The sequence below is a fragment of the Phenylobacterium sp. genome, assembly GCF_031984885.1.
GTDB lineage: Bacteria > Pseudomonadota > Alphaproteobacteria > Caulobacterales > Caulobacteraceae > Phenylobacterium.
The window spans coordinates 1-57671 of record NZ_DAMABV010000017.1; the positions used below are offsets into that span (position 1 = coordinate 1).

Sequence of the window (57671 nt, forward strand, 5' to 3'; positions counted from 1 at the left end):
CCAGTTCAATAGGGACCTGCCAGTGATGGGCTCCAACAACGTCCGCTAAGGGTCGATTCCGGTCCTGCGCCTCGTGGCGGAAAGCGGACATGGCGAGCGCCAAGCTGGCAATCCAGCTAGGCCGACAGATCAGCGCCCCGATGATGCAAGGGCGGAAGGTTCGACACCAAGACCACGAAGGACACAAAGACCACGAAGGGGCTGATGATGTAGTAGCCTCCGGGGGATCGCTGGAGCGCGCCTTCGGCGCGGGAGTCTTCGTGGTCTTGGTGTTTCCCTATTCAGCCGCCGCCATTCGGCCGCCGCCCTCCTACCTAACCGCCAGCCCATACGCCGCCACGTCGCAGATCTCCTCGGCGATCTGCCGCGGACTGAGCCGATAGTCGGCCGGCAGCCACTTGGGCAGCCATAGGAAGATCCCCGCCGACACCTCGCCGACGAACACGCAGTCGCAGGGCCGCACCGAGCCGTCGGCGATCCCCTGGCGCAGGCTGCGGTTGGAGGTCATCCGCAGCCTCTGGCCCGCGCGCTCGAACGCCGCGCGGTCGTCGGGCGCCAGCGCCAACCGTCCCGGCTGCAGCATCAGCGGCGAGGCCGGCCCCGCCTGGGCCTGGACGTTCAGGTGCAGGGCGATCAGCGCCCGCTCGAAGCCGTCGCGGCCCTGGGCCACGGCGGTGTCCATGATCAGGTCGTAGAGCTCGAAGGCGCGCCGGTAGCAGCGGGTGACCAGGTCGGCCTTGTCGTCGAAATAGTGGTAGATCGCGCCCTTGGTCGCCCCGACCTCGGCCCCGATGTCGTCCAGCGAGGCCCCGTCGATGCCGCGCTGGTTGAACAACCGCGAGGCCGCGGCGATCAACTGGGCGATCTTGATCTCGTTGGTCTGCCGGCGGTCGAAGGCGTTGAACGAGCGCGCGGTCAGGGCCTCGATGTCCAGCGCGCACAGCGGCGTCTCGCGCGGGGCCGTGGAAAAGCCGTTCAGCATCAGGTCGACGATGGCGTGGGCGATCCGCCGCCGCGCCGCGCGCCCGTCGCGATAGCCCATCCAGCCGGCCGACAGCCGGCCCCAGGAGATCATCCCGATCAGGGCCTGGGCCGCGATCTCGCTGTTGCAGGGCCGCAGGACCCCGGCCGCCGCCCCGGCGTCCAGCCAGTCGCGGAGGATCGCCACATTGCGCGCCTGCAGCTCGGCGATCACGCTGCGCCGGGCCGGCGGCAGGAAATCGACGTCGCTCAGCACCGCCTGCGGCGGCCGCTCATAGGCCAGTTGCGCCGCGACGAAGCGGGCCAGCCGCTCGCGCGGGTCCTCGCTGGCCTCGGCCGCGGCCGCCAGGTCGTCGGTGGTCGCCTCGCAGGCCCGCTGATAGGCCCCGAACACCAGGTCGGCGCGGTCGGCGACATAATAGTAGAGGGCGTTGCGCGACAGGCCCACGCGCTCGGCCACGTCGTTGATGACGACGCCCCCCGCGCCCATGGCGTTGATCTCGCGCGCGGCCTCGGCAAACAGCAGGTCGCGCTTGGCCGCGCGCTTGCGCGCCGGCTTGCCGCTCCCCTGATCGCCATTGCCCGCCATCGGCCGTTCGTCGCGCCTCCGCCGCCCTTCGTCAATCCGTACATCAGACATACGCAAGTGTCGAAGTTTGCTTGACGACCAGATTTGGTCGTGTCGTTATCCCACCAAACTCAGATGTCGAAAAATGGCGCGCCCAAGAGCGACGCCGCTGTCTCGGGGAGGGAACTTTGAACGATTCCAACATCATGCGCGCACGGCTGCTGGCCGGCGCAGGGGCCGCGGCCCTGGCGCTCGGCGCCGGCGCGGCGCTCGCCGCCGAGCCGGTCGAGATCGAGGCGATCACCGTCACCGCCCAGAAGCGGACCCAGGACACGCTCGACGTCGGCCTGAACGTCGCCGTCATCGGCGCCCAGGAGCTGGCCGACCGCCGCGTCGGCCAGGTCAGCGACCTGGTCGCCTTCACCCCCAACGTCGACATCAAGGAGAACATGCCCGGCGTGCTGCCGGTGGTGACCATCCGCGGCGTCGGCCTCAACGACTTCTCGGCGACCAACAACCCCAGCGCCGGGGTCTATGTCGACGAGGTCTATCTGAGCTCCCTGGCCCTGATGAACTTCGACCTCTTCGACCTGGAGCGGATGGAGGCGCTGAAAGGCCCGCAGGGCACGCTCTACGGCCGCAACTCCACCGCCGGGGCCATCAACATCGTCACCGCCAAGCCGAGCTTCGGCGGGGTCCAGGGCCGCCTGGCCGCCGGCTACGGCAATTACCAGACCGCCGAGATCGAGGGGATGGTGAACCTGCCGGTCTCCGACACCCTGGCCCTGCGCTTCGCGGGCAAGGCGGTGAAGCAGGACGAGGGCTTCTTCGACAACCGCCTGCCCGGCCGCGACATCGGCCGGCGCGAGGTCGGCCTGGCCCGCGCCCAGGCGCTGTGGGCGGCCACCGAGGACGTCGAGGTCCTGGTCAAGCTCGAGGTCCAGAAGGGCCGCTCCGAGATCGGCGGCCCGGAGTTCTTCGGCGCCCTGGCCCCGCCCGGCGCCCCGGCCGGCCTCGTCTGCCCCGGCTCGCCGGCCTGCATGGACTTCCAGGGCTATACCGACACCGACGGCGACCCCTTCGCCGGCGCCTGGTCGGTCGATCCGACCTATGACGTCGACCAGCGCGCGGCCACCGTGCGGCTGACCGCCGACCTCGGCTGGGCGGACCTGACCTCGATCACCGGCTATGTCGACTTCAAGCGCCAGTGGGGCGCCGACACCGACGGCGGCCCCTACCGCCAGACCGACTTCGTCGAGCGCGACAAGATCAGCCAGTTCTCCCAGGAGCTGCGCCTCTCCGGCGCCACCGAGACGAGCGACTGGATCGTCGGCGTCTTCGCCTCCCGCGACCGCGTGAAGATGACCTATGACGGCGCGCTGCAGGACCTGTTCAACACCACGCTCCTGACCTTCACCGACCAGACCGCCAAGTCGGCCGCCGCCTTCGGTAACCTCGAATGGCGCTTCGCCGAGGGCCTCAGCCTGGTCGCCGGCCTGCGCTACACCTGGGAGGAAAAGGCCAATGTCGGCGGCGACCTCGACCTGGTCTCGAGCTGCCCGGCCAGCTTCCTCTCCATGGTCCCCTGCGGCGCCGGCCCGGTGACCCTGGCCTTCATCGACGAGACCATCGACGACACCAACTGGTCCTGGAAGCTCGGCCTCAACTGGAAGCCCGATCCCCTGACCCTCGTCTACGGCTCGATCAGCCAGGGGGTGAAGAGCGGCGGCTTCTTCTCGGGGGTGGCCACCACCACCGCCCAGCTCCAGCCCTACGAGCCCGAGACCCTGATCGACTACGAGATCGGCGTGAAGCAGCGGCTCCCGGGCCTGCGCCTCTCCTGGTCGGCCAGCGCCTTCTATTACGACTATTCCGACGTTCAGACCTTCATCCGCGACACCTCGGGCGGGCTGCCGATCCAGCGGCTGGGTAATGTCGACGAGGCCTCGATCTACGGCCTCGACCTCGACGCCATGTGGTCGCCGCCGGCCCTGCCCGGCCTCGACCTCGTGGCGGGCCTGGGCCTGCTGCACACCGAGCTGGGGGCCTTCGCCTCCTCGAACGGCCCGGTTCCGAAGGGCGCCAAGCTCCCCGACGCGCCCGAGGTCAGCTTCACGCTCTCGGCCGCCTACGGCTTCGACCTTGGCCAGGACGCCAGGGGCCGCGTCCAGGTCGACGGCCGCTATGCCGACGACATGTACAAGGACGCCCTCAACGACCCGCTGATCGCCACCGACGCCTATTGGGTCTGGAACGCCCGCGCCAGCCTCGCCCTGCCCGGCGACTGGGAGATCGCGCTCTGGGGCAAGAACCTCGCTGACGAGCGCTACGTCACCCAGGGGGTGAACAACCTGCCCCTCGGCTTCGGCTTCCGCGTCTACGGCGCCCCGCGCACCTTCGGCCTCACCGTCTCCAAGGCTTTCCAATGAGCATCCAGATCCACGGCTCCGCCGACCCCGCCTTCGCCGCCCTGGCGGCCGAGTTCGAACGCAACTTCACCGACCGCGGCGACGTCGGCGCGGCGCTCAGCCTGGTGATCGACGGGACGCCCGTCCTCGACCTCTGGGCCGGCAGCCTCGACGCCGCCGGCGCCCGGCCCTGGGCCGCCGACTCGGTGGTCAACGTCTGGTCGACGACCAAGGCGGTGGGCGCGCTCTGCTTCGCCATGCTGGTCGAGCGCGGCGCCTGCGCCTACGACGACCCGGTCGCCCGCTGGTGGCCGGACTTCGCCGCCCACGGCAAGGACGGCGTCACCATCGCCATGCTGCTCTCGCACCAGGCCGGGCTGTGCAGCTTCCGCGACCCGGCCGTGGTCGAGGACTTCTACGACCTGGAGCGGGCCGCCGCGCGCCTGGCCGCCACCGAGCCGCTGTGGCCGCCCGGCTCGCGCTCCGGCTATCACGCCATCTCCATCGGCGTGCTGGCCGGCGAGCTGTTCCGCCGCATCGCGGGCCGCAGCCTGACCGCCTTCGTGGCCGCGGAGCTGGCCGCCCCCCTGGGCCTCGACCTCACGCTGGGCCTCCCGCCGTCCGAGGAGCCGCGCCGCGCCGAGATGATCGCCCCGCCCGAGCTGGCGACCTCGAACATGACCACGGACCTCAACCCCTCGCAGGTGGCCGCCTACCTCAATCCGGTCATCGAGCCGCTGCTGCCCAACACGGCGGCCTGGCGCGCCTGCGAGCTGGTCTCGGCCAACGGCTTCTCCAACGCCCGCTCGCTGGCCCGCCTGTTCGGCGAGGTCGCCGCCGGCCGGCTGCTGTCGCCGCAGACCCTGGCCCAGGCCACCGCCCTGCGGATCAGCGGCGTCGACGAGGTGCTGGGCGTGCCCGCCCGCTGGGGCGCGGGCTTCCTGCTCAACACCGACGGCCTCTACGGCCCTTCGCCGGACGCCTTCGGGCATTCGGGCTGGGGCGGTTCGTTCGCCGTCGTCGATCCCGGCCGCCGCGCGGCGCTGGCCTATACGATGAACCGCATGGGGACCGACCTGGTCGGCGACCCCCGCGACGTCGCCCTGATCGCCGCCGCCTACGAGGGGCTCGCCGCCGCGGCCTGAGGCTTCGGCAGGTTGTTGGATGCTATCGGCAGGTTTTCGCAACGCCTGCCGATAGCTGCCGAACGCCGCGGGGCGCCGATTCCGGCCGGCTCGGCGCCCCGCGCGCGCCGACGCCTGCGCCCTGCCGGCGGGGCTTGCGGCCGGGCGCAACCCTGGGCGGTCTAAGGCCTGGAAAAATTGACGGTTTCCCGCATCGGGCGTAGGCTTCGCCGGAACGATTGGGAGCGAAACGTGCTGGTCGGGTCACAGACTCGCCGCCTTGCACTCGGCAGGCTCGCCGCCGCCGGCGGCCTGCTGCTGACGCCGCAGATCGCCTTCGGGCAGGTTCCTGAGAGCCCCGCGCCGGAACCTGACGATACGCCCACCACCATCGCCATCACCCGGCAGCTTTTCGAGCACATCACCGCCCCGGTGACGATCAACGGCCAGGGGCCCTGGCGCTTCATGGTCGACACCGGCGCCAACGTCTCCTGCGTCTCCGTCGACCTGGCGGCCAAGCTGGCCCTGCCCAAGGGCCGCGAGGTGCAGGTGAACACCATCGTCGGCCGCCGCGCCCGGCCCAGCGTGGTGCTCGAGCGCCTGGAGATCGGGACCCGCGTGCGCCGGCACGTCGAGGCGCCGGTCCTGCCGATGTCGTCCTTCGACATCGACGGCGTGCTGGGCATCGACTGGCTGAAGGGCCAGCGCCTGGTCATGGGTTTCGCCGGCAACACCTTGGAAATCACCAGGTCCAGGCACGAGAACAGCGGCAAGGGCCGCGTCGTCGTCCCCGCCCGCCGCAAGTCCGGCCAACTGACCATCGTCGACGCCGACATCAGCGGCCGCTCGATCAGCGCCATGATCGACTCCGGCTCGCAGTTCTCGCTGGGCAACGCCTCGCTGCGCAAGCTGATCATGCGGCTCGACCCCGCCGCCCACCAGCGCTCCAGCCCCGTCGGGCTGATCTCCATCGCCGGCGAGCGCTTCAGCGGCGAGCAGCTCTACCTGCCGTTCATCCGCCTCGGCGGCCTGAACCTGGGAAACGTGCCGGTGGTGTTCTCGGACATGCCGATCTTCAAGCTCTGGGACCTGCACGACACCCCGACCATCATGATCGGCATCGACCTGCTGACCCAGTTCGAGACCGTTTCGGTGGACTTCGGACGCTCCGCGGTCCGCTTCGATATCGCCAGCGCCTGAAGGGGTTTGCGCATCTTCCCCCGCTCAGATGGTTTCGCCCCCTTTAACCCGGCCGCATTTCGGCTAATGTCCCAAGTCCCTCCAGCATAGGGGGCGACGGCGCGCTCTGGCGTCGGCGCTTGGAGAGATTCGGACCGGAACATGAAGCTTACGATTGAACGGGCTGCGCTCATGAAGGCGCTGGGCCATGTGCAGAGCGCGGTGGAGCGTCGCAACACGATCCCGATCCTGTCGAACGTACTGCTGTCGGCGGAACGCGACCGGCTGACGTTCTCGGCGACCGACCTCGACATGGAGATCATCGACGAGGCCCTGGCCCAGGTCGACCAGCCCGGCCAGATCACCGCCCCGGCCCACACCCTCTACGAGATCGTCCGCAAGCTGCCCGAGGGCGCCGACGTCTCGCTCAGCTTCACCGGCGAGGACCCGCGCCTGACCGTGGCCGCCGGCCGCTCGCGGTTCAACCTGCCGGTGCTGCCGGCCGGCGACTTCCCGGTCATGTCGTCGGACGGCCTGTCGGGCCGCATCGGCGTCGACGTCGGCGACCTGATCCGCCTGATCGACAAGACCCGGTTCGCGATCTCCACCGAGGAGACCCGCTACTACCTGAACGGCCTCTATCTCCATACCGTGGTCGACAACGGCGTCCAGAAGCTGCGCGCCGTGGCCACCGACGGCCACCGCCTGGCCCTGGCCGAGATGATCGCGCCCGAGGGCTCGGCCGGAACCCCCGGCGTCATCGTGCCGCGCAAGACCATCGGCGAGGCCCGCCGCCTGCTGGAGGACGCCGGCGAGAACGTCGACCTGCAGGTCAGCCCCCAGAAGATCCGCCTGGACTTCAACGGCGCGGCCCTGACCTCCAAGGTCATCGACGGCTCGTTCCCCGACTACAGCCGCGTGATCCCGCAGGGCAACGACCGCATCATGCTGGTCGACAACAAGCTGTTCGCCAAGGCCGTGGACCGCGTCGCCACCATCTCGGCCGAGAAGAGCCGCTCGGTCCGCATGGCCATCGAGCCGGGCAAGATCATCCTGACCGTCCGCAACATGGAAGCCGGCCAGGCCGTCGAAGAGCTGGAAGTCGACTACGGCGGCGAGGCCTTCGAGCTGTCGTTCAACGCCCGCTACCTGCTCGACGTCACCGACCAGATCGCCAGCGAGACGGCCGAGTTCCGCTTCGGCGGCCCCAACGACCCGGCCCTGGTGCTCGACCCCGTCGACGCCGACGTCCAATACGTGCTGATGCCGCTGCGGGTGTAGGCCAAGGCGGCGCAGGGCCTTCGCGCCGGCGTGCGAAACCCGCTATGACGCGCCGGTGACCACCGCCTTCACCCGCCTGACCCTGACCGACTTCCGCTCGTACCAGCGGGCCGAGCTCGCCCTCGACGGGCGGCCGGTGTTCCTGGTCGGGCCGAACGGGGCGGGCAAGACCAACTTCCTGGAGGCGGTCAGCCTGTTCACCCCCGGCCGGGGCCTGCGGAGCGCGGTCGGGGCCGAGCTCGGCCGCCGCCAGCCGGGAGAAACCCAGGGCCGCGCCTGGGCCGTCGCCGCGGTGATCGAGCAGGACGGCGAGCCGGTGCGCATCGGCGTCGGCGTCGAGGCGCCCGGCGCCCCCCGCCGCACGGTGCGGCTGGAGGGCGAGCCCGTGCCGCCCGGCCGCCTGTCCGACCACCAGCGCCAGGTGTGGCTGACCCCCGCCCAGGACCGGCTGTTCCTGGAGGGCGCGGGCGACCGCCGCCGGTTCTTCGACCGCCTGGTGTTCGCCGCCGAGCCCGGCCACGCGACCCACGCCAGCGCCTACGAGAAATCCCAGCGCGAGCGGATGCGGCTGCTGACCGACGGCCCGGCCGACGCGGCCTGGCTGACCGCGCTGGAGGCCCGCATGGCCCAGGCCGGGACCCTGATGGCGCAGGCCCGCGCCCGCACCCTGGCCGCGCTCCAGGCCGAGATCGACGGGCGCGGCGACCGGCCGTTCCCGCAGGCCAGGCTCTCCCTGACCGGCGACTGGGAACGCATGGCGCTGGAGGGCGTCGAAGCGGACGAGATCGAGGCCCGGCTGACCCGCGCCCTGGCCAGCGCGCGCGATCGCGACGCCGCCGCCGGACGCGCCCTGACCGGCCCGCACCGGGGCGATCTGGCCGTCATCCACGCCGAGAAGGACCGTCCTGCGGCGGAATGCTCGACCGGTGAGCAGAAAGCCCTGATTCTGAACCTGGTTTTGGCCCAGGCGGCGCGTCTTTCGCGTGCAGAATCGGCTCCAAACCCTATATTGTTGCTGGATGAAGTCGCAGCGCATCTGGACCGTCGCCGACGGGCCGCGCTCTTCGACGAAATCGAGGCGCTCAGGCTGCAGGCGTTCCTGACCGGCACGGACGAGCATCTCTTCGAGGATTTGAAGGGCCGGGCCCAGGGCGTCCATGTGGACGGCTCAAGCCTGGCGATTCTGGATACGGTATGACCGACGAAACCCAAGGCGAATCCAACGGCCCCGAGTCCAATGGGCAAGCCGAGTACGGCGCGGAATCCATCAAGGTCCTGAAGGGCCTGGACGCCGTGCGCAAACGGCCGGGCATGTACATCGGCGACACCGATGACGGCTCTGGCCTGCACCACATGGTCTACGAGGTGGTCGACAACGCCATCGACGAGACCCTGGCCGGCTACGCCAGCCGCGTCGAGGTGATCCTGAACGCCGACGGCTCGGTGACGGTCACCGACGACGGCCGCGGCATCCCGGTCGACATCCACGAGGGCGAGGGCGTCTCGGCGGCCGAGGTCATCATGACCCAGTTGCACGCCGGCGGTAAGTTCGACCAGAATTCCTACAAGGTCTCGGGCGGCCTGCACGGGGTCGGCGTCTCGGTGGTCAACGCGCTGTCGGACTGGCTGCGCCTGAAGATCTATCGCGGCGGCAAGGCCTACGAGATGGAGTTCCGCCGCGGCGACGCAGTCTCGCCCCTGGTCGTCACCGGCGACGCGCCCCTGCGCGAGAACGGCGAGCCGTTGTCGGGCACCGAGGTCACGTTCCTGGCCTCGACCGAGACCTTCGCCTTCATCGAATACGACCGCAAGACCCTGGAGCACCGCCTGCGCGAGCTGGCCTTCCTGAACTCCGGCGTGACCATCTGGCTGAAGGACAACCGCGAGGCCGAGCCCTTCGTCGAGCTGCTGCACTACGAGGGCGGCATCGAGGCGTTCGTGCGCCACCTGGACAAGGCCAAGACCCCGCTGCTGAAGACCCCGATCGTGGTCCGCGGCAAGAAGGACAATGTCGAGCTGGACCTGTCGCTGTGGTGGAACGACGGCTACCACGAGAACGTCCTCTGCTTCACCAACAACATCCCGCAGAAGGACGGCGGCACCCACCTGGCGGCGTTCCGCTCGGCCCTGACCCGCATCATCACCAGCTATGCCGAGAGCTCGGGCGCGACCAAGCGCGAGAAGGTCTCGCTGTCGGGCGAGGACGCCCGCGAGGGCCTGACCTGCGTGCTCTCGGTCAAGGTGCCGGACCCGAAGTTCTCCTCGCAGACCAAGGACAAGCTGGTCTCCTCCGAGGTGCGCCCGGCGGTGGAAAGCCTGGTCTCCGAGGGCGTCAGCACCTGGTTCGAGGAGCACCCGAACGAGGCCAAGCTGATCGTCCAGAAGATCGCCGAGGCCGCGGCGGCGCGTGAGGCCGCCCGCAAGGCCCGCGAACTGACCCGCCGCAAGTCGGCGCTCGACATCACCTCGCTGCCCGGCAAGCTCGCCGACTGCTCCGAGAAGGACCCGGCCAAGTCGGAAGTCTTCCTGGTCGAGGGCGACTCCGCCGGCGGCTCGGCCAAGCAGGCCCGCAACCGCGAGAACCAGGCGATCCTGCCGCTGCGCGGCAAGATCCTGAACGTCGAGCGCGCCCGCTTCGACAAGATGCTGTCGTCCGACCAGATCGGCACCCTGATCACCGCCCTGGGCGCCGGCATCGGCCGCGACGACTTCAACATCGACAAGCTGCGCTACCACAAGATCGTCATCATGACGGACGCCGACGTCGACGGCGCCCACATCCGCACCCTGCTGCTGACCTTCTTCTACCGGCAGATGCCGGAGGTGATCGAGCGCGGCTATCTCTATATCGCCCAGCCGCCGCTCTATAAGGCGACCAAGAGCCGGCAGTCGCGCTATCTGAAGGACGACGCCGAGCTCGAGAACTACCTGATCGACGAAGGCGTCGAGGGCGCGGCCCTGGACCTGTCGTCGGGCGAGCGCCTGATCGGCGCGGACCTGCTGGCCCTGGTCCAGGGCGCCCGCGGCGCCAAGGCCAATGTCGAGCGGCTGTCCTCCCGCGCGCCGGCCTTCGCCATCGAACAGGCCGCCATCGCCGGCCTGCTGGCCGAGGACGGCGGCGACCTGGCCAAGGCGGCCCGGCGAATGGACCTCTACGCCGAGGAAGGCGACGGGACCTGGAGCGGCGAGAAGGCCGCCACCGGCGGCTACGTGTTCTCGCGGATCAAGCGCGGCGTGTCCGAGCGCATCGTGCTCGACGACCTGCTGCTGCACGCCGCCGACGCGCGCCGCCTGTCGGAACGCGCCGCGGCCATGGCCGAGACCTTCGAGGGCGTCGCCACCTTCACCCGCAAGGACAAGACCGCCACCATCCGCGGCCCGCTGGACCTGTTCAACGCGGTGATGGAAGCCGGCCGCCGCGGCCTGTCGATCCAGCGCTACAAGGGCCTGGGCGAGATGAACCCCGACCAGCTTTGGGAGACGACGCTGGACGCCGACGCCCGCACCCTGCTGCAGGTCAAGGTCACCCACGCCGACGACGCCGACGACATGTTCACCCGCCTGATGGGCGACCTGGTCGAGCCGCGCCGCGAGTTCATCCAGGAAAACGCCCTGGACGCCGAAGTCGACGTCTGACGCCGGAAGGCCCGCGGGCGGCGTTCGCCGGCGCGGGCCCTTTCCCAGGCCCGATAACGCCCGCTCATGACACGGGTGAAGACAACTCGTTATTCCAGGCGCGTCACGCCCAATAGGTTGCGGCTCCGATCCCAAGGAGAGCCGCCATGACCCAGCCGCCCCGCCGCCAACTGAAACTCGGCGCCATCCTCGCCGGCGTGGGCACAGACCACGCAAGCTGGCGCGATCCGGACCTGGCGGGCGACGCCTCCATCGACATCAACTGGTACATCGAAAACGCCCGCCTGGCCGAGGCGGCCAAGTTCGACCTGGTGTTCATCGTCGACAGCCCGTTCATCACCCCCGACACCGCCCCGCACTTTCTCAACCGGCTGGAGCCGCTGACCCTGCTCTCGGCCCTGGCGGTCACGACGTCTAGGATCGGGCTCGTCGGCACGCTGACGACCTCCTACTGGGAGCCCTACAACGTCGCGCGCCAGTTCGGATCGCTCGACCACATCAGCGGCGGCCGCGCCGGCTGGAACGTCGTCACGACCGGCCTGGAAGGCGCCTCGCGCAACTACGGCCGCGAGGAGCACTACGAACACGGCGAGCGCTACGAGCGCGCCGGCGAGTTCGTCGAGGTCGTCCAGGGCCTGTGGGACAGCTACGAGGATGACGCCTTCCCGCGCGACAAGGCCGCCGGCGTGTTCCTCGACAAGACCAAGCAGCACGCCCTCGACCACAAGGGCAAGTTCTACTCCGTCGCCGGACCGCTCGCCCTCTCGCGCTCGCCCCAGGGCCAGCCGGTGATCTTCCAGGCGGGCGTCAGCGGGGCGGGCCGCGACCTGGGCGCCCATATCGCCGAGGGCGTGTTCGCCGGCGTCGACACCTTCGAGGAGGGCCAGGAGTACTACGCCGACCTCAAGGCCCGCGCCGTCGAGCTCGGCCGCAACCCCGACCACATCAGCGTCCTGCCGGGACTGGCCCCGATCATCGCCGACACCGACGAAGAGGCGCGCGCCCTGGCCGAGGCGCAGGCGGGCAAGCGCGAGATCGACAAGCTGCTGGTCGAGCTCGGCCGCGCCTTCAACTATCACGACTTCCGGCAGTACCCGCTGGACGGCCCCTTCCCGGACGTCAGCAACCTCAGCCTCAACAGCTACAAGGGCCGGGCCGAGCGCATCGTGCGGATCGCCGCGGCCGAGAAGCTGACCCTGCGCGAAACGGCCGAACGGTTCGCCGGCTGGAAGTTCGACTTCGTCGGCTCGCCCCAGACCATCGCCGACGAGATCGAGCGCTGGTTCGAGGGCCGCGCCTGCGACGGCTTCATCCTGCGGGTGACCCGGCCCGGCGACTTCGCCCTGTTCCGCGAAAAGGTCGTGCCGCTGCTGCAGGCCAAGGGCCTGTTCCGCACCGAGTACGAGCACGACACCCTGCGCGGCCACCTCGGGCTGCCCGTCCCGGAGCATCGCTGGCGCAAGGCCCCGGCCCTGGCGGCGGCCGAATAGCGCCGAGCGCCCGCGGCGCCTGGCCTACTGCGCGGGCGCCGCGCGCGGCCTCGGGAACACGAAGGCCAGGGTGGTCAGGGCCGCCAGCGACATGGCCAGCGCCGCCGCCGGGATCGCCGGCACGCCGTAGGTGGCCAGGGCCAGCCCGCCCATGGCCGAGCCCAGCGCCTGGCCGACCGAGATCACCGAGCCGTTGAGGGCCAGCGCCACCGGCGCCCCCTCGGTCATCGAGATCAGCCGCGCCTGGATCACCGGGGTGATCGAGAACAGCGCCGTCGCCGCCACGAAGATGCCCAGGGCGACCAGCGCCGCGCTGGGCCAGCCGGCCGGCGCGACCTGGTGCGTGGCCGCGAAATGGATGGTCATCGCGCTCGCCTGGATCGCGAAGCCGGTCAGGATCCAACTGCGCCCGAGATCGCGGTCGGCGGCGCGCGCTCCCAGCCAGAGGCCGACGATGGACCCGAAGCCGATCATCGACTGGAAGGCCCCGACCCCGGCCCCGGTGACGCCGGCCCCGACCCGCACGATCGGGGCGATGTAGAGGTTCAGCGTCATGTTGGCCGCGAAGGCCAGGAAGGTGGTCAGGTAGAGCGGCCAGATCGCCGGCAGGTCCAGGGTTCCGCCGGCCCGCTTGGGCGGCGCCGGCACCCGCGGCAGGAAGAACAGCACGCCGATCAGGGCGATCGCCGACAGGGTCGCGGCGGTCAGGAAGGTCGCGCGCCAGCCGAACAGGTCGCCGACGACGCTGCCGATCGGGATGCCGATCACGAAGGCCAGGGTCATGCCGCCCGAGACCATGGCCAGGGCCGAGCCGCGCCGCTCGGGCGGGGCCAGCGAGGCCGCCGCGACGCTGGCGGCGGGGCCCGACATCGCCCCGGCCAGGCCGGCCAGCGCCCGCAGCACCATCAGCGTCTCGAAGTTCGGGGTCAGGGCGCAGGCGATGTGCAGCGCCAGGCCCAGGCTGAGCCCCGCGATGACCATGATCTTGCGGTCGACCCGCCCGAACAGCCAGGCGGCCACCGGCCCCAGCACCGCCGAGGTCAGCACGAACACGGTCTGCAGTTGTCCCGCCACGGCGGTGGTGACGCCCAGGTCCGCGGCGAGGGTCTCCAGCAGACCGGCGAAGATGAAGGCGCCCGACCCGAACGCAAACGTCACCATGGTCAGAACGAAGATGCGCGGGTTCATGCCGACCAGCTTAGCCGCGCCGCCATACCGGCCGCCAGACATTTGCGAGCCGCCGTTCGCCGAGGCGGACGTTTCCGACAGACCTGGCGTTCGGGCCGGCTATCTCGCCTGCCGCCGCTCCTGGTGCGCGGCGATGGCGTCCAGGGCGGGCGACCCGGCCGCCGATGCGCCGGCGCCGTCCTTGGTGAACGACAATCGCTGGTCGCTCGCCCGGGCATAGGCGGGCCAGGCCGGGCGCCCGCCGCCGTTGGGATCGCCGGTCCTGGCGAAGGCGGTCCAGTAGTCGCCGACCAGCCTGGCCGCTGCGGCGTCGGCCGGCGTCGGCGCGAAGTCGCCGGCCTCGAGGTTGCCGAACACGAAGGCCAGTTCCGTCGCATGGCCCGCGCCCTTCTGGGATTTGCGCTTGGCCTCGGGCACATAGCCGAAGCTGTAGAGCCAGGCCGGCTGGCCGACGGCGGCCTGGGCGCCGGCCAGGTAGCGCGCCGGCTCGACGAAGGTGACGTCGCTGGTCAGGTGTTCGCTAAATGCGGCCTTGTCGCCGTAGGCGGCCTGGATCTCGTCGCCGGCGCCCAGCTCCTTCAGGGTCTTGGCCGCCATCGGGCCGCGCAGGAACCCCGGCAGGAAGCCCAGCTCGTCGCTGTTGGCCCCGACCAGATAGGGCGTCCTGGCTTGGCGGCCGGCGGCGAATCCGGCCGCGGCGTCCTGGCCGATCAGCACGCCGTCGATCATCGGCCCGGAATAGGTGTCGGCCTCCTGGTTCAGCAGGTCGAGCTTGCCGCGCAGCGTCTCGGCCGGCAGCGCCCGCAGCGCCGCCAGGTCGTCGCCCTTGACCCCGGCCTTGGCCGCGAACGCCGCGCCGATCGCCTCGGCCGAGGGCTTGCCGGCGCGCTCGGCGGCCAGCAGGGGCAGGACGTCGCGGCCGCCGCCGGACTGCGCGATCGCCTTGTGGAACAGGCCCTGGGCCTGCGGCGCCAGCATCAGTTGGTTGACCGACCCACCGCCCGCCGACTCCCCGAAGATGGTCACGTTGCCCGGGTCGCCGCCGAAGGCCGCGATGTTGCGCTTCACCCATTCCAGCGCCGCCACCTGGTCCATGAAGGCGAAGTTGCCGGTCGCAGCCCCGCCGGCTTCCCGCGTCAACGCCGGATGGGCGAAGAAGCCGAACCGGCCCAGGCGATAGTTGAAGGTCACCACCACCACGTCGCGCGCCGCCAGCCTGGTCCCGTCGAAGATCGGCTGGCTGCCCGAGCCCATGACGAAGCCGCCGCCGTGGATCCAGACCATCACCGGCGCCTGGGTCGCCGCGGCCGGCGCCCAGACGTTCAGGGTCAGGCAGTCCTCGCTGGTCGGCTGGGCGGACTGGGTCTTGTCCCAGCCGACGCGGTTCTGGATGCAGTCGGCGCCGTACTGGTCGGCCTCGCGCACGCCGGCCCAGGGCGCCGGGGCGGCGGGCGGGCGCCAGCGCAGCTCCCCCACCGGCGGGGCGGCGAAGGGCACGCCCTTGAACACCTTGACGCCGCCCGCCTCGCGCCCGCGCAGGGTCCCGCCGTCGACCTTCACCTCGACGGGCGCCCCGGCCGAGGGCGGGGTCTGGCTCATCACCGGCTGGGCGCAGGCGCCGAGCGCCAGGGCCAGCGCGACCACCAGCCGGACCGCGCCATGGCGATTGCAAGACGTCATCGATTTCCCTCCCGCGCCGGTTCGAGCGGCGAGCGCGATGTTATGACCGCCGCGCGATGAAATCGAGATCATTTATGAGCGATTGTGAGCGAAATGCTCCACGCCGTCGCGCGGGGCCTAAGCCGCCGCCGGCGCGCGCCGGGGCCGCTTGCGCTTCTGGGTCTTCGGGCCAGCCCAGAAGGTCCACACCGCCAGGCTGCCCAGCAGGGCCAGGGTCAGGCCCGACGCGGTCATGACCAGCCGATAGGCCAGGCCGCCGACCTTGGCCGCGTGGATCGGGTATTCGGCGTTGGCGATCCGCACGCCCAGCGGCTGGGCCAGGGCGTCGCGGCTCGCCACCAGCCTGCCGTCGGCCGGATCGAACCAGAACATGGTCCGCCCGTTCGGCAGCCATTCGGCCTGCTGGCGCACGCGCAGCGAGATCAGCCCGCCCGGCTTGGCCGGCAGGCTGATGATCCGCAGTTCCGCGTCGGGATGCTTCGCCCGCGCCGTCGCGATCAGGGCGCCGTAGTCGATGTTCGGCGACAGCGGGCCGCCCTTGGCCGTGGGCGGCTTCTGGGCCGCGGCCATGACCGAGGGCCTGGAGAACGGGGCCAGCAGCACGTCCTCGACCGCCGGCAGGGTCATCATCACCCCGGTCAGCATCGAGACGAACAGCAGCGGCGCGGTCACCACCCCCAGGTCGCGGTGCTGGCGCACCACGCCGTTGCGCGTGAGGTTCGCAGGCCAGGGCCGCAGGGCGAACAGCCGCCGGGCCGGCCACCACAGGATCACCCCGGTGACCACGAATCCCAGCCCGACCACGGCCATGATCCCGGCCGCCGTCTTGCCAACGTCGCCGGCCAGCAGGTGGTGGTGCAGGTCGAACAGCCAGACCTCCGGCCGCTCCCACTTGGACGACCAGCGGGTGACGATCCGGCCGCTCTGGTCGGCATAGGCGCTGGCCTCGCCCTGGGCATAGTTCAGCCGGTGCAGGCCCAGCCGCTCGGACGCCAGCACGATCGAACGCGGCCGGTCGGGCGCCGAGAAGATGCGCTCCACCGCCGCGGCCACGGCGGCGGTGTCCTGCACCTGCGGGTCGGCCGCGTGCGGCAGGGTCGCGCGCAGGAAGTCGTCCTTGTGGACCAGCAGCGCGCCGGAAAGGCCCAGCACCGCCAGGAAGAGGCCGATCAGCCCCCCGGCCCATCGATGCAGGAGCCTCAAGGTTCCCATCAGAAGCGGCGCTCGAACCCGAGCGTGTACGACCGGCCGCGGCCGGCGAAATAGCGCAGGTTGTCGGTCGGGTTGCTCGTGTCCGACGAGTAACTCAGATAGTACTCGTCCATCAGGTTCTGCACGCTGAAGATCACGTCGCCGAAGCTGGCCTCATAGCGCACCGAGGCGTCGACCAGCGTATAGCCGCCGAAGTCGTTGCGCGGATCGGCGCCGTCGAAGCTGCGCTCCAGATAGGACTGGCTCTGCAGCCGGGCGGCCAGCGGCCCGCTCTGATAGATCAGCGCGAAGTTGAAACGGTCGGGCGAGATGTTCGCGCCGTCCAGGTCGATGTCGACGCTGCCGTCGCCGTTGCTGTCGGCGCGGCCCTTCAGCTTGGCGTAGCCGGCGTTGACGCTGACGCCGGGGACCGGGGTCCTGGCGGTGAGGTTCAGCTCCAGGCCCTCGATCTCCACCCGCTGGCGCTGCACGTCGTAGACGGCGGTGGCGGGGTTGAGCACCAGCAACTGGCCAAGCTTGGACTTGGACCAGAAGTAGGCGGCGCTGGCCTCGATCGGCCCGTGCTTCCACTCGGCCCCGATCTCCTGGTTGTCGGAGACCACCGGGCTGATGTCGAGGAAGCTGTCCACGTCGACGCCGTCGCGGTTCACCCCGCGCAGGATCCGGCCGACGTCGGGCACGGTGTAGCCCTCGGCATAGCTGGCGTAGAGCCGCAGGCCCTCGATCGGGTTCACCACGATCCCGCCGTTGACCAGGGTGGCGTCGAAGCTCGGCTCGCCGCCGCCGACCGCGCGCGAGCCGTAGGAGGCCAGCGTCGTATAGTCGTCGACCTTCAGGGTCACCGACTCGTAGCGCGCGCCGCCGGCCAGGTGCACCCGGTCGCCGAACAGGGCCAGGTTCGCCTGCACGAACGGCGCGACGCTGCGGAACTGGGTCGGCGGCACCCACATGCGGTTGGTGGCGATCAGCGACTGCGCGGTCTCGTCACGCAGGGTGTCGAGCCCCAGGGTCGCGTTCAGGCCCGGAACGAACGGGACCTCGCGCTCGTAGCTGGCCCGCGCGCCCAGCTTCTCGGACTCGTTGGACGACTGGTCGAACAGCGTCCCGACCGGCGCCAGGCGCGCGTCCTGGAAGGTGGCGCTGCGGTCGCCGCCGAAGGTGTCGCGCGAGCGGTTGTAGAATAGCTGGGCGGTCAGGTCGCCGCCCCACAGGTCGTCGTCGGTCAGGGCCAGCGAGATCGTCTCGACCCTGTTGGCCGCCGTGCGGCCCTCGGGCGCGCCGCGCATGGAGCTGGCCGGGCGGTTTCGGGTGCGGTCGCCGGCGACGATCACATAGTCGCCGTCGCCCTTCAGCTCGAAGCGGTTGGCGATCAGGTCGAGGCGCAGGCTCTCGTCGATCTGCCAGCCGAAGCGGCCGAAGATCGAGGTGCTGGTCGAATCCTGGATCTCGCCCTGGGTGTTGTCGACGCCGATGCGGTTCCCGTGGCCGTCATAGAAGGCGCCGCGCGCCTCGTAGGCCAGGCCGAGCGTGGCGTCGAAGGCGCCGCTGCGCCAGGCGCCCAGGCCCGCGGTCTTCCAGCCGAAGCCGTCGCCATGCCCCCGCGCGTCGGCGCCGGCCTGGACCAGGACGCGGCCCGACAGGCCGTCTTCCTTCGGCGGCCCGACCGTGACCTGGTTGACCACCCCGCCGGTGGCGCCGATGCCCTGCAGGGCGTTCGACCCGTAGATCAGCTCCACGTGGTCGATGAAGAAGGCGTCGATGGTGAAGCCGTCGCGCGAGCCGTCGCGGATCGGGGTCGACTGCGGGATGCCGTTGATCGCGAACAGCGGCGAGCGGCCGCGCAGGGTCTCGCCGCTGCCCGACAGCTTCTGGCGCGTCGGCGAGAACGAGGGCGACAGCGAGGACACCGCATCGACGATCGAGCCGCTGATCGCCACCTGCTGCGACAGGGTGGTGGAATCGACCACGTCCACCGTCATCGGCAGGGCGCTGGCCGGCAGGGTCGTGCGCGCGGCGGTGATCACCAGCTCGGAGACCTCGGTCGGCGCGGCCTCGTCGGCCCGCGCCTGTCCGCCCGCGATCAGGGCCAGAACGCTCGCGCCCGCCGCCAACAGGCTCCCGCGCGCCCTGCGCGCCCTACCGTCACCCACAACCATCTGAACCCCGACCTGTCTTGCACTGAGAGCCGCGCCTATAGCAGCGAATGCGAATTACTCTCAATAAACCTGTGCGGGAAACAGAAAACCTCGGGCGGTCGCCTCAGCCGGCGAACCAGCCGCCGACCACGCAACTGACCTGGCCGTCGCGGACCGTGACCGTCGCACGGCGCGCGGTCCCGGGCCTGTAGGTGATCGTGCGCCCCTCGGTGGTCACCGCCAGGGCGGACGGGGCGCTGAACTGGCAGACGCGGTAGACCTGCTCGCTGACGATCCCCCGCACCGGCGGCGCGACGCAACTGGCGTGGCCGTAGCGGCGGTCGAAGCGCACGGCGCCGTATTCGAAGGTCTTGGGCCCCTTGGCTCCGAACACCACGGGCGAGGTCTCGACCACCGGACAGGCGGGGCCGGCGATGTCCCAGGCCCTGCGCATGGCGTCCTGCTCGGACCAGGTCTCATAGAGCAGGAAGGCGGGAATGCTGACGACGACCAGCATCAGCCCGGCCAGGTTGACCACCTGTCCCGCCACCGAATCCAACAACGGATGTCGCCGCAGACGCTCCATGGCGCCAGTTCACCCCGGGCGCATCGCGATCGTCAACGCTCCAGCGGCCGCGCCTGGCGCAGCGCCCGGGGCGAGGCGCCCCACCACTGCGACACCGCGCGCGAGAAGGCGCTGGCCTCGGAATAGCCCAGCAGCCGGCTGATCTGGCCGATGCTGGCCTGGGATTCGACCAGCAGGATCAGCGCCTCCTCCATGCGATAGCCTTCCAGCAGCGCCTTGAAGCTGCTGCCGGCCTGCGCCAGGCGCCGTTGCAGGGTGCGGGGCGAGCAGCCGACCTCCTGCGCCACCGAGGGGACGTCGGCCGCGCCGGGCCCGAGCTTGCCGATCGCCGCGCGGACGTTCTGGCACAGGCCGTCCATCTGCCGCCGGCCGGCCAGCAGCGATTCGGCATAGGCCAGGTTGATGTCGCGCAGCGCCGGGTCGGCGCCGACCACCGGCGTGGCCAGGGCGGCGGCGTCGAAGTCGATGGTCGCCTGGACCGCGCCCATCCGCACCGGGCATCCCAGCAGCGCCGCGAACCGGGCCGGATCGGCCTGCGCCCGCCCGACCAGTTGCACCAGGGCGGGCCGCGGCCGCCGCCCGGCCGCGGCGGCCACCACCGAATCGATCTGCAGCGGGTCGATCGAGACCGCCGCCTTGCTGGGTTCGTAGGTCAGCCGCAACCCACCCTCGCGCGCGGTCGGCGCGAACCGGCCGCTGTCGCTGAGCAGCGCCTGGTAGCGGACCATGTGGCGCAGGGATTCCTCGAAGGTCTGGCTGTGGGCGCGCACCACGCTGACCACGTTCGCCGCCTGGACCGGCAGCCGCGTTCCGACCCTCAGCCCCAGCAGCGGATCCTCGCTCAGCGCCCGCGCCCGCCGCCAGATGCGCCGCGCCAGGCTGACCTCGATCTGGCCGGCGTCCGGCACGCGCCCGTCCACCACCCCGCGCAGGCCGTGGGTCAGGGCGGCGCGGTCCAGCCCCTCGCGCACCAGCGCGTCGAGCACCGCATTGATCCACACCGAGGCGATGGTGAGGGCCGACATCCGTTCTATCCGCCAGGTGATGAGCGTTCGCGTGGCGCGCAGCATCAACTTTTCGCGGCGGCCTGTCACGAGGATCGCGCGAGGGCGCCCATTCCGAACGGCGGCCGTCGGTTTCCCGTTGATTTCCGCGGGGGGAACCCTTTTTAGATAAAGCGGTATGTTTTCGGGAGGTATCGATGGCGGATTCAGCGGAAATCGCGGACGCGGCGACGACGGGAAAGGGGCTCGGCTTCGACCCCGGCAAGCTGCGCGAGAAGTACCGGGCCGAGCGGGACAAGCGCCTGCGGGCCGACGGCAACGAGCAGTATGTCGAGATCGCCGGCGACTTCGCCCATTACCTTGACGACCCCTATGTCGAGCCGGGCTTCACCCGCGAGCCGCTGACCGACGAGGTCGAGGTGGTGGTGATCGGCGGCGGCTTCGGCGGCCTGCTGGCCGCCGCGCGCCTGCGCGAGGCCGGGGTCAAGGACCTGCGGGTCATCGAGAAGGGCGGCGACTTCGGCGGCACCTGGTACTGGAACCGCTATCCGGGCGCAGCCTGCGACGTCGAGAGCTACGTCTACCTGCCGCTGCTGGAGGAGACCGGCTACATGCCGGTCGAGAAGTACACCCGCGCGCCCGAGATCCTGGCCCACAGCCGCGCCATCGCCCGCCAGTACGACCTCTATTCCAACGCCTGCCTGCAGACCGAGGTCACCGGCATGAGCTGGGACGAGGCCGCAGGCCGCTGGATCATCACCACCAACCGCGGCGACGCCATGAAGGCGCGCTTCGTGGCCATGGCCAACGGCCCGCTGCACCGGCCCAAGCTGCCGGGCATTCCCGGCGTCGACACCTTCAAGGGCCACACCTTCCACACCAGCCGCTGGGACTACGACTACACCGGCGGCGATTCCAACGGCGGCCTGACCGGCCTGGCCGGCAAGCGGGTCGGGATCATCGGCACCGGGGCCACGGCGGTGCAGTGCGTGCCGCACCTGGGGACGGCCGCCGGCCACCTCTACGTCTTCCAGCGCACGCCCTCGTCGATCGACGTGCGCAACAACCGTCCGACCGATCCGGAGTGGGCCGCCAGCCTGACGCCGGGCTGGCAGCAGGCGCGGATGGACAACTTCAACACCCTGGTCTCGGGCGGCTTCGCCGAGGAGGACCTGGTCAACGACGGCTGGACCGACATCATCCGCAACCTCGGCATGATCGCCCGCAACAAGAACGCGGCGGCCGGCGTGCAGGACCCGGCCGAGCTGGTCCAACTGGCCGACTTCCAGAAGATGGAGCAGATCCGCAGCCGCGTGGATTCGGTCATCCAGGACCAGGCCACCGCCGAGGCGCTGAAGCCGTACTACAACCAGTTCTGCAAGCGCCCCTGCTTCCACGACGAATATCTCGACACCTTCAACCGCCCGAACGTCACCCTGGTGGACACGCAGGGCCGCGGGGTCGAGCGCATCACCGAGAAGGGCGTGGTGGTCGGCGGCGTCGAGTACGAGCTCGACTGCCTGATCTACGCCACCGGCTTCGAGGTCGGCACCTCCTACGCCCGCCGCGCCGGCTACGACGTCCAGGGCCGCGGCGGGATCACCCTGACGCAGAAGTGGGAAGACGGCGTCTCCACCCTGCACGGCATGCACAGCCGCGCCTTCCCCAACTGCTTCATCATGAGCAACACCCAGTCGGGCTTCACCGTGAACTACCCGCACATGCTCAACGAGCAGGCCAAGCACATCGGCTACATCCTCAAGACCTGCGCCGAACGCGGGATCACCGTGGTCGAGGCCTCGGAGGCGGCCGAGAACGCCTGGGTGGAGACCATCGTCTCCTCGGCCCTGCAGCGGGCCAAGTTCGCTGAGGAGTGCACCCCCGGCTACTACAACAACGAGGGCAAGCCCTCGGCGCTCGCCGCCCGCAACGGCTCCTACGGCAAGGGCCCGGTCGCCTTCGTCAAGCTGCTGGAAGCCTGGCGCGAAGACGGTGCGCTGGAGGGCCTGGAACTCACCACCGGCTAGGCGGCGCAGCTTGGAACCTCCTTTGGCGGCGGCCGTTGGCAAGACGTCCGCCATCGAAGGAGGCTCCCATGAGCGTCAACGGCCTGGACGTCTTCGACAGGACGCTGCACACGACCAACGCCTGGCTCAAGGAGATCTCCGAAGAGCTGGAGGTCGATCGGCACACGGCCTGGAAGGTCCTCAGCACCGTCCTGCACAAGCTGCGCGACCGCCTGCCGGTGGACCTCTCGGCCCATCTCGGCTCGCAGCTTCCGCTGCTGGTTCGCGGCGTCTATTACGACCAGTACCAGCCGGCCAGGCAGCCCAGCCGCTGCAGCAGCCTGGACGAGTTCGTCGACGAGGTCGGCGAGTGGTTGACCGACGCCCGGGACCTTGATCCACGCCGGGCGATCGAGGCCGTCTGCCACGTGCTCTCGCGCCATCTCGCCCCCGGCCAGGTCGACAAGGTCAGGGCCAACCTGCCCAAGTCCATACGCGTCCTCTGGAGCGCGCCGGCCGATACCCCGCCCCGCCGCCGCCCCGCCAAGCCGGCCCAGGACGCCGCCGCCCTGGCGACCGGCATCTAGGCGCGTCCGCCTGATTGCGCGGCGCCGACGCCACAGGCGCGATATGTCGCGTCGTTGACGCTTGGGTTGCACTTCCATGACGACGCTAAGTCCCCTACAGCGCAGGGAAATCTCGCTGGGGGACCCCGCCAATGACTGCGCGTATGCGTTTCATGAACAAGGCTGCGCACGCCGCGCTGGCCGCCGCCGCCGGCCTGGCGATCCTCGCCCCGGCCCAGGCCTTCGCCCAGGAAACCGAACTGGGCGAGGTCATCGTCACCGCCCAGAAGCGGTCCGAAAGCCTCAACGACGTGCCGGTCTCGGTGACCGCCATCTCGGCCGAGAAGCTCGAGGTCCTCCAATCCTCGGGCGGCGACATCCGGGTGTTCTCGGCCCGCATTCCGAACGTGACGCTGGAATCCAGCTACGCCCGCATCTTCCCGCGCCCCTATATCCGCGGCCTGGGCAACACCGACTTCGACTTCAACGCCTCGCAGCCCGTCTCCTTCGTCTATGACGAGGTGGTGATGGAGAACCCGGTGCTGAAGAGCTTCCCGCTGTTCGACATCGACCAGGTCGAGGCCCTGCGCGGCCCGCAAGGCACCCTGTTCGGCCGCAACACCCCGGCCGGGGTGCTGAAGTTCGACTCCGCCAAGCCGACCCAGACCTTCGGCGGCTACGCCCAGGCCTCCTACGCCACCTTCGGCACGACCAACATCCAGGGCGCGGTCTCGGGCCCGATCATCGACGGCGTGCTGGCCGGGCGCCTGTCGGGCATCTGGATGCACCGCGACGACTGGATCGACAACGGCTTCACCGGCCAGGACGACGTCACCGGCGGCTACGACCAGAGCGCCATCCGCGGCCAGTTGCTGTTCACGCCCAACGAGTCGTTCAGCGCCCTGCTGAACGCCCACTATTCGAAGCTCGACGGCTCGCCGCAGATCTTCCGCGCCAACATCATCCAGCCGGGGACCAACGACCTCGTCCCCGGCTTCGACCGCGAGACGATCTACCAGGACGCCCAGCCGCGCACCGGCCAGACCATGGAAGCCTCGGGCGCCAACCTGAAGCTGACCTACGACTTCGCGGGCGACGGCCCGACCCTGACCTCGATCACCGCCTACGAGCACGTCACCGCCTTCTCCTGGGGCGACGTCGACGGCGGCTTCGGCGCGGTGTTCGCCCCGCCCTCGGGCCCGGGCCTGATCCCGTTCCCGGCCGAGAGCGCCGACGGCGTGCCCTATCACGCCCAATGGAGCCAGGAAGTCCGCCTGGCCGGCGACTACGGCGGGGTGAACTACACGGTCGGCGCCTTCTACTTCTTCGAAGACCTGAAGATCGACAGCATCAATTTCGACACCCTGGCCGGCGGGGCCCGCAACGGCTACGCCTACCAGCATCAGAAGACCAAGGCCTGGGCGCTGTTCGCCAACGCCGACTACAAGCTGACCGACCAGCTCACCCTCGGCGGCGGCGTCCGCTACTCCAACGACAAGAAGGAGTTCATCGCCCAGCAGACCCTGTCGCCGATCGGCCTGCCGCAGACCCCGATCCTGGCCGCCGACCCGGAAAGCGACGACGTCAGCTTCAATGTCAGCCTGACCTATGCGGTGAACGACGACGTCAACCTCTACGCCCGCATCGCCAAGGGCTATCGCGCCCCCTCGATCCAGGGCCGCCTGCTGTTCGGCTCGACCATCTCGGTCGCCGACACCGAGACCCTGATGTCCTACGAGGCCGGCTTCAAGGCCGACCTGTTCGACCGCCGGGCCCGGGTCGACGCCTCGGTCTACTACTACAAGGTCGACGACATGCAGCTGACCGCCGTCGGCGGCGGCGCCAACTTCAACCGCCTGGTCAACGCCCAGAACGCCGAGGGCTACGGCTTCGAGTTCAACGGCGAGGCCAACCCGATCGCGCACCTGCTGCTGACCGCGGGCCTCTCCTACAGCCACACCGAGATCAAGGATTCGAGCCTGGCCATCCAGCCCTGCGGCGCGCCCTGCACCGTGCTCGACCCGGCCGGCGCGCCCGGGACGGTGCTGGTCGACGGCAACAGCCTGCCCAACGCCCCGCGCTGGATCGCCAACGTCACCGCCCGCTACGCCATCCCGTTCCGCAGCGGCGAGTTCTACGCCTACACCGACTGGGCCTACCGCTCGAAGATCAACTTCTTCCTCTACCGCTCGGTCGAGTTCACCGACGACAAGCTGCTGGAGGGCGGGCTGCGCCTGGGCTACGCCACCGACGACGGCAAGTGGGACGCGGCGGTCTTCGCCCGCAACATCACCGACGACGAGAGCCTGGAAGGCGGCATCGACTTCAACAACCTCACCGGCTTCGTCAACGACCCGCGCACCATCGGCGTGGAGCTGAAGACCCGGTTCTAGCCGGCCGGAATGGTGACGAGGGGGGCGCGCGCCGCGTCCGCCTCGTCGCTCAGCGACAGCATCACCTGGGCCAACAAGAACACCTGCTTGGAGCGCACGTCGTCGGCCTCGATCCAGAACCAGCGGCCGCGATGCTGCACGGCCACGTGCGCCTGGGCCGGCCGGCTGGTCCCGCTATGCACCCGCACCAGGGCGTCGGCCGAGAACTCTCCGCCGCCGGTCAGGTCGACGCCCTGGGCCATCTCGCCCAGCACCTCGAACATCGAACGGGTCGAGATCGCCAGCTCGCCCGGTGCGGTCGGCCGGGCGGCGAACACCACCCGCACCTGCTCGCCGTCGAACTTCACGCCCAGCAGCCGCTTCAGCAGCTCGATATCGGCCAGTTGCGCCGGGGCCGGATGCGGCGCGACCTGCGCCACGCCGGCCACGCCGTGTTCCTGGGCGTGCAGGCGCAGGTTCAGCGCCCCGCTGCCCTGCAGCCGCCGCATGGCGGCGGCCACCGCCTCGAACTCCAGGTCGCCGGCCTGGGCGAACAGCTCGGCGCGGCTGGTGTTGCGCACGCCGTTGATCGAGCGCACCGCGATGCGCAGCAGGTAGTCGGACGCCCAGCCGGCCTCCATCATCGCCAGCAGCGATCCGGGCGGCATCGGCGAGAGCAGGCTGCGCGTGAACCGCTCGCCCGACAGCGGCGTGTAGGTCACGGTCGGGGATTCCCGCAGCAGGACCGCGCCGCTCACGCCCCCGGTCTCGGCGTCGCTCGGCGGCGAGAACTTCAGGTTCAGCCCGCCGCTGCTCTCGCGCGTGTACTGGCTGATCACCGAGGCCACCGACAGGAACAGCGGCGCATCGCCATAGCGCATGGCCACGATGTTGGAGAGCAACTGCTCCTTCTCGCTGTCGCGCAGGCGCTCGGTGTAGTCGTCGCGGTCGATCCCGACCCGCTGGGCGCCGATCGTCGAACAGCCGGCCGCGGCCAGGGCGAGGAGACAGACGATCGCAGCGCGTACCCGGCCCATGGCGCCCTCGGCTTCCAGAGGCTTGAGGCTCGGCCCCGGCGCGGCCCCGGGTCAATCAGGGTTTTCCCGCATCTGCGACCGCACGGCGCATCCAGATTGACGGAGCCTTAACTACGATCAGGGGCAGATGGGCCGTCGAAGGGGGAGTGTCGCCTTGAGCCTCAAACTGGTCGAACGGCCCGAGGGCTATTTCGAGATCGAGCCGCGCCCGACGCCGGACGAGCTGGCCGCCTACTATCGCGACAAGTATTTCGGCGCCACCGACGGCCGCACCCCCTACGCCCACGGCTACACGGCCGAGGAACTGGAGCACAAGCTGCTGCAGCCGGCCGAGACCGAGCGGGTCTGGGACCGCGCGCCGGGCCGCCTGCTCGAGGTCGGGGTCGGCGAAGGCTTCACCCTCGACTATTTCCTCAAGCGCGGCTGGCAGGCCAAGGGCCTGGACTTCACCGACGACGGCGTGCGCGAGTTCCACCCGCACCTGACGCCGCACCTGATGCTGGGCGACGCCTTCGCCCTGCTCGACGAGGAGATCGCCAAGGGCGAGGTCTACGACCTGGTGATCTGCAACAACGTCCTGGAGCACGTCATCGACCCCATGGGCCTGCTGCAGCGGCTGCGCGCCATCGTCGCGCCCGGCGGCCTGCTGCGCGTCGCCGTGCCCAACGACGGCTCCTGGCTGCAGGACCAGATCGTCGCGCGCGGGCTGGCCGACCCGCAGTTCTGGCTGGCCGCCCCCGACCACCTCAACTACTTCAACACCGACACCCTGCCGCTCGCGCTCGCCGCCCACGGCTGGGAGGTGGTCGAGCACCTGGGTGAATTCCCCATCGACATCTTCCTGCTCAATCCGGACACCGGCTACATGCGCGACCGCAGCAAGGGCCGGAACTGCCACTTCACCCGCGTCGCCTTCGAGATGGGCCTGTGGCGCGAGCGCTCGCTGGACGCGGTGATCGAGTTCCGGCGCGGCTGCGCGCGGGCCGGGGTCGGCCGCAACCAGACCGCCTACGCCCGGCCGATCTAGACGGGAGCCGGCGGGCGGCGATGAACGTCCTCATTCTCAGCGCCGCCGCCAAGGTCCTGCTGGTCCAGGCGTTCCAGGCCGCCGCGCGGCCGCTGGGCGGCCAGGTGATCGCCGCCGACATCGCCCGCGACAACGCCGCCCTGTTCGCGGCCGACCAGGCGCTGATCCTGCCGCGCAGCGACGACCCCGGCTTCGCGGGCGCGCTGGCGGACGCCTGCGCCCGCCACGGCGTCGGCCTCATCGTCCCCACCCGCGACGGCGAGCTGGCCGTGCTCGCCGCGGCCCGCGAGCGCCTGCACGCGCAGGGCGTCACGGTCCTGGTCCCGTCGCAGGACGCCCTGGCGCTCTGCCGCGACAAGCGCCGCTTCGCCCAGGTCTGCCACGGCCTTGGCCTGGCCACGCCCAGGACCTTCGCCCCTGGCGAGGCCCCCGACCGCTATCCGGTCTTCGTGCGCCCGGTGGACGGCGCCGGCGGCCGCGGCGCCCGCCGCGTCGATGGCCCCGCCGACCTGCCGGCGGGCGAGGATCACCTGGTCCAGGCCTTCGACGACGGCCCGGAGTTCACCATCGACGTGCTGATGAGCCTGGACGGCGCGCCGCTGCAGGCGCTCGCCCGCCGCCGGCTGCTGGTCCACGGCGGCGAGGCGACCAAGTCGCGCACCGAGGACATCCCCGCCCTCGCCGACCAGGCGCTGAAGCTCTGCGCGGCCCTCGGCCTCGTCGGGCACAACGTCGTCCAGGCCTTCCACGACGCGGCCGGCACGCGGTTCATCGAGGTCAATCCGCGCTTCGGCGGGGCCTCGAACCTCTCCATCCAGGCCGGCCTGGCCTCGCCCGAGCGCATCCTGCAGATGGCCCGCGGCCGGACCGCCGAGGCCGCCCGCCCGCGCCCGATCGCCTACGGCCTGACCATGCTGCGCTACGCCCAGGACCGCATCGTCACCGACGCCGAGCTGGCGGCCCTGTGATCTGCGCCCTGCTCATCGACCTGGACGACACGCTCTATGACGAGCGGACCTACGTGCTCTCCGGCTTCCGCGCCGTGGCGGACGAGCTCGCGCAGCGCCATCCGCGCCTGGACGCCGCTGCCCTCGCCGCAAGCATGGAGGCCGAACTCGACGCCCATGGGCGCGGGCGCATCTTCGACGCGGTGCTGGCCCAGGCCGGGCTGCCTGCCTCCCCGGCGCTGATCGCCGAACTGGTCGGCGTCTATCGCGACCATCGCCCGACGATCAGCCTCTGGCCCGGCGTCGCCGACACCCTGGCGGCGCTGGCCAGGTCCTATCGGCTGGCCATCGTCACCGACGGCCTGGCCCTGATGCAGTCGCGCAAGGTCGAGGCCCTGGGCGTCGCCGACCTGGTCGACGAGGTGCTGCTCTGCTGGGAGCACGAGGCGCCCAAGCCGAGCCCGGCCTGCTATCTTGAGGCCCTGCGCCGGCTGAGCGCCTTCCCGGCCCAGGCGGTGGTGATCGGCGACAATCCCGGCCACGACATGGCCGCCGCCGCCGCCGCCGGCTGCCGCTCGGTGCGGGTCCGCACCGGCAAGTTTTCGGCCCTCGGCCACGGCGACTTCCCGCCGGACGCCGAGGCGCCGAGTTTCGCGGAGATCGCGCCGGTGCTGGCGCGGCTCGAACCTGGAGACGGCGCGTGAGCCAACCCCTCGTCACCATCGCCGGCCGCAAGATCGGCCCCGGCCATCCGCCCTATATCGTCGCCGAGATGTCGGGGAACCATAACGGCCAGATCGAACGCGCCCTGGCCCTGATCGACGCGGCCAAGGCGGCCGGCGCCGACGCGGTGAAGCTGCAGACCTACACCGCCGACACCATCACCATCGACCATGACGGCCCCGGCTTCACGGTCGAGGGCGGCCTCTGGGACGGGCGGCGGCTCTACGACCTCTACCAGGAGGCCCACACCCCCTGGGACTGGCACGAGCGGCTGTTCGCCCACGCCCGCGAGATCGGCGTCACCGTCTTCTCCTCGCCCTTCGATCCGACTGCGGTCGAACTGCTCGAAAGCCTCGGCGCCCCGGCCTACAAGATCGCCTCGTTCGAGCTGGTCGACATCCCGCTGATCGAGCTGTGCGCCCGCACCGGCAAGCCGCTGATCATGTCGACGGGCCTGGCCTCCCCGGCCGAGATCGCCGAGGCGGTGGCCGCGGCCCGCGCCGCCGGCGCCCGCGAGCTCATCGTGCTCCACTGCAACAGCGGCTATCCGACCCCGCCGTCCGACATGAACCTGCTGACCCTGCCGCACCTGGCCGCCGAGCACGGCGTCCTGGCCGGCCTGTCCGACCACACCATGGGCGTCACCGCCTCGGTGGCGGCGGTGGCCCTGGGCGCCTGCTTCATCGAAAAGCACTTCACGCTCAGCCGCGCCGAGGGCGGGGTCGATTCCGACTTCTCGCTAGAGCCGGCCGAGCTGGAACGGCTGGTGGTCGAGTGCCGCGACGCCTGGCTGGCGCTCGGCTCGGTCCGCTACGACGAGGCGCCGTCCGAGGCTTCCAGCCGCGATCACCGCCGCTCGCTCTACGTGGTCGCCGACGTCGCCGCCGGCGAGGCGCTGACCCCCACCAATGTCCGCTCGATCCGCCCGGGCTTCGGCCTGCCGCCCAAGCACCTGCCGCAGGTCCTCGGCCGCAAGGCGACCCGCGCCCTGCCCCGCGGCGCGCCGCTCGACTGGTCGATGGTGGAATAGCTCAGAGCCAAATCCACCGACCACCGCGTCATCAGGTCAGTTGAGCTTTTGCGGCGGGGCGGCGCCTCATTCGTCAGGCCCGGCGCGAATGGGTCCCGGACAAGCCCTGCGGGCTTTCCGGGACGACACGTCAGGTCTAGGGTCTATCCCTTCCGGAACAGCCACCAGGTCGCGTCGTCCAAGCCCGTCGCCCGCTTCCAGAAGAAGCCGTAGTCGACCAGCTTCAGGTCCGGGAAGCGGTCCATGTAGAGGCCGCCGAAGTCGTTCTTGAACAGCAGGCCCTCGTGGCCGCGATAGCTCAGCGTCTCCGGCCGCGGCGAGAAGTACTCGGCGCACAGCACGTACTTGGACGACACCCGGTGGATCTCCTCCATCGTCGCCGGCAGCCGCGAGGGGTCGACGTGGATCAGCACCCCGGTCGTGAAGGCCATCTCCACCGCCCCGTCGGCCAGCGGGATCTTGTCGCCGAAGCCCGCGTGGAGCCGCTCGGCCGGCAGGACGCCGTCCGCCAGCACCCGTTCGCGCGCCGCGGCGTTCGGCTCGATGGCCGAGAGCTCGGCGCCCAGCAGCCGCGGCATGACCCGCAGGTTGAGGCCCAGGTTGCAGCCGACCTCCAGGATCGACTTCGGCGGATCGCCGGCGAAGGCCTGGGCGAAGCGGCCCCACATGAAGGTCCGCGCCCGCAGCGCCTCGTCGGAGGCGACGTTGCGCGCGGTGTATTCGGCGCCGAACTCTCCCGCCCAGGCGGATTTCGGGTCGGCGGGGGCGCTGGTCATGGGGGGACTCCTAAAGCTCGGATTCGAAATGGGAGAAGGGCAGCGCCCGGATGTCGTCGGAGGTGAAGTCCGGCTTGGTCGGATAGAGCGCGGCGTAGACCCGCTCCACGAAGGCGAAGTCCTCGGGCGTGTCGACGGTCCAGCGCAGGGCGCTCTCGTCACGGCCCTGGACCAGCTCGCCCTGGGTGAAGCGGTCGGGGTTGCGGTAGAGGAACGGCGTCACGTGCTCGCGGTCATAGGGATCGCTGGCCTCGCGCCCGGCGATCAGCAGCCCCTGCGCCTCGAACACCTCGACGTCCAGCCCGCGCGGATAGGTGCGGTTGCGGCCGTTGGAGCAGTAGTCGACGCGCAGGCGCGCCTGCAGCCGCACGCAGTCGTCGATGACGCCCGGATCGGCCAGCGGGCAGTCGGCGGTCAGCCGCACCACCTGGCCGCTCACGCCCAGCGCCTCGATCGCGCCGACATAGCGGCCCAGCACGTCGGCCAGCGGGCCGCGATGGACCTCGACGCCGATGTCCGCAAGGAAGCTCGCCAGCACGTCGTCGGAAGCATCGTCGCTGGTCGCCACGATCAGGCGCGACAGGGTCGCAGAGCGGCGCAGGCGCTCGATCTGGCGCTCGACCATCGGCCGCCCCGCCAGCAGCTTCATCACCTTGCCCGGCAGCCGCGACGAACTCATCCGCGCCTGCAGGATCGCGACCGCCATATGCCCGTTCCCTCGAATGGCGCGACGATAGGCGAAGGGCGTTGAGCCGGCGTTAACCGCGTTCAGAAGCTCGCAGACGCCGGGTCCTTGGGCAGTTTCGGCGTCTGGACGCCCAACAATCAGGCGCCGGGCCGCCGTCGTCGCGAGGCCCGTTACCGCATGGCGAAGCTTGGTCTAACGTCCTGATTCGGTTGCGGAAGGATGGCCGTAGAAGCCACGATCCGGGGGAGATGATGTCTGAATCCGACGGCACGCTCGTACCGGAGCGGATCCTTGAGTTGTCCGCGCGCCTGTCGACGGTCGCCGGCGACAAGATCGGAGAGATCTCGGCGATCAATCGCCAGGCCAAGATGCTGGCCATCAACGCCCTCATCACCGCCGCGCGGGCCGGCGAGGCGGGCAAGGGCTTCGCGATCGTCGCCGAGGAGTTCAAGCGGATCGCGGCCGAGATCGACGAGGTCGCCCTGGCCATGGAGAGCCAGGTCCGCACCGACCTGGCCGAGCTCTCGGAGGTCGGCGCGGCGATCCTCGCGCACATGCGCGGCCAGCGGCTGGCCGACCTGGCGCTGAACGCCATCGAGATCATCGACCGCAACCTCTATGAGCGCACCTGCGACGTGCGCTGGTGGGCGACCGATTCGGCCGTGGTCGAGGCGCTGGCCGCGCCGTCGCCCGAGACCGCCCGCCACGCCAGCCGCCGGCTGGGCATGATCCTCTCGGCCTACACCGTCTATCTGGACCTCTGGATCTGCGACGCCGCCGGCAAGGTGGTCGCCAGCGGCCGGCCCGAGCGCTATCCGCAGGCGGCGGCGCTGTCGGTCGCCGGGGCCGGCTGGTTCCAGCAGGCGATGCGCACACGCGACGGCGACGAGTTCGTGGCCTGGGACATCGAGCGCTCGCCCGCCCTCGGCGGCGAGCCGGTCGCCACCTACGCCGCCGCCATCCGCGAGGACGGCCGCAGCGACGGCCAGGTCCTGGGCGTGCTCGGCATCCACTTCGACTGGCGCCCCCAGGCGCAGGCCGTGGTCGACGGCGTGCGCCTGACGGCCGAGGAGCGCAGCCGCTCGCGGGTCATGCTGCTGGACCACGCCGGCCGGGTGCTGGCCGCGTCCGACCGCGCCGGCGCGCTGGAGGAACAGTTCAGGCTGCCCGCCGCAGCGGTCGGCATGGGCAGCTATTCGCTGGAAGGCGCCACGGTCGGCTACGCCCTGACCCCCGGCTACGAGACCTATCGCGGCCTGGGATGGTACGGCTGCATCCTGCAACGCGAGCCCGCGGAGGCGGCGCAGGCCCGCGCCGCGCGCGCCTAGCATGGGCCTCACGCAGCCGGCCGCGAACCCGCGGGCGGTGACGTAGAAGAATCGGCGTAGTTAGTAATTTCTTCCGGCTGAGCCGGGACCCTGCTCATTTGGAGTCCCGGTAGACCCAGAATCGTTCAGTCGGCTGCACGTTGCCGTGCTCAGGCAAGTTCACCAAGATGCTGGCGAACCCACCCGGCCTCTTCGGAGGCGGTGCGCCGGAAGTGTCGCTTGAAATCGCGGCTGAACTGGGCGGGGCTCGCGTAGCCGACTGACGCTGCGACCTCCGCAATCGTCTTGTCCTGACGCGCGATCATCAGGCGCGCCTCGTGAAGTCGCATCGCCTTCACATATTGTATCGGCGTGCTGCCGGTCAGGGCTTTGAAATGGACGTGGAAGGAGGGGACGCTCATGCCTGCTTCACTGGCCAGCGCGGCGACCGAAATGCGGGAGCCGTAGTTCTCGCGTAGCCGCGTGAGACTTTGCACGATCCTCCCGGACGTACCCCGCTGCCGCAAGGCTGAGATCATCGCACCGCCCTGCGGGCCGACAAGCACCCGATAATGCAGCTCGCGCAGGATGCCGGCGCCCAGGACAGCAAGCTCGACCGGATCATGCAACGTCCGCAGCAGCCGCAGCAGAACATCTTCAATATCCGGCTCCATCCGGCTCGACACGAGACCCCTCATTTTTCCTACGGACGAATCTGACGGCCTCATGTCCACTTCCGAGACGATCTCGGCAGCCAGGCGCATATCGAATTCGACATAAACCGCGAGCAATGGCCGTTCGGGGCTCGCCACGGATTCCATTCGAAACGGAACCGGCACCGACACGGCCAGATAGTGCTCCTCATCATAGAGATAGACCTCGCCTTCAAGCATGCCCCGCTTGCGGCCCTGCAACACGAAGACTGCGCCCGGCTTGTAGAGCACGGGAACGTCGTGAAGCACCGTCTCGGCTCTGAGAATGCGGACGCCATGAAGCGGCGTCGGATTGTATCCTTGAAGGGGCGCAAGACGATCGGCGAGTTCCACGAGTTCGTGCCGCTTGGTCGGCTCTTTCTCCGCACTCATAGGATGGGGCAAGGCATTCATAGAACCTGCAATCGATACCCGCATAGATCGATACTATCAGTCAAATGCCTCAAGGGATCAATTGGAGAATGCCCAGCATGTCGTCTAAGACATTTTTCATCACCGGCGCGAATTCCGGCTTCGGCTTCGCAATCGCGGCCGCCGCAAGCCGCAAGGGTCATAAGGTCGTTGGCGCCGTCCGCTCGCAACAGTCGCGGGCGGAGCTCGCGGAGCGTTTGCCTGCGGTTCACCCAGTCCTGTGTGACGTAACCGAATTCGACCGGGTAGCTGACATCGTCCGGCAGACCGAAGAGGATCATGGGCCGGTTGATGTGCTGATCAACAACGCCGGCTGTGGTCACGAGGGAATCCTTGAGGAATCACCCCTTGAGGAGATGCGGCGCCAGTTCGACGTAAACGTCTTCGGCGCGGTCGCCGTCGCAAAGGCGTTCCTGCCGTTGTTCCGCGAAAGGCGCCGTGGATTCATCGTCAACGTGACCTCGATGGGCGGCATGATCACCATGCCCGGCATCGCCTATTACTGGTGGAAGCAAATTCGCGCTCCAGGGCATTTCAGAAGTCATGCGCGCGGAGATGGCGCCCTTCGGCATACACGTGACGGCGCTGTGCCCTGGCTCGTTCCGAACGGATTGGGCTGGACGTTCGATGACCAGGACTGAGCGGTCGATTCCAGACTACGATGCGCTGTTCGATCCGATCCGGCAGGCAAGGCAGGCCAAGAGCGGCAAACAGCTTGGCAATCCCGCCATGCTCGCAGCAGCCGTTCTGGGCCTGATCGAGTCCAACAATCCTCCACCGCAACTCCTGCTCGGCAGCGACGCCCTCGGCCTTGTGTCGGATAGGGTCGCGCGCCTGCAACAGGAAATTGAGGTATGGAAGTCCGTTACCGTTTCGACTGACGGTTGACAGGGTCGCATACCGGAACCTTGCGGCTCGCAGGAGCGTCCCCGCTTCTGAGCCGTAGGGCTCTACTTCTGGTCCGGCACGTTGAGCTGCAAGCCACCGAGCAGAAGATCGACCATCCGAACTGCTTGCCGTTTCCAGTGTTCACCGGGCCTGACGTGCGCCACCCCGGAGAGCGCGCGAAGCAAATCGTGCGGCTCGATGTCGTCGCGAAAGACGCTAGTGGCGACCCCACGCGAGACCAGCGCCTTAACGGGCACGTCGAGGCGGTGTGGCGTCTTGCTGTAGATGGGTTCCGGTCCGCCGATTAGGGTATCCATCGCTGCGGCCATGCCGTGTTTGGCATCGAGAAACTCCACAAACAGCAGCAGCCACTCGCGGAGCGCAGACACCGGTTCTCGCTCGCTCATCAGTTCATCGGCTGCCTCGATCAGCGCCGTGACCTCCTGCTGGTAGACTTCTGAGATAAGCTCATCGCGTGTCGGAAAGTGGCGGTAGAGCGAGGCGATACTGACGCCCGCGCCGCGCGCGACATGTTCAAGAGCAACGCCTGCGCCTTTTTCCGCAAAGGCGCGCTTGGCCGCCTCGATCAATCGGATTCGGTTTCGCTCGCCGTCAGCGCGAGGCCGGCGCGTCGTCTTCGTCGTGGTGTCTGCCTTCAAGTCAAGGAAGCCCCTTGATAAGAGTAGGGTGTCTACGTATAATAAGCGTAGTGATCCTTCGGTTTATCACGGGGCGCGGCGCTTTGGAACCAAGGTGATGCGACTTCCGACGGAATCCGAGCACGCAGCAGAAGAGGCGCTTTCGAGCGGCTTGATATCGCGGGCGCCCAAAAAGGAGAAGCAGCCCGTGTGAGGACATGCCTGGCGGTTCTCGCGTCGGATGACGAGTGTGAAAGGCGCCGGAGACCTCTGTGGGGTCATCAGTCTGCTCGGCGCGATCCGCATCGAGCTGACCGTCGCAACAGCGGAGGAGGCCTGCTCTGCGATGGCGTGTCTTCGGTGGCCGGAGCGGAGAGCGCTGCTGCCGGATGGCCCACAGTGATGCTGAACGTATCCGAAAACGCTCAAGGAGTCCGCCCGATGGCGACATCGCAATTATCTCTGCGCCAGACAGGCGAACCACCGACTATGACGCCTCGGCAACGTCTGATCGCCGTGCTTCTTCTCGGCACCAATTTCATGCTGTCGGTCGATTTCTCGATCCTCAACATCGCGCTCCCCGAGGTCGGGCGGGCGGTAGGTCTGGATCTTGTCAGCCTGCCCTGGGTCGCGACAGCCTTTGCGCTGCCGGCCGCTGGGTTGTCACTCCTCTTCGGGCGGCTCGCCGACCTTTACGGGCGGCGCCTCCTGCTTCTCCTGGGACTCGCGCTGCTTGCGGCGTCGTCCTTGATGGGTGGTCTGGCGACCGGGCCAGTGACGCTTCTCGCCGCGCGTGCTCTGCAGGGCGTGGCAACCGCAATGACGGCGCCGGCTGCTCTGTCGCTGTTAATCACGACATTTGCCGATGAAAGACAACGCGCGCGCGTGCTGGGTCTGAACGGCGCATTGCTTTCCGCCGGCTTCACGGTCGGCGCGCTGGCGGGCGGTTTGCTCGTCGGCGCATTGAGCTGGCACTGGACCTTCCTGATCAACGTGCCTTTCGCTGTTGCGATCCTTGCGTTGACGCCGTTTGCCGTTCCGGCAACCCACACGTCCGAGGACGTGAAGCTCGACATCCCGGGCGCCGTCTCGGTCACGCTTGCGCTCTTTGCCATCGTGTTCGGGATCACCGAGCGTTCACTGCCGGTACTGATTGTGGGAGCCATTCTTCTGGCGCTGTTCTTTTCGATCGAGCGCCGAGCAAAGTCCCCTTTAGTCGCCTTGGAAATGTTGGCATTGCCGTCGGTACGTTGGGGCAACCTGGCGCTGCTGATTGTCTTCGCGATGGAGGCAGGGCTGATCTTCCTGGTCACGGTGTATCTCCAGGATACGCTGCATTTTGGAGCAATGACGACCGGCCTGATCTTTGGTGTTCCGGGGCTAGCGGCCGTCGCGGCGGGTGTTATCGCGGGCCGGATCATCGCTCGTCGCGGCGCGCGTCCCGTACTTCTGGTGGCAATGGCGGTTCAGGCGATCTTCACCGCGCCGCTGATCATGCTTGGCGACAGTCCATCCTGGCTGTGGCTGCTGATCCCTGCGCTGTTCATAGGCTTCTTCGGTCACATCACCGCCGTCGTCGCCGCCACGGTTGCTGCAACATCGGAAGTGACGGATGAAAACGAAGGACTGGCCACCGGCCTTTTGACCATGACTCAGCAGGTTGCGGTCACTGTCGGAATTCCGGTTCTCGGCGCGGTTATGGCTTTGCAGGCCGATATTCTGGCCGGGATCCAACTCGCTCTCGTGGCAGACGTAATTCTCACGTTGGCGGTCGTGTTCATTGTCGCCGCTGGCCTGAAGCGAATGCGGACTGCGACCTTCACATCGTCCGCCGCCGAGTAGCACCGCGCGGTCCTGCAAGCTGTTGTGGCCTCTACTTCAAGTTAGTGGGAAGGGAGGGGTCCGCAGGGGTGGTGTCGTGCTGCGGGAACGGCGGGGATCGACCTGCTGATCGCATCAATTCCAAGCCGATCAGGCACGCCGCGTCATCAAATTTGGTAAACGTAGTAACCCTACGTATAATAAACGTAGCCTGCCTTCCGTTTGGAATCTGACCAGTGCGATTTCAAGCCGACGCTGCGCAGGAGGAGTTACGACATTGATTGAACGACCATTTCATACCCCAGGGAAAGCAGCCGATGGCGGCCTTCTTTCATCGCCAAAGTTAAACACGCCTCCTGACACAGCCGTCGTCGTAGGCGCTTCGCTTGCCGGACTGATGAGCGCCCTGGCGTTGTCCAGGCTCGGACTGCATGTGACGGTGCTGGAGCGCTCGGATCGCAAGTCACGCACGGGCGCCGCGCTGGAGGTCAGCGAGGGGCTGCTTGAACGCCTGACTGGCCGGCATGCGAACGCTGGGACAACCGTTCTCCCGACGGGGGCGCAGGCTTGGACCGATGTGCATGCCGGTCTGCGCTCTGCGGCCGAGGCCGATCCCAATATCTGCATTCGATCACCGGTACGCGTGGCGTTCGTGGATCAAGACGAACGCGGCGCATGGGTGGTGGCGGAAGATGGCCAAGTGGTCAGCGGCGACATCGTCGTCGGCGCTGATGGTCATGCCAGCGTCGTCCGTCGTCATGTCGCGCCTGAGCGTCCCGATGCCAAATTCGCCGGCTACCTGATCTGGCTTGGCCTCGTTAATGAGCAGCTGATTCGGTCGAGGCCGTGGCCATCGCAACTCGCGATCCTTTACGAGCGGGACTATTGCCTCAACGCCTACTATCTGCCCGGCGCGGGCGGCACCTTCGCCGTAGGAAAGCGGCGGATTGGTTGGGGCTGGTACGACGCGGGCCAAAACGACCTGCTGCGTACATCCGGCTGCCTTGTAGGCGACGTTGTTCAGCGCACGATCCGGCCGGATAGGATTCCGGCGTCGACGTTTGAGAAACTGGCTGCCGAAGCGCGGCAGATTTGGCCTGACCCCTGGCGCGAAGCCATTCTTCACTGCATCGAACGGCGCGAAGTGATCGGAACACCTGTCGCCGAATACATGCCAGAGCGCTTGGCGCGCGGGCGCGTATGTCTGGTTGGCGATGCCGCCCACGTACCTTCGCCCATGACCGGCAAAGGGTTCGCCGCGTCGGCCCAAGACGCACTAGCGCTTGCTGAGGCGCTAAAACGCGAGATGCTCGCAAGTGGCGTGGCGGATGCGCTTGGCCGCTATGAGGGAAAGCGACTCAAGGCCGCCCGAGACCTCGTTCTTTCCGGGCAGAGCTTCAGCCATTCCTTTGCGCGCAATTAGAAGGCGATTTCATCCCTAGACGCCCGCCGACCAGGATGCGTCGAACTCCGAAAAACTGGCGGCCTGGGCGGAGATGGATATATTGCGGGCGGCTGCGCATGGGGCGATCTCCGTGGATAACGCTCCGACGGCTGAAGACGCCTCAGCGCCCTATCAACACCGCCCGCTTTGCTACGTCACCACCAACCCGCGCAGGTCGTTGTCTTTGGTCTTGCTTTAGGTATGGTTGCGCCCCCCGAATGGCGATTTGGAGTGGGCCGTGGACCTCGTCGAAGCCGAAAAGATCGTGACCGCGCGTCCGTGGTGGTATCACCAGTTCGAAATCTTCCCGGGCGTGATCACGCCCGGCGTGTACGATCCTTCGGGTACGCTGGAGAAGCTCGACCTGCCCGCGGACATGACCGGCATGCGGGTGCTGGAGATCGGCCCCGCCGACGGCTACTTCACCAAGATGATGACCGCCCGCGGCGCCGACGTGACCGCGGTCGACTACGCCGCCAAGGATTTCTACGGGTTCGGGACCATGGAGCGGCTGTCGGGCCGCTCGTTCAACTTCATCAACGCCAACATCTACAATGTCGGCACGCTGGGGCTGGAGCCGTTCGACCTGGTGATCTGCCTGGGCGTCCTCTACCACCTGCCCGACATGCTGCGCGGCCTCTGGGCGCTGCGCCCGCTGGTCAAGGACCGCTTCATCCTGGAGACGGCGGTCAGCCGCAAGCACGAGGAAGAGCCGTTCGCCGAGTACCGGCCGGGCGTCAGCGACAACGGCGACTACACCAACTTCTGGTCGCCCAACCCGCTATGCTGCGAAAAGATGCTGCAGGACTGCGCCTTCACCGTCGACAGCGTCTGGGTCAACGGCGACCGCGGCATGTTCCACTGCGGGCTGGACCGCAGCGAGCACGCCGAGAAGAAGATGACGGCCGCCTACTCCTTCCACCAGGTCTAGGCGTCGCTCAGGCGTCCATGCCACGCAGCACGGCGAGCACCGCCTCGCCGTAACGCTGCAGCTTGCCCTCGCCGACGCCGGAGATGGCGCCCAGCGCCGGCAGGTCGCCCGGCTTGCGACCGGCGATCTCGGCCAGGGTGCGGTCGTGGAAGATCACATAGGGCGGCAGGTGCTGGCGCGCCGCCTCGTCGCGGCGCCAGGCGCGCAGCGCCTCGAAGATCGGCTGGTCGTGCGGCGCGACCGAGGCCGGCGCCGCGCCGCCCTTGCGACGGTTGCTGGTCCGGGCCCGCGGCTCAGGTTCATGGGGTTTGCGCAACGAAACCTGCCGCTCGCCGCGATAAATCGCCTTCACCCCGTCGGCGTCGCCCAGCCCGATCAGCGGCCGCCCGTCGTTGGGATCCTCGCGCAGCAGCCCGTCGAACAGCAACTGGTCGATCAGGTCGCGCCAGGCCACGGCGCTCAGCTCCTGGCCGATGCCGAAGGTGGTGAGGCCGGCCTCGAAGCCCGACGGGTCCTTGGTCTTGCCCAGCAGGTGGTCGACCAGCCGCCCGCGCCCGAACCGCCCGCCCATGCGATGCACCGCCGACAGCGCCATCTGGGCGGGCCGGGTGGCGTCCACCGTCTCGACCTCGCCCAGGCACAGGTCGCACTGGCCGCAGGGCTTCACCCCCTCCTCGCCGAAATAGCGGCGCACGGCGGCGGCGCGGCAGGTCGTGCCGTCCAGCATGGCGTAGAGCTGGCGGACCTTGCGGCCCTGGACCTGCTTGACGCTCTCGTCGACGTCGCGGCCGTCCAGCCGCCGGAACGCCCAGGCCATGTCGGCCGAGCCGTAGAGGGTGATGCCCTCGGCCGGGTCGCCGTCGCGTCCGGCGCGGCCGATCTCCTGCCAATAGGCCTCGATCGAGGCCGGCGGGTCGGCGTGGATCACGTAGCGGACGTCGGGCTTGTCGACCCCCATGCCGAAGGCGATGGTCGCGACCATCACCGCCTCGTCGGCCTCCAGGAACTTCTCCAGCCGGTCGGCGCGGACGTTTTTGTCCAGGCCCGCGTGATAGGCCAGGGCCGGAACCCCGGCCCCGCGCAGCGCCTCGGCCAGCTTGTCGACCCCGTCGCGCGAGCCGGCATAGACCACGCCCGAGCGGCCCGGCCGCGCGGCGACCAGCTCCAGCACCCGCTTGTGGCCCGCCCCGCGCTTGCGCTCGGCCGACAGCGCCAGTTCCGGCCGCGCGAAGCTGGCCACGAACTCGGCGGAGTCCTCCAGCCGCAGCTCGGCGCGGATGTCCTCGCGGGTGCGGTTGTCGGCGGTGGCGGTGACCGCCAGCCGCGGCACGCCCGGGAAGATGTCGGCCAGCCGGCCCAGCATCCGGTACTCGGGCCGGAAGTCGTGGCCCCACTGGCTCACGCAGTGCGCCTCGTCGATGGCCAGCAGCGCCAGCGGCACGCGCGACAGCCGCTCCAGCATCGAGGGCTGCATCAGCCCCTCGGGCGAGATGTAGAGCAGGTCCAGCTCGCCGCGGTCGATCTTCTCCCAGGTCTGCGCCCGCTCCCAGGCCTCGCCGGTGGAATCGAGCTTGGCGGCGGCGACGCCCGACTGCTGCAGGCCCGCCACCTGGTCGGTCATCAGCGCGATCAGCGGCGAGACCACCAGCCCCAGGCCCGGGCGCATCATGGCCGGGATCTGGTAGCAGACGCTCTTGCCGCCGCCGGTCGGCAGCACGGCCATGGCGCTGCGCCCGGCCAGCACCTCGGCGATCACCTCGGCCTGCCGCCCCCGGAAATCGGCATGCCCGAAGGTGCGGCGCAGGATCTCCCGCGCCCCGTCCAGGTTCGGCGTTTCGTCGAGTTCAAATCGCGGCGCGAGGGAGGCGACCATGGGATGGCTTATGGCCTGCGTCGGCGATCAGGGCCATGGGGAATGGCGCCGCGGCGTGCGCGTCCAGACCCAAAAAGACCCGGGCTCGCTACTCGGCGGCGGGCCGGGGGCCGCGCAGCAGCCCCTCCATCAGCGCCTTGAAGGCCGGAACCGCCTTCCGCGACGCCGCAGCGGCGTCGGCGGCGTTGGCGATCCACAGGGCGGCGTCCGTCGAGGCGCCGGAGATCAGCCGCGCGGCGACGTCGGCGTCGATGTCGTCCCTGACCACCCCGTCCGCCTGCAACTGCTCCAGGTTGGCCCGGATCGCGGCGATGCAGCCGTCGGCGCTCGGCCAGCGCGACGGATCGCCCAGCACGGCGGGCCCATCGCGCAGCACGATGCGCTGGATCTCCGGCTCCAGGGCCATCTCCACATAGCCGATGTTCTCCTGCACGAAGCCTTCCCAGCGCGTGGCCGCGGCGGCGGCGATCGCCTTCAGCCGCTCGGCCATCTCCGCGTCGATCTGGCGGACCACCGCCTCCAGCAGGCCCTTCTTGTCCCCGAAGTGATGGTAGAGCGCGCCGCGCGTCAGGCCGGCCTCGGCCGTGAAGTCGTCCATCGAGGCGTCGGCATAGCCCCGCTCGCCAAAGGCCTTGCGCCCCGCGGCGATCAGCTTGGCGCGGGTCTCGGCGATCATCTCGGGGCGCGATCTGCGCGTCATCTGGGGCTCCCGGCGAAAAGTGGCGGCGGGCAGTTGACATACGCGACGTATGTAACCACCTCGCTGACATACGAAGCGTATGTATGACTTCGGGACATGCGCCGCCACCACAGAAAGGCCAGGGCCATGCCCAATCCCTATCGCGAGATCTTCCGGGCGCCGGGAACCCGGGGGTTCGCCGCCGCCGGCTTCGTGGCGCGGCTGCCGATCGCCATGGCGCCCATCGGCATCGTCACCATGCTGTCCCAGGCCCACGGCGGGTACTGGCTGGCGGGCGCGGTCGCCGCCGTCTTCACGCTCACCAACGCCTTCGCCGCGCCGCAGATCTCGCGCCTCGTCGACCGCTTCGGCCAGAACCGGCTCCTGACCCCGACGACGGCGGTCTCGGTCCTGGCCTTTGGGGTCCTGATCCTCGCCGCGCGCCTGGACTGGCCGGCCTGGACCCTGTTCGCTTCCGCCTTCGTGGCCGCGGCCATGCCCAGCGTCCCGGCCATGGTGCGGGCGCGCTGGACCGAGATCTTCCGCGACCGGCCGGAGCTGAACACCGCCTTCGCCTTCGAATCGGCCGCCGACGAACTGGTCTACATCGCCGGGGCGTCCCTCTCGGTCGGCCTCAGCGTGGCCGTGTTCCCCGAAGCCGGGCTGCTGGCCTCCACCGTCTTCCTGGCCGCCGGCATGACCGCCTTCGTGCTCCAGCGCGGCACCGAACCGAAGGTCCGGGCGACGGAGTCGCGCCTGCGCAGGTCCGCCATCGCCCTGCGGCCGGTCCAGCTCATCACCGCCGCCCTGGTCTTCGTCGGCGCGATCTTCGCCACCGCCGAGGTCAGCACCGTCGCCCTGACCCGAGAGCTGGGCCAGCCCGAGGCCGCCAGCCTGGTGATCGGCGTCTACGCCCTGGGCTCGTTCGTCGTCGGCCTGATCATCGGCGCCCTGAACCTGAAGCTCCCGCTGCAGCGCCAGTTGCTCGTCGCGCTCGGGGTTCTCCTGCTGACCACCCTGCCCCTGCTGCTGGCCGGCAGCGTGCCGGTCCTGGCCGGCGCCATCTTCCTCAGCGGCGTGGCGATCTCGCCGACCTTCATCACCGCCTTTGGCCTGATCGAGCGGCGCGTGCCGCCCGAGGCCCTGACCGAGGGCGTGACCTGGGTGATGACCGGGATCGGCATCGGCATGGCCCTGGGCGCCTTCGTCTCCGGCCTAGTGGTCGACGCCTTCGGCCCCCGCAACGGCTTCTGGGTGTCGATCGCCGCGGCGAGCCTGGCCCTGCTGATCGTCGCCCTGGGCCAACGCGTCCTGGGCGAGGCCCGGGCCGGCGCCGGCGGCGTCGAACCCGTCCCCGCCGAGTGACCGCCGGCGGCTACTCCGCCGCGATCGCCGCCGGCGCGGCCTGCGCCCCGCGCAGCAGCCGTCCGGGCAACGCCCCGGTCGGCTCGCCGTCGCGATAGGTGATCTGCCCGGCCACGATGGTCGCCACATAGCCCTCGGCCCGCTGGATCAGCCGCCGCCCGCCGGCCGGCAGGTCGTAGGCGACGCGGGGCGCCTCCAGGCTCAGGCCCTCGTAGTCGATGACGTTGAGGTCGGCGCGGTAGCCGGGCGCCACCAGCCCCCGGTCGTGCAGGCCCAGCGCCGCGGCGGTGTCATGGCTCTGCATCCGCACCATCGCCTCCAGCGGCAGCTTCGGCCCGCGGGTGCGGTCGCGCGTCCAGAGGGTGAGGTTCGAGGTCGGGAACGAGCCGTCGCAGATCATCCCCACATGCGCCCCGCCGTCCGACAGGCCGGGCACCGTGTCCGGGTGGGTCAGCATCTCGAACGAGGGGTCCAGCGAGCCGCCCGCATAGTTGAGGAACGGCAGGTACAGCATCCCGCGCCCGCCGTTGGTCAGCATGTGGTCCAGCGCCAGCTCCTCGGGCCGCACGCCGCGCGCATTGGCCAGGGCCAGCACCGTGCGGTCGGGCGTCTGCTCGTAGTCCGGCGTCTCGCCCATCAGGAACATGACCTTCCAGTTCTGGGTCATGTTGGCGGCGAAGGCGGCCGAGGCCTCGCTTCCCTCGCAGAGCAGCCGGGCGCGGAAGTCCGGCTCGGCCAGCCTGGCCGCGCGCTGCGCCAGCGGCAGCGCGGCGATTTCCTTGTAGCTCGGATAGTGCGTGAACGGATTGAGCGTCAGCTCCAGCCCGAACAGCACCCCCACCGGCCGCCCGCAGACCTGGGCGCGCATCGGCAGGCCCGCGGCGCTGGCCTCCTCCAGCCGATCGAGCAGCCGCCGCCACTGGGCCGGCTGGATCGGGCTCTGCACCAGCGAGAACGACAGCGGCCGCCCGGACCGCTCGACGATCCGCCGCAGCATGGCGAACTCGGCCTCCGGGTCGCCGAAGTCGGAGACGAACTGCAAGGCGCCCTGGCCGGCCGCCGCCAGGCCCATGGCGATCCCGGTCAGCTCGTCCTCCGAGGCGGTCAGGGTCGGGGTCGGCTGGCCGTCGCTGGTCCGGTGGTTGAGCGTGCGCGAGGTGGAGAAGCCCAGCGCCCCCGCCTCGACTGCGCCCTTGGCGATGGCGGCCATCGCGGCGATGTCGGCGGGGGTGGCGTCCTCGCGGTTGGCGCCGCGCTCGCCCATCACGAACACCCGCAGCGCCGCGTGAGGAAGTTGGGCGCCGATGTCGACGTCGAACCGCCGCCCCTCCAGGCTGTCCAGATAGTCGGGAAAGCTCTCCCAGTTCCAGGGCAGGCCCTCGGTCAGCACCGGGAACGGGATGTCCTCCACCCCCTCCATCAGCCGCACCAGCCGGTCGTGGTCGGCGGGCCGGCAGGGCGCGAAGCCCACCCCGCAATTGCCCATCACCACGGTCGTGACCCCGTGCCAGGACGAGGGCTGCATCCGCTGGTCCCAGGTCGCCTGGCCGTCATAGTGGGTATGGATGTCGACGAAGCCCGGGGTCACCAGCTTGCCGCGGGCGTCGATCTCCTCGGCCCCGGCCCCGGCGACCTTGCCGACCGCCGCGATCCGCCCGTCCTTGACCGCGACGTCGGCCTCGAAGGCCGCGCCGCCCGACCCGTCCACCAGCACGCCGCCCCGGATGACGAGGTCATAGGCCCGTTCCATGGCGCTCTCCCTGCTTCTTGTCGTTGCGCAGGATTACCCGCCCGCAGGGTAGCCCAGGTCAAGGGCGCCGTGGCGGCAAGCCTTGTCTCCTTAGATGCCCTATCCCCCAACGGGCAGGGTATCGCCCCCTCCGGTTCGTCATGGCCGGGCCGGCACGTCCCGGCCATCCATGGACGCCGAGGCCTGCCGGCGATCCCAGGCGCGCATGGATCCCCGGCACGCCTATGCGGCCGGGGATGACGATCGGAGGACGTGGGTCCAAGGCCACGGCGCCACATGCGACCGCCCCGCACACGATGGGAGAGGATCCAAGGGCGGCCTACCGCCCCTCCCTCGGCTTCTCCGAGGTCTTCACCGCGCAGCCCTTGTAGGTCGTGCCGCCCAGCGCCACCTCGGCCGCCAGCGGATAGGTCAGGTCCGACATGCCGTCCGAGCAGCCGGCCTGTTCGCTCAGCGTCACCTTGATCGGCCGGGCGCCCTCCGTGCTCTCCCAGACCACCTGGCCGCCCTCGACGCGCCCGCCCCTGTTGGGAAAGGCGATGTTGGCGTCGGGCGTCGAGAACTCGATCTGGGCCTCGCGGACCTTCACGCTCCAGAACGGCTCGGTCCCGTGCGCGTCGAGGTCGCCCTGGAAGGCGTCCGGCAGTTCCGCGGCCGCAACGGGCGCCGCCGGCGCGTCGGCGGGCGGCTGGGCCGGCGATCCGTCCGGCGCCTGCGGCTGGCAGGCGCCGAGCAGGGTCGCTGCGGCGGTGATCAGGAGAGCATGTCGCATGACGGCGTCCTTTCGCATGGCCCCGGCCAGGGTAGACTCGGCCCGCAATGAGTCGGGCGCTTTCCTTCTACGAATTTTTCGCCGGCGGCGGCATGGCCCGCATCGGCCTGGGCGAACCATGGGCCTGCGCGTTCGCCAACGACTTCGATCCGCTCAAGGCTTCGACCTACCGCGCCAACTTCCCGGACGCCGACGGCCACCTGCACGAGGGCGACGTCTGGGCGATCGACCCGGCCCGTCTGCCGCCGCGCGCCGACCTGGCCTGGGCCTCCTCGCCCTGCCAGGACTTCAGCCTGGCCGGCGCGCGGGCCGGGCTCGCCGGCGGCCGTTCCTCGGCCTTCTTCGGCTTCTGGCGGCTGGTCGAGGCGCTGGGCGACGCCGCGCCGCGCGCGGTGGTCATCGAGAACGTCAGCGGCCTGCTCTCCTCGCACGGCGGCGCGGACTTCACCGCCCTCTGCCAGGCCCTGGCCGGCCAGGGCTACGCCTTCGGCGCCCTGGAGATCGACGCCGCCCGCTTCACGCCGCAGTCGCGGCCCCGGGTCTTCGTCATCGCCACCCGCCAGCCGCCCGCCCCCGGCCTCATCGGCGAAAGCCCGTTCCACACCCGCGCGGTGCGCGAGGCCCACGCCCGGCTGCCCGAGCCCCTCGCCCGCCGCTGGATCTGGTGGCGCGGCGCCGCGCCCGCCGCCCGCAACACCGACCTCGCCGCCCTGCTGGAGCCCGACGACGCCGTCGCCTGGCATGGCCGCGACAGGACCGAGCGGCTGCTGGCGCTGATGGCCCCCCAGCACCTGGCCAAGATCGAGGCGGCCCGCGCCGCGGGCGCGCGCCAGGTCGGCGCCGTCTTCCGCCGGATGCGGGTCGAGAACGGCCAGCGCGTGCAGCGCGCCGAGGTTCGGTTCGACGGCCTGGCCGGCTGCCTGCGCACTCCGCGCGGCGGCTCCTCGCGCCAGACCCTGGTGGTGGTCGAGCGCGGCGAGGTCCGCAGCCGCCTGGTCTCCCCGCGCGAGGGCGCCCGCCTGATGGGCCTGCCCGACAGCTACGCCCTGCCGCGCGCGGCCACCGGCGCCCTGCACGTGGTCGGCGACGGCGTGGTCGTGCCGGTCGTCCGCTGGCTGGCCGGCGAGATCCTCGAGCCGCTGCTGCGCCCGCCCGCGGCCGTCGCCGCCGAATAGCCAGGCTGCGCTTCGAAACAGAAGAAGTGCGCTTCCAAATCCGGCCCGGGCGCTTAGGTTGGCGCCACAGCCAACCGACGAGAGAGCCATGGCCGACTCCACCTACGACGCAGCCCGCTACAAGCGTTCCGGCCGCGGCAAGATCTTCGACTCCGTCCTCGACCTGATCGGCGACACCCCGCTGGTCCGCCTGCCGAACCTGACCAAGGCGCTGAAGCCCAAGGGCGAGGTCGTCGCCAAGCTGGAGTTCTTCAACCCGCTGGCCTCGGTCAAGGACCGCATCGGCGTGGCCATGATCGAGTGGCTGGAAGCGACCGGCAAGCTGAAGCCCGGCGGTTCGATCGTCGAGCCGACCAGCGGCAACACCGGCATCGCGCTCGCCTTCGTCGCCGCCTCCAAGGGCTATCCGATCACCCTGGTCATGCCCGAAAGCATGTCGATCGAGCGTCGCAAGATGCTGCTGATCCTGGGCGCCAAGCTCGAGCTGACCCCGGCCGAGCGCGGCATGGCCGGCGCCGTCGCCCGCGCCCGGGAGATCGTCGAGGCCACCCCCGGCGCGGTCATGCCCCAGCAGTTCGACAACGAGGCCAACCCGCTGATCCACCGGGTCTCGACCGCCGAGGAGATCTGGAACGACACCGACGGCAAGGTCGATGCGGTGATCTCCGGCGTCGGCACCGGCGGCACCATCACCGGCATCGGCCAGGTGCTGAAGGCCCGCAAACCCGGCCTGAAGATGGTCGCGGTCGAGCCCGAGGCCTCGCCCGTGCTGTCCGGCGGCCAGCCGGCCCCGCACAAGATCCAGGGCATCGGCGCCGGCTTCGTGCCCTCGATCCTCGACCGCGGCGTGATCGACGAGATCATCCAGGTCTCCAACGACGACAGCTTCGCCATGGCCCGCCGCGTGGCCAAGGAAGAGGGCCTGCCGGTCGGCATCTCCTCGGGCGCGGCGCTCACCGCCGCCTTCGACCTGGCTTCCCGCGACGAATATGCCGGCAAGCTGATCGTCGCCATCATCCCCAGCTTCGCCGAGCGCTACCTCTCCACCGCCCTGTTCGAAGGGCTTTGAGCGACGTCTTCACCCCGGAGAAACGCTCGGCGGTCATGCGCCGGGTCAAGGGCAAGGACACCGCTCCCGAACTGAAGGTGCGCCGGGCGCTGACCGCGCTCGGCGCCCGCTATCGCCTGAACCGCAGGGACCTGCCCGGGTCGCCCGACATCGTCATGCCCGGCCGCCGGCTGGCGATCTTCGTGCATGGCTGCTTCTGGCACGGCCACGACTGCGCCCGTGGCGCGCGCACGCCCAAGGCCAACCGCGAATACTGGACTGCCAAGGTCGCCCGCAACGTCGCCCGCGACCAGCGCACCGCCGCCGAACTGACCGCCGCCGGCTGGCGCGTCGAGACGATCTGGGAATGCGACCTCAAGGACGGGGCTGCGCTGACCGAACGCCTGCGCGGGCTGCTGGCGTCCCACTCCCCTCTCCCGACCTCTCCCCGAGGGGAGAGGAGGAAATCCTAGCCCTCTCCCTCCGAGAGAGGGGGCGCCACCGTCACTTCCGTCTTCACCGAGTTGGCGATGAAGCATTCCTCGTGCGCCGCGTGGTGCAGGTGGGCCAGCATCTCGGCCCCCGGCGCCTCGCCCTCCCATTCGATCCGCGGCGAGAGGGTGACCCTGGTCACCGCCATCTTGCCCGGCGCGATCTCCTCCATCACGCCCGAGGCGTGGTCGCGATAGGCCGTGACCACGAACCCGGCCAACCGCGCCTTGTGCAGGAAGGTCAGCATGTGGCAGTTCGACAGGGCGGCGACGAACATCTCCTCGGGATCGACCGCCTCCTCCACCGCCCACTTGCCGACCACATGCGGCGAGGCCGAGGCCGGCACGATCAGCCCGCCGTCGAAGCTCACCACATGGCCGCGGCTGTAGCGGCCCTTGGCGAAGTCCTCGCCCTCGCGCAGGCTCCAGGCGACGTCGGCCGTGTAGCTGGCCATCAGAACGCCTCCGCCGGCAGCGCCATCATCAGCTCCGAGCCGGTCTTCAGCTTGGCCAGGTGCGCGGCGGTGTCAGGCAGGATGCGCTCGACATAGTAGCGGCCGACCACCAGCTTGTTGGCGTAGAACGGATCGGTCTCGCCGCCCGCGATCTTGCCCTGCACGGTCTTGGCGATCTGCGCCCACATGTAGGCCAGCGCCGTCAGCCCGAAGAGGTGCATGTAGTCGGTCGAGGCGGCCCCGGCGTTGTCGGGGTTCATCAGCCCGTTCTGCATCAGCCACATGGTGGCGTCCTGCAGCTCGCCCTTGGCCTTGGCCAGCCCTTCGATGAACGGCTTCAGCGCCTTGTCCTCGCCGTTCGCCTCCACGAAGGCGTCGATCTCGGCGAAGAAGCTCATCACCGCCCGGCCGCCCTCGGCGGCCAGCTTGCGACCGACCAGGTCCAGCGCCTGCACGCCGTTGGTGCCCTCGTAGATCAGGGCGATGCGCACGTCGCGCATGTACTGGCTGACCGGGAAGTGCTCGGTGAAGCCCGAGCCGCCATGCACCTGCACCGCGTCGGAACAGACCTTCAGCCCCCTGTCGGTCAGGAAGCCCTTCACCACCGGGGTCATCAGCGCCATGTAGTCGCCGCCCTTCTGGCGCACCGCCTCGTCGGGGCTGCCGTGGGCCAGGTCGCCCTGCAGCGCGGTCCAGAACAGGAAGGCGCGGCCGCCCTCGATGATCGCGCGGCTGTCCATCAGCATCCGGCGCACGTCCGGGTGGACGATGATCGGGTCGGCCGGGCCGTCGGGGTTCTTCGGCCCGGTCAGCGAACGCCCCTGCAGGCGTTCCTTGGCGAAGGTCGCGGCGGCCTGGTAGGCGGCCTCGGCCTGGGCGACGCCCTGCAGGCCGACCCCGATCCGCGCCTCGTTCATCATCACGAACATCAGCGACAGGCCCTTGTTCTCCTCGCCGACCAGCCAGCCGATCGACTCCTCGTGGCGGATCACGCAGGTGGCGTTGCCGTGGATGCCCATCTTCTCTTCGAGGCCGTCGCAATAGACGCTGTTGCGCGCGCCTGGCTTGCCGTCGGCGTCCGGAATGAACTTCGGCACGATGAACAGGCTGATGCCGCGCGTGCCCTGCGGGGCCCCCTCGATCCTGGCCAGCACCAGATGGACGATGTTCTCGGCCATGTCGTGCTCGCCGCCCGAGATCCAGATCTTGCCGCCCGTGATCTTGTAGGTCCCGTCGCCCTGCGGGACCGCCTTGGTGCGCAGCAGGCCCAGGTCCGTGCCGCAGTGCGGCTCGGTCAGGTTCATGGTCCCGCCCCATTGGCCCGAGGCCAGCTTGGGCAGGTAGAGGTCCTTCTGTGCGTCCGACCCGCCGTTCAGGATCGCCGAATAGGCTCCGTGGGTCAGGCCCGGATACATCGAGAAGGCCATGTTGGCCGACGAGCTCATCTCCGAGAACGACAGGTTGACCACGTGCGGCAGGCCCTGGCCGCCATAGGCCGGCTCGGCCCCCAGCGCCGGCCAGCCGCCCTCGACCAGTTGGGCGTAGGCTTCCTTGAAGCCCGGCGGGGTGGTGACCGTGTGGTCGGGGTTCCAGACGCAGCCCTGCTTGTCGCCGACCGCGTTCAGCGGCGCCAGCACCTCGCCGGTGAAGCGGCCGGCCTCTTCGATGATCTGCTCGACCACGTCCATCGAGGCGTCGGCGAAACCGGGCAGGTTCGCGTAGTTCTCGATCTGCAGGACGTCGCGCAGCAGGAAGATGTGGTCACGTACGGGGGGCTGATAGGGCATGTCCGCTCCTGACGGCGCCGATGACGGCGAATGGGGCTCCCGACCGCGTCGAAAGCCCCGAAAGGTTAGCGTGGTTGCACGTTCACGGTGAACCGTGATCGGCGGCTACTTCGCGTGTTCCAGGTCGCCCAGCCGCTCGCGCAGCACCTGGTCGTAGTCGGCCGCGCGGGGCAGCAGGTCGGGCCGTGTGGCCGCCAGCCGTTGTTCCAGGGCGTCGCAGCCCTTGCGCAGCTCGTCGATGGCCTGGTCGATGTCGTGGCGCTGGGCTTCCAGCTCGACGATCCGCTCGCGGAACTTGACCAGCGACTTGGCGTTCTGCGCCGCCCCGCCGTCGTTCAGTTCGTAGAGGTCGAGGATCTCGCCGATCTCCGACAGCGCCAGCCCCACCCGCTTGCCGCGCAGAATGAGCTGCAGCCGGGCGCGGTCCTTGTAGGAATAGACCCGGTTCATGCCGTCCCGCGCCGGAGAGATCAGCCCCTTGTCCTCATAGAAGCGCAGGGCGCGCGGGGTGCATTTGAACTCCAGGCAAAGCTGGCGGATGGTGAAGGTCCGATTGGGCCGGCGAAGGTCAGTGGCCATGCGGCGTCCTCCCTGGACGCTATCGTTTCTATTGATTGACACCGTAAGTCGACGCTTCCGTTTACGTCAAGGTGATCAACGTTCACTCGCATGTGAGGCGCACGGCCATGGCCTCAGACGCCGCCGTCGGCCCCTCCGTGCAGGATGGTCAATATATCATAAATAATTAGAATATCACAACATTTTTTGCTATGATTGTCCGCACAACACCTGCACAGGTCCGGCAAATCAACCACTTACGCGCCCGGCCTGCACAAAATCTGCACAGGCACAAGGTGACGACATGGCATCTGACGGCGGCAAATTCATCATCGACAAGGAGGAGTTGAAGCCCGGCCTCATCCTCTTCCGGCGCTCGGACGTGCGGCACCGCAACTGGTATTGCCGCGTCAAAGTGCCGAAGCAGGACCGCTATAAAACCGTGTCCCTCAAGACCAGCGACCTTCACGCCGCCCGTGCAGCGGCGTGGGAGCATGACGGCGAAGTCCGATATGCCATCAAACATGGCGTAGCCATCTTCAACCGCCCCTTCCGCGATGTTGGCAAAGAGTATCACGCGAAGCAGGCCGTGCGCCTGCGGCGCGGCGAGATCACCCCCAAGCGCCTAGAAACCGTCCGCCTCATCATCGAGGGGCCACTCGATGATTACCTTGGTTCCGTGCAGGTGCATTTGATTGCTGATGAACGGTGGGGAGATTATCCGACTTGGCGGCGCGAAAACGGCGAAGGCCGCATTGAGCGCAACGGCACCCGTATGGTGTCGGAGGAAGTCGCCACCAAACTGGTCAAGGCCGAGATTGAACGGCGGCGGCGGGGATCGGCGGCGCGGGGCCTGCGCCCGAAGCCCGTCAGTCAGGAGGCAATCGCCGCCGCTGTCCGGGCCAAAATGGAAAAAGCGGTGCCCTACGTCAGTGACGACACTATCCGTATGGAAATGAAGCTGCTGTCCGCGATCATGAAATTCGCGGTCAAGAAACGCTATGTGCCCGCCAGCCATCGGTTTGACGACTTCCCCGCGCTCAAAACGATGCAGCGGGAGGAATTTACCGTTGAGGAATACCGCAAACTACACACGGTAGGCCGCTCATGGGTGAAGGCCGCCCCCACAGAGGCCAGCCGCTGGCAGCGCACCATGACCTACAACATGGTGCTGATTGCCTGTAATACGGGTATGCGTCCCACCGAGCTAAAGAACCTGCGCTGGCGGGATGTATGGCCCGCGAAAGACCGTGACGGGCGGGATATTTTCGTCCTGTTCGTTCAGGGCAAGGGCAAGTCCCGCAAGCTTGTCGCACCCAAGAGCGTGGGCGATTACATTGAACGTATCCGTGCGATTTCCAAGGCCACGGAAATGGACGACCGCGTGTTTACGACCATCACCGGAAAACCCGCGATCACGCTTTACAAGTCGCTTATCGAAAGCCTGCTGGACAAGGCCGCGCTGCGCAAAGGCGCGGACGGCACCGTTCGCACCACTTATTGCTTCCGGCATACCTACGCGACATTCCGTTTGCAGATGGGTGTGGACGTGTATTTCCTTGCCGAACAAATGGGCACGTCCGTCCAGATGATCGAAAAGCACTATGGGCATGTGAATACCATCAAGCATGCAGACCGTGTTCTGGTCGGCATGGAAGGATGGGACCCCGTGGCGACCAGCCCCGATGAAGCCCTTGCAGGCGGCAAGGCCAAGGCATCGAAAGCGGCAGAGTCGCGTGACAAGACGGCGCGGCCCGCGCCGTCCAGCCCCAGAGGCCAGCGCAATAGGCCGCGCTGACTCCCCGAACCCGTGTCCGGCCCGGACGAACCAGCGGGTTCCATGCTTCACCGATGCGCCGCTGGCGCATTGAATCGGTGAATACCTATATAAACCCGACACGGCTCTAAGCCGTGTCTCTGCCGCGCAGCGGTGCAGTTGCACCGATGCGTTCATAACCTTTCGTATAGGCAAGACGGCCCGCACCTGTGCGCGGGACAATTCCAGCCGGAAGCCCCCGCATTCTTGCGGAACCGCGTAGCCGCCTAGCGGGCGGTGCCCGCCATTAGCTTCACCCATGCCACCATGGATAGCGGGGCCGGAGGTTTCGGCCTCGCCCTGTCATTCCCTTGTGCTGTTTGCATTCCCATCGGGCAGCGTCATGCCCCCTGCCATGCGCGGGCGCTTGTGCCGTCAACAGGAAGCCTCGGCTCCCCCATCCGCAAGCGGACGGTCCCCCCAATTTTCCTGTGTGACGCCGCGCCATCCCGCACGGCTCTCCGTGGGCACGCCCGAAAGGGCAATGCAAACCAAGGAGAACAACCATGACGAAAAAATCCGAAACCAGAGCGCCCGCGTTGATCGCGTGGCACGTCCGCGAAGTCAAAGGCAAAGCCTACTGGACCCGCATCGGGGCCGCGTGGCCCCACCAGAACGGCGAAGGCCATACCGTTCAACTCGACCTTTACCCGCTGGACGGTCGTATCGTCCTGTTGCCCCCGAAGGCCGATGAAGCGGCAGAAGGCGGTGCAGCATGACCCGCCAGTTCACCCGCCATTACGAGCAGCACGAAACCGTCTGGAACGGCGTGACCATATCTATCAGCTATGAACCGCGCTGGCTCAGTCTTTCCGATGACTACGGACTCGACACAGCCCACCTTGAAATCGAGGCCATCGCGCCGGAACGTGCGCCGCTTCCCATCACGGAAACCGGATACCGTTCGCACTTCACCACGGCAACCATTGTTGCAGCCATGGGCGGGCCTGTGGCCCTTGTGCGCACATGGCTTGACGAAGAAGCTGCATCGCCCGCGTGGAAATGCAAAGCCGCCACCGCCCGCCAGTTCTCCCTCTTTTAGAGGGGGAACCGCGCCGGGCGCTTCACGCCCATTCTTGCATGCGAGGGGAAGAACGCCCACCACCGCTCTTTCCCCCGGACATGATATATATTAACCCGTGAGGGCGTGGTGCTGATCTTTGTCAGCCTAGGCGTCTCGACCGCTTCCCCGCAGCGCGGGTGACGGTCCGAGGCAAAGGCAATCGACAGGACAGCAAGGGGGAACCATGTCGCTGGACGAATACAATCGGCATTCTATCTTGGGGCCTGTTGCTGGCCCTGCAACGACCGTTTCAGCGATTGCCGGACAGGCCGCCTATGAGCAGGCGCATGGACAGCCCGCCGTGGTATCCGGCAGCAATGAACCCCTGACGATCACGGGCACGATGCGCACCCTTGCAGCCCTTGTGGTGGCAGGAGCCGCAGGGACAGCGGGAGCCTTCCTGCTACCGGAAACCCCGGCGACCATCGCAGGCTTTATCGCGCTGATGAGCGGTATAGGCATTGTGATCGTCAGCATCTTTGCGGGCACCGAAGCGGTCAAGTTCGCCATCGGATGGACCCTTTCAAGCGCGATTGAACATCGCTGGTGGTGGGTTGTCGCGGCGGCTCTGGCAGCTTTTGTATTCGCGGCGTTTCATGCCTATGCCTTCGGCCCCTTCGATGCGTGGATGGTGGCGCTCTTTGCCGCAGCCCTTGGGCTTGCAGGACGATTCGTCCCGGCCTTGCGGCCTGCCAGTGCCGCCCTTGGGGCTGGCGTGGTGGCCTATATCCTCACCGCGAGTCACATATTCGAGCAGCATAGCTTTCTGGCGCTGCTGATCGCCGCCGCCACAGCCGCCGTGATTTTCGGCGCGGGATATGCGGCGCAAGCTTCGCGCCGCCGGAAATCCGCGCTGTAATTCTCTGCCCCACCGGGGCAGAGAATTACGCCCTGACGAAATGCGAACGCAGAACAGCGGCGCGGTCTATTGGCGCACCTGTCGGGATTGTTTCGTGGCAGAACGGACGACTGACGATCAGGCGAGCGGCACGGTCATCACGGCTTCCGAATTGTCCTCATCTTCCTCCACATCCTCGCCTTCCTCCGGGACATTCCCGGTATAGGCAGCTTTGCCCATTGCCTGTTCGATCAGGCCAAGAAGCCGCTTTTGCCGATCATCCATAAAGGAGTCGAATGCGTCCGTGCGGAGCAGCGCGGGGTCGATCAGATGCGAGCGAAGATATGTATCCAGTTTATCGGTGCTGATGGGCGGGCTTGAGTTATTGCCTTCTTCCAGCTTCGCCAGATATTCGCTTGGCGCAATCCCGCCGATAATCCTGTTCGTGCGGTAGGACAGCGGAGCCTTGTTGATGATGGAATCATAAACGGCGGGCTTGATACCGTTTTTCTTGCACCAGTCTTGCGGGAAGATGTGGTGAATATCGACATTCTCACCGAAGAATATGGTGTGATCGAACTTCTGCCCCGACCGGAAATCCTGTGCGCCCTCTTTCATCAAGAGCGCATTCACGCCCTTGTAGGCCGCTGAAAGCCGCATCCGCATCGTTTTCAAGCGGTCGGCGCGGAAGATCGTCTCGCTTACGGTGGACGGCTCCGGCCCGCCGTTCAGCCAGACAGGCACTTCCATGAAATCACGGGCTATGCGGGTTTCCACCGCCGACCCGTAAAGCTCCCCGAAAACGCCGTTCCAATACCATTGGATGAGTTTTGTGCGGTTCGCTTCATGCTCCCAAGCATCACCAATATCTGCAAGAATCGCCGCCAGCGGCACAATCTGCGATTGGTAGGGCAGATCGAATATCCGGTAGATATGCAGCATATGAAGAAACTTGGCGGCTTGGACGAAACCGCGCTCCACCTGCGTTTCGTATTGCTTGTAGGCTTCCAGCGGCAAATCCAGCAAAGCTTGCCTATTCCCTGAAACCGCAGGCAGTTCCTTGCCTTCCTTACCTGCCTGTTCGGCTTTGCGCCGTTTGTCCCGCGTATAGAAAAGAGAGATCGCTTGGAGAAAGTCGGTATTGCCGACACCTGCGAGAATGCCCGCATCGGAATCCGCAGGGCGCAGCGTATCGACCAGCCGCTGATGACGGCCTTTCACCGTTTCATCACCATACCAATCCTTGCGCAGTTCATGACCGGACGCGGCATACATGGCTGTTACCAGTTCAAACGCATCGAGCGGCTTGCCGCCCGTGTTGACCTTCTCGAATACCACGCAGACCGCTTCCTTGGAGGTCGAGCGGTCGAGGGCGATCACTGGCACACGGTAATATTTGAAATTTTCCAAAACCTGCCGCTTGAACTGGCGGAATTGCTCGCGCACTTCCTTATGCGCATCGCCCGACCAATATTCGTCAAAGCCGTCCTGCCATTTGTCCCAATCAAAGACTTGGCTAACCGGATACATGAGAGCGGCATATTCTTTTTCGGGGGTAGAAAGATCAAGCACGACTTCGCGCCCGAAATCCGTGCGCTCCATGCGGTCTTCCGGCACCCCGATCACGGCTTCCTCGCGGTCTGCCGTTTCGTCAATCGCCTTGCGTATGTCGAGGTAGAACCAGCGTTTCACCCGCTTTTTCTTCGGTGTGACGGTTTCCACGACCTTGCCGCGTAGCGTGACCTGATAGAGCGAGGTCATGCGCTGTTGACCGTCAAGCAGAAGGGATTGAGGCGCCACCTGCCGCGCTTCGAGCGGTGCGCCCTCCACGGGGCGCGGCTTGAAACTAACAGGCCCGCCAGTGTCGAGAGACATGAGAGCGCCCACGGGGAAGGCCCGCGAGATCGAGGCGATCAGGCTCTTGATCCGGTCTTCATCCCAGACCCAACTTCTCTGAAAATCCGGCAACTGGATAATGCCCTGATGGCATCCGTCCAGAAGTCGTGAAAGGTCGATAGGATTGGTCTGGAAGGTTGAGCCTGCCATTTTCGATAGTGCCCCCGCTACTTACATAAATTTCGTTCTGCCGCCCCGGCAGATTCGAGAAGATTCCAGCATAGCATGCTGCTGGTATCCACCATAAATCTCATTCTATCGTGGTCGATTATTGTGACCGTCAGTCTTGATGCGCCGATGACGGCATG

48 protein-coding genes are annotated in these 57671 nt (G+C 68.6%); 28 read left to right on the forward strand and 20 right to left on the reverse strand.

Features of this window, described 5'->3' with window-relative positions:
* Window positions 1-310: 310 nt before the first annotated feature.
* Window positions 311-1570: a TetR family transcriptional regulator gene (locus tag RTL41_RS18390; protein ID WP_312166559.1), complete on the reverse strand. Its 1260-nt coding sequence runs from the start codon at window positions 1568-1570 to the stop codon at window positions 311-313.
* Between the two features lie 167 nt (window positions 1571-1737).
* On the opposite strand from RTL41_RS18390, the gene RTL41_RS18395 reads away from it, so the two are divergent.
* The 7 genes from RTL41_RS18395 to RTL41_RS18425 all read left to right on the forward strand — a co-directional run bounded on the left by RTL41_RS18395 (window position 1738) and on the right by RTL41_RS18425 (window position 12667).
* Window positions 1738-3978, forward strand: a complete 2241-nt coding sequence (locus RTL41_RS18395) for a TonB-dependent receptor (protein ID WP_312166560.1) — start codon at window positions 1738-1740, stop codon at window positions 3976-3978.
* Complete coding sequence (locus RTL41_RS18400) at window positions 3975-5102, forward strand: serine hydrolase domain-containing protein (RefSeq protein ID WP_312166562.1); 1128 nt, start codon at window positions 3975-3977, stop codon at window positions 5100-5102. Before RTL41_RS18395 ends, RTL41_RS18400 begins: the two co-directional genes overlap by 4 nt.
* A gap of 231 nt (window positions 5103-5333) precedes the next feature.
* On the forward strand, window positions 5334-6281 hold the full coding sequence (locus RTL41_RS18405) for a retroviral-like aspartic protease family protein (protein WP_312166564.1): 948 nt from the start codon (window positions 5334-5336) through the stop codon (window positions 6279-6281).
* Window positions 6282-6422: 141 nt separating this feature from the next.
* Window positions 6423-7541: a DNA polymerase III subunit beta gene (dnaN, locus tag RTL41_RS18410; protein WP_312166565.1), complete on the forward strand. Its 1119-nt coding sequence runs from the start codon at window positions 6423-6425 to the stop codon at window positions 7539-7541.
* 55 nt (window positions 7542-7596) lie between these two features.
* A complete protein-coding gene (gene recF, locus RTL41_RS18415; protein WP_312166567.1) occupies window positions 7597-8739 on the forward strand; it encodes a DNA replication/repair protein RecF in 1143 nt (380 codons plus the stop codon).
* Window positions 8736-11177, forward strand: a complete 2442-nt coding sequence (gene gyrB, locus RTL41_RS18420; RefSeq protein WP_312166568.1) for a DNA topoisomerase (ATP-hydrolyzing) subunit B — start codon at window positions 8736-8738, stop codon at window positions 11175-11177. Before recF ends, gyrB begins: the two co-directional genes overlap by 4 nt.
* 146 nt (window positions 11178-11323) lie before the next feature.
* Window positions 11324-12667 (forward strand): LLM class flavin-dependent oxidoreductase, encoded by a 1344-nt coding sequence (locus tag RTL41_RS18425; protein WP_312166569.1) that lies wholly within the window; start codon window positions 11324-11326, stop codon window positions 12665-12667.
* Window positions 12668-12691: 24 nt separating this feature from the next.
* Here RTL41_RS18425 and RTL41_RS18430 read toward each other — a convergent pair whose 3' ends face one another.
* The 6 genes from RTL41_RS18430 to RTL41_RS18455 all read right to left on the reverse strand — a co-directional run bounded on the left by RTL41_RS18430 (window position 12692) and on the right by RTL41_RS18455 (window position 20493).
* Window positions 12692-13897: an MFS transporter gene (locus tag RTL41_RS18430; protein WP_312166570.1), complete on the reverse strand. Its 1206-nt coding sequence runs from the start codon at window positions 13895-13897 to the stop codon at window positions 12692-12694.
* Window positions 13898-13954: 57 nt separating this feature from the next.
* Window positions 13955-15535 carry a carboxylesterase family protein gene (locus RTL41_RS18435; RefSeq protein ID WP_312166571.1) on the reverse strand — a complete coding sequence of 527 codons (1581 nt, stop codon included), beginning with the start codon at window positions 15533-15535 and terminating at the stop codon, window positions 13955-13957.
* Between the two features lie 117 nt (window positions 15536-15652).
* Window positions 15653-16747, reverse strand: a complete 1095-nt coding sequence (locus RTL41_RS18440; RefSeq protein ID WP_312166573.1) for a PepSY-associated TM helix domain-containing protein — start codon at window positions 16745-16747, stop codon at window positions 15653-15655.
* The gene (locus RTL41_RS18445; protein ID WP_312166575.1) at window positions 16747-18858 is read right to left on the reverse strand and encodes a TonB-dependent receptor; all 2112 of its coding nucleotides are present in this window, start codon (window positions 18856-18858) and stop codon (window positions 16747-16749) included. The genes RTL41_RS18440 and RTL41_RS18445 overlap by 1 nt, the downstream gene beginning before the upstream one ends.
* A 148-nt stretch (window positions 18859-19006) precedes the next feature.
* The gene (locus tag RTL41_RS18450; RefSeq protein WP_312166576.1) at window positions 19007-19432 is read right to left on the reverse strand and encodes a hypothetical protein; all 426 of its coding nucleotides are present in this window, start codon (window positions 19430-19432) and stop codon (window positions 19007-19009) included.
* Between the two features lie 68 nt (window positions 19433-19500).
* The gene (locus tag RTL41_RS18455) at window positions 19501-20493 is read right to left on the reverse strand and encodes an AraC family transcriptional regulator ligand-binding domain-containing protein (RefSeq protein WP_312166577.1); all 993 of its coding nucleotides are present in this window, start codon (window positions 20491-20493) and stop codon (window positions 19501-19503) included.
* Window positions 20494-20669: 176 nt separating this feature from the next.
* Here RTL41_RS18455 and RTL41_RS18460 point away from each other — a divergent pair, with 176 nt between their 5' ends.
* The 3 genes from RTL41_RS18460 (at window position 20670) to RTL41_RS18470 (ending at window position 25437) form a co-directional block, all read left to right on the forward strand.
* Window positions 20670-22499 (forward strand): NAD(P)/FAD-dependent oxidoreductase, encoded by a 1830-nt coding sequence (locus tag RTL41_RS18460; protein WP_312166579.1) that lies wholly within the window; start codon window positions 20670-20672, stop codon window positions 22497-22499.
* 68 nt (window positions 22500-22567) lie between these two features.
* Window positions 22568-23065 carry a DUF2267 domain-containing protein gene (locus RTL41_RS18465; RefSeq protein ID WP_312166580.1) on the forward strand — a complete coding sequence of 166 codons (498 nt, stop codon included), beginning with the start codon at window positions 22568-22570 and terminating at the stop codon, window positions 23063-23065.
* Window positions 23066-23208: 143 nt separating this feature from the next.
* Entirely contained in the window at window positions 23209-25437 is a 2229-nt protein-coding gene (locus tag RTL41_RS18470; RefSeq protein ID WP_312166582.1) for a TonB-dependent receptor, read from the forward strand.
* Here the strand turns inward: RTL41_RS18470 and RTL41_RS18475 are convergent.
* Window positions 25434-26453, reverse strand: coding sequence for a hypothetical protein (locus tag RTL41_RS18475; protein ID WP_312166583.1), 1020 nt, complete (start codon window positions 26451-26453; stop codon window positions 25434-25436). The two genes, RTL41_RS18470 and RTL41_RS18475, sit on opposite strands and share 4 nt — an antisense overlap.
* 154 nt (window positions 26454-26607) lie before the next feature.
* On the opposite strand from RTL41_RS18475, the gene RTL41_RS18480 reads away from it, so the two are divergent.
* From RTL41_RS18480 to pseI, 4 genes are read left to right on the forward strand one after another with little or no spacing between them, the layout of a single operon-like run.
* A complete protein-coding gene (locus RTL41_RS18480; protein WP_312166584.1) occupies window positions 26608-27480 on the forward strand; it encodes a class I SAM-dependent methyltransferase in 873 nt (290 codons plus the stop codon).
* A 20-nt stretch (window positions 27481-27500) separates the two neighbouring features.
* The gene (locus RTL41_RS18485; RefSeq protein WP_312166585.1) at window positions 27501-28448 is read left to right on the forward strand and encodes an ATP-grasp domain-containing protein; all 948 of its coding nucleotides are present in this window, start codon (window positions 27501-27503) and stop codon (window positions 28446-28448) included.
* Window positions 28445-29131 (forward strand): HAD family hydrolase, encoded by a 687-nt coding sequence (locus RTL41_RS18490; RefSeq protein ID WP_312166586.1) that lies wholly within the window; start codon window positions 28445-28447, stop codon window positions 29129-29131. The genes RTL41_RS18485 and RTL41_RS18490 overlap by 4 nt, the downstream gene beginning before the upstream one ends.
* Window positions 29128-30180 (forward strand): pseudaminic acid synthase, encoded by a 1053-nt coding sequence (pseI, locus tag RTL41_RS18495; RefSeq protein WP_312166588.1) that lies wholly within the window; start codon window positions 29128-29130, stop codon window positions 30178-30180. Before RTL41_RS18490 ends, pseI begins: the two co-directional genes overlap by 4 nt.
* 143 nt (window positions 30181-30323) lie before the next feature.
* Here the strand turns inward: pseI and RTL41_RS18500 are convergent, their stop codons facing one another.
* Window positions 30324-30956 carry a pseudaminic acid biosynthesis-associated methylase gene (locus RTL41_RS18500; protein WP_312166590.1) on the reverse strand — a complete coding sequence of 211 codons (633 nt, stop codon included), beginning with the start codon at window positions 30954-30956 and terminating at the stop codon, window positions 30324-30326.
* 10 nt (window positions 30957-30966) lie between these two features.
* Complete coding sequence (locus tag RTL41_RS18505; RefSeq protein WP_312166591.1) at window positions 30967-31662, reverse strand: glycosyltransferase family protein; 696 nt, start codon at window positions 31660-31662, stop codon at window positions 30967-30969.
* A gap of 233 nt (window positions 31663-31895) precedes the next feature.
* On the opposite strand from RTL41_RS18505, the gene RTL41_RS18510 reads away from it, so the two are divergent.
* The gene (locus RTL41_RS18510) at window positions 31896-32972 is read left to right on the forward strand and encodes a methyl-accepting chemotaxis protein (RefSeq protein ID WP_312166592.1); all 1077 of its coding nucleotides are present in this window, start codon (window positions 31896-31898) and stop codon (window positions 32970-32972) included.
* 149 nt (window positions 32973-33121) lie between these two features.
* On the opposite strand, the gene RTL41_RS18515 is transcribed toward RTL41_RS18510, so the two are convergent.
* Window positions 33122-34081 (reverse strand): AraC family transcriptional regulator, encoded by a 960-nt coding sequence (locus RTL41_RS18515; RefSeq protein WP_312166593.1) that lies wholly within the window; start codon window positions 34079-34081, stop codon window positions 33122-33124.
* A 53-nt stretch (window positions 34082-34134) separates the two neighbouring features.
* On the opposite strand from RTL41_RS18515, the gene RTL41_RS18520 reads away from it, so the two are divergent.
* Together RTL41_RS18520 and RTL41_RS18525 are read left to right on the forward strand one after the other, a co-directional pair.
* Window positions 34135-34716, forward strand: coding sequence for an SDR family NAD(P)-dependent oxidoreductase (locus tag RTL41_RS18520; protein ID WP_312166595.1), 582 nt, complete (start codon window positions 34135-34137; stop codon window positions 34714-34716).
* A complete protein-coding gene (locus tag RTL41_RS18525) occupies window positions 34631-34963 on the forward strand; it encodes a hypothetical protein (protein WP_409418351.1) in 333 nt (110 codons plus the stop codon). The genes RTL41_RS18520 and RTL41_RS18525 overlap by 86 nt, the downstream gene beginning before the upstream one ends.
* A 62-nt stretch (window positions 34964-35025) precedes the next feature.
* Here the strand turns inward: RTL41_RS18525 and RTL41_RS18530 are convergent, their stop codons facing one another.
* A complete protein-coding gene (locus tag RTL41_RS18530) occupies window positions 35026-35553 on the reverse strand; it encodes a helix-turn-helix domain-containing protein (protein ID WP_312166599.1) in 528 nt (175 codons plus the stop codon).
* 489 nt (window positions 35554-36042) lie between these two features.
* Between RTL41_RS18530 and RTL41_RS18535 the strand changes: the two genes are divergently transcribed.
* From RTL41_RS18535 to RTL41_RS18545, 3 genes are all read left to right on the forward strand, one after another.
* Window positions 36043-37443 (forward strand): MFS transporter, encoded by a 1401-nt coding sequence (locus tag RTL41_RS18535; RefSeq protein ID WP_312166600.1) that lies wholly within the window; start codon window positions 36043-36045, stop codon window positions 37441-37443.
* A gap of 256 nt (window positions 37444-37699) precedes the next feature.
* Window positions 37700-38845, forward strand: a complete 1146-nt coding sequence (locus RTL41_RS18540; RefSeq protein ID WP_312166602.1) for an FAD-dependent monooxygenase — start codon at window positions 37700-37702, stop codon at window positions 38843-38845.
* Between the two features lie 259 nt (window positions 38846-39104).
* Window positions 39105-39797: a methyltransferase domain-containing protein gene (locus RTL41_RS18545; protein ID WP_312166604.1), complete on the forward strand. Its 693-nt coding sequence runs from the start codon at window positions 39105-39107 to the stop codon at window positions 39795-39797.
* A gap of 7 nt (window positions 39798-39804) precedes the next feature.
* On the opposite strand, the gene recQ is transcribed toward RTL41_RS18545, so the two are convergent.
* A complete protein-coding gene (recQ, locus tag RTL41_RS18550; protein WP_312166606.1) occupies window positions 39805-41670 on the reverse strand; it encodes a DNA helicase RecQ in 1866 nt (621 codons plus the stop codon).
* 88 nt (window positions 41671-41758) lie between these two features.
* Entirely contained in the window at window positions 41759-42370 is a 612-nt protein-coding gene (locus tag RTL41_RS18555) for a TetR/AcrR family transcriptional regulator (protein ID WP_312166608.1), read from the reverse strand.
* Window positions 42371-42466: 96 nt separating this feature from the next.
* Between RTL41_RS18555 and RTL41_RS18560 the strand changes: the two genes are divergently transcribed.
* Window positions 42467-43714, forward strand: a complete 1248-nt coding sequence (locus tag RTL41_RS18560; RefSeq protein WP_312166609.1) for an MFS transporter — start codon at window positions 42467-42469, stop codon at window positions 43712-43714.
* A gap of 10 nt (window positions 43715-43724) precedes the next feature.
* Here RTL41_RS18560 and RTL41_RS18565 read toward each other — a convergent pair whose 3' ends face one another.
* Both RTL41_RS18565 and RTL41_RS18570 read right to left on the reverse strand, forming a co-directional pair.
* The gene (locus RTL41_RS18565; protein WP_312166611.1) at window positions 43725-45464 is read right to left on the reverse strand and encodes an amidohydrolase family protein; all 1740 of its coding nucleotides are present in this window, start codon (window positions 45462-45464) and stop codon (window positions 43725-43727) included.
* Between the two features lie 319 nt (window positions 45465-45783).
* The gene (locus RTL41_RS18570; protein WP_312166612.1) at window positions 45784-46236 is read right to left on the reverse strand and encodes a hypothetical protein; all 453 of its coding nucleotides are present in this window, start codon (window positions 46234-46236) and stop codon (window positions 45784-45786) included.
* A 47-nt stretch (window positions 46237-46283) separates the two neighbouring features.
* On the opposite strand from RTL41_RS18570, the gene RTL41_RS18575 reads away from it, so the two are divergent.
* From RTL41_RS18575 to RTL41_RS18585, 3 genes are all read left to right on the forward strand, one after another.
* A complete protein-coding gene (locus tag RTL41_RS18575) occupies window positions 46284-47411 on the forward strand; it encodes a DNA cytosine methyltransferase (protein ID WP_312166613.1) in 1128 nt (375 codons plus the stop codon).
* An 88-nt stretch (window positions 47412-47499) separates the two neighbouring features.
* Window positions 47500-48480: a cysteine synthase A gene (gene cysK / locus RTL41_RS18580; protein WP_312166615.1), complete on the forward strand. Its 981-nt coding sequence runs from the start codon at window positions 47500-47502 to the stop codon at window positions 48478-48480.
* Window positions 48477-48932: a DNA mismatch endonuclease Vsr gene (locus tag RTL41_RS18585; protein WP_312166616.1), complete on the forward strand. Its 456-nt coding sequence runs from the start codon at window positions 48477-48479 to the stop codon at window positions 48930-48932. The genes cysK and RTL41_RS18585 overlap by 4 nt, the downstream gene beginning before the upstream one ends.
* Here the strand turns inward: RTL41_RS18585 and RTL41_RS18590 are convergent.
* From RTL41_RS18590 to RTL41_RS18600, 3 genes are all read right to left on the reverse strand, one after another.
* Window positions 48929-49405 (reverse strand): OsmC family protein, encoded by a 477-nt coding sequence (locus RTL41_RS18590; protein WP_312166617.1) that lies wholly within the window; start codon window positions 49403-49405, stop codon window positions 48929-48931. The two genes, RTL41_RS18585 and RTL41_RS18590, sit on opposite strands and share 4 nt — an antisense overlap.
* On the reverse strand, window positions 49405-51192 hold the full coding sequence (locus tag RTL41_RS18595; RefSeq protein ID WP_312166618.1) for an acyl-CoA dehydrogenase C-terminal domain-containing protein: 1788 nt from the start codon (window positions 51190-51192) through the stop codon (window positions 49405-49407). The genes RTL41_RS18590 and RTL41_RS18595 overlap by 1 nt, the downstream gene beginning before the upstream one ends.
* Before the next feature lie 105 nt (window positions 51193-51297).
* Entirely contained in the window at window positions 51298-51771 is a 474-nt protein-coding gene (locus RTL41_RS18600; RefSeq protein ID WP_312166620.1) for a MerR family DNA-binding transcriptional regulator, read from the reverse strand.
* Window positions 51772-52054: 283 nt separating this feature from the next.
* On the opposite strand from RTL41_RS18600, the gene RTL41_RS18605 reads away from it, so the two are divergent.
* The 4 genes from RTL41_RS18605 to RTL41_RS18620 all read left to right on the forward strand — a co-directional run bounded on the left by RTL41_RS18605 (window position 52055) and on the right by RTL41_RS18620 (window position 55488).
* The gene (locus tag RTL41_RS18605) at window positions 52055-53548 is read left to right on the forward strand and encodes a site-specific integrase (RefSeq protein ID WP_312166622.1); all 1494 of its coding nucleotides are present in this window, start codon (window positions 52055-52057) and stop codon (window positions 53546-53548) included.
* 524 nt (window positions 53549-54072) lie between these two features.
* Window positions 54073-54285 (forward strand): hypothetical protein, encoded by a 213-nt coding sequence (locus RTL41_RS18610; protein WP_312166623.1) that lies wholly within the window; start codon window positions 54073-54075, stop codon window positions 54283-54285.
* On the forward strand, window positions 54282-54608 hold the full coding sequence (locus tag RTL41_RS18615) for a hypothetical protein (protein WP_312166625.1): 327 nt from the start codon (window positions 54282-54284) through the stop codon (window positions 54606-54608). The genes RTL41_RS18610 and RTL41_RS18615 overlap by 4 nt, the downstream gene beginning before the upstream one ends.
* A gap of 205 nt (window positions 54609-54813) precedes the next feature.
* Window positions 54814-55488 carry a hypothetical protein gene (locus tag RTL41_RS18620; protein ID WP_312166627.1) on the forward strand — a complete coding sequence of 225 codons (675 nt, stop codon included), beginning with the start codon at window positions 54814-54816 and terminating at the stop codon, window positions 55486-55488.
* Window positions 55489-55605: 117 nt separating this feature from the next.
* Here the strand turns inward: RTL41_RS18620 and RTL41_RS18625 are convergent, their stop codons facing one another.
* A complete protein-coding gene (locus tag RTL41_RS18625; RefSeq protein WP_312166628.1) occupies window positions 55606-57513 on the reverse strand; it encodes a DUF262 domain-containing protein in 1908 nt (635 codons plus the stop codon).
* Window positions 57514-57671: the final 158 nt, after the last annotated feature.

Excerpts from the sequence above, each read along its gene's own strand:
- RTL41_RS18465 (WP_312166580.1), top strand. The coding sequence starts at position 22,568 with ATGAGCGTCAACGGCCTGGACGTCTTCGACAGGACGCTGCACACGACC.
- RTL41_RS18515 (WP_312166593.1), bottom strand. The coding sequence starts at position 34,081 with ATGCGGGTATCGATTGCAGGTTCTATGAATGCCTTGCCCCATCCTATG.
- RTL41_RS18595 (WP_312166618.1), bottom strand. The coding sequence starts at position 51,192 with ATGCCCTATCAGCCCCCCGTACGTGACCACATCTTCCTGCTGCGCGAC.
- RTL41_RS18590 (WP_312166617.1), bottom strand. The coding sequence starts at position 49,405 with ATGGCCAGCTACACGGCCGACGTCGCCTGGAGCCTGCGCGAGGGCGAG.
- cysK (WP_312166615.1), top strand. The coding sequence starts at position 47,500 with ATGGCCGACTCCACCTACGACGCAGCCCGCTACAAGCGTTCCGGCCGC.
- RTL41_RS18455 (WP_312166577.1), bottom strand. The coding sequence starts at position 20,493 with ATGTCGGCCCTCACCATCGCCTCGGTGTGGATCAATGCGGTGCTCGAC.
- RTL41_RS18555 (WP_312166608.1), bottom strand. The coding sequence starts at position 42,370 with ATGACGCGCAGATCGCGCCCCGAGATGATCGCCGAGACCCGCGCCAAG.
- RTL41_RS18535 (WP_312166600.1), top strand. The coding sequence starts at position 36,043 with ATGGCGACATCGCAATTATCTCTGCGCCAGACAGGCGAACCACCGACT.
- RTL41_RS18475 (WP_312166583.1), bottom strand. The coding sequence starts at position 26,453 with ATGGGCCGGGTACGCGCTGCGATCGTCTGTCTCCTCGCCCTGGCCGCG.
- RTL41_RS18505 (WP_312166591.1), bottom strand. The coding sequence starts at position 31,662 with ATGGCGGTCGCGATCCTGCAGGCGCGGATGAGTTCGTCGCGGCTGCCG.
- dnaN (WP_312166565.1), top strand. The coding sequence starts at position 6,423 with ATGAAGCTTACGATTGAACGGGCTGCGCTCATGAAGGCGCTGGGCCAT.
- RTL41_RS18565 (WP_312166611.1), bottom strand. The coding sequence starts at position 45,464 with ATGGAACGGGCCTATGACCTCGTCATCCGGGGCGGCGTGCTGGTGGAC.
- RTL41_RS18610 (WP_312166623.1), top strand. The coding sequence starts at position 54,073 with ATGACGAAAAAATCCGAAACCAGAGCGCCCGCGTTGATCGCGTGGCAC.
- RTL41_RS18500 (WP_312166590.1), bottom strand. The coding sequence starts at position 30,956 with ATGACCAGCGCCCCCGCCGACCCGAAATCCGCCTGGGCGGGAGAGTTC.
- RTL41_RS18600 (WP_312166620.1), bottom strand. The coding sequence starts at position 51,771 with ATGGCCACTGACCTTCGCCGGCCCAATCGGACCTTCACCATCCGCCAG.
- RTL41_RS18435 (WP_312166571.1), bottom strand. The coding sequence starts at position 15,535 with ATGACGTCTTGCAATCGCCATGGCGCGGTCCGGCTGGTGGTCGCGCTG.
- RTL41_RS18390 (WP_312166559.1), bottom strand. The coding sequence starts at position 1,570 with ATGGCGGGCAATGGCGATCAGGGGAGCGGCAAGCCGGCGCGCAAGCGC.
- RTL41_RS18460 (WP_312166579.1), top strand. The coding sequence starts at position 20,670 with ATGGCGGATTCAGCGGAAATCGCGGACGCGGCGACGACGGGAAAGGGG.
- RTL41_RS18570 (WP_312166612.1), bottom strand. The coding sequence starts at position 46,236 with ATGCGACATGCTCTCCTGATCACCGCCGCAGCGACCCTGCTCGGCGCC.
- RTL41_RS18575 (WP_312166613.1), top strand. The coding sequence starts at position 46,284 with ATGAGTCGGGCGCTTTCCTTCTACGAATTTTTCGCCGGCGGCGGCATG.
- RTL41_RS18510 (WP_312166592.1), top strand. The coding sequence starts at position 31,896 with ATGTCTGAATCCGACGGCACGCTCGTACCGGAGCGGATCCTTGAGTTG.
- RTL41_RS18485 (WP_312166585.1), top strand. The coding sequence starts at position 27,501 with ATGAACGTCCTCATTCTCAGCGCCGCCGCCAAGGTCCTGCTGGTCCAG.
- RTL41_RS18560 (WP_312166609.1), top strand. The coding sequence starts at position 42,467 with ATGCGCCGCCACCACAGAAAGGCCAGGGCCATGCCCAATCCCTATCGC.
- RTL41_RS18525 (WP_409418351.1), top strand. The coding sequence starts at position 34,631 with ATGGCGCCCTTCGGCATACACGTGACGGCGCTGTGCCCTGGCTCGTTC.
- RTL41_RS18625 (WP_312166628.1), bottom strand. The coding sequence starts at position 57,513 with ATGGCAGGCTCAACCTTCCAGACCAATCCTATCGACCTTTCACGACTT.
- RTL41_RS18605 (WP_312166622.1), top strand. The coding sequence starts at position 52,055 with ATGGCATCTGACGGCGGCAAATTCATCATCGACAAGGAGGAGTTGAAG.
- RTL41_RS18520 (WP_312166595.1), top strand. The coding sequence starts at position 34,135 with ATGTCGTCTAAGACATTTTTCATCACCGGCGCGAATTCCGGCTTCGGC.
- RTL41_RS18615 (WP_312166625.1), top strand. The coding sequence starts at position 54,282 with ATGACCCGCCAGTTCACCCGCCATTACGAGCAGCACGAAACCGTCTGG.
- RTL41_RS18620 (WP_312166627.1), top strand. The coding sequence starts at position 54,814 with ATGTCGCTGGACGAATACAATCGGCATTCTATCTTGGGGCCTGTTGCT.
- RTL41_RS18430 (WP_312166570.1), bottom strand. The coding sequence starts at position 13,897 with ATGTCTGGCGGCCGGTATGGCGGCGCGGCTAAGCTGGTCGGCATGAAC.
- RTL41_RS18470 (WP_312166582.1), top strand. The coding sequence starts at position 23,209 with ATGCGTTTCATGAACAAGGCTGCGCACGCCGCGCTGGCCGCCGCCGCC.
- recQ (WP_312166606.1), bottom strand. The coding sequence starts at position 41,670 with ATGGTCGCCTCCCTCGCGCCGCGATTTGAACTCGACGAAACGCCGAAC.
- RTL41_RS18425 (WP_312166569.1), top strand. The coding sequence starts at position 11,324 with ATGACCCAGCCGCCCCGCCGCCAACTGAAACTCGGCGCCATCCTCGCC.
- RTL41_RS18400 (WP_312166562.1), top strand. The coding sequence starts at position 3,975 with ATGAGCATCCAGATCCACGGCTCCGCCGACCCCGCCTTCGCCGCCCTG.
- RTL41_RS18440 (WP_312166573.1), bottom strand. The coding sequence starts at position 16,747 with ATGGGAACCTTGAGGCTCCTGCATCGATGGGCCGGGGGGCTGATCGGC.
- gyrB (WP_312166568.1), top strand. The coding sequence starts at position 8,736 with ATGACCGACGAAACCCAAGGCGAATCCAACGGCCCCGAGTCCAATGGG.